This window comes from Nocardiopsis mangrovi, from assembly GCF_042653925.1.
Classification (GTDB): Bacteria; Actinomycetota; Actinomycetes; order Streptosporangiales; family Streptosporangiaceae; genus Nocardiopsis_B; species Nocardiopsis_B mangrovi.
On the sequence record NZ_JBHSFQ010000010.1, the window covers coordinates 109,429 to 165,843 of the forward strand.

50 protein-coding genes (2 of these 50 cut by a window edge) are annotated in these 56,415 nt (G+C 73.3%); 28 read left to right on the forward strand and 22 right to left on the reverse strand.

Annotation, left to right across the window (positions count from 1 at the left end):
• The 4 genes from groL to ACFO4E_RS12935 all read left to right on the forward strand — a co-directional run.
• Positions 1-336, forward strand: partial view of a chaperonin GroEL gene (groL, locus tag ACFO4E_RS12920; protein WP_378574218.1) — the end only. It extends 1,290 nt beyond the left edge of the window; the window shows 336 of its 1,626 coding nt (coding positions 1,291-1,626); the start codon falls outside the window, past its left edge; the stop codon is at positions 334-336.
• Positions 337-978: 642 nt separating this feature from the next.
• Positions 979-1,476, forward strand: coding sequence for a septum formation family protein (locus ACFO4E_RS12925; RefSeq protein ID WP_378574220.1), 498 nt, complete (start codon positions 979-981; stop codon positions 1,474-1,476).
• Between the two features lie 163 nt (positions 1,477-1,639).
• Positions 1,640-2,197 (forward strand): septum formation family protein, encoded by a 558-nt coding sequence (locus ACFO4E_RS12930; RefSeq protein ID WP_378574221.1) that lies wholly within the window; start codon positions 1,640-1,642, stop codon positions 2,195-2,197.
• A gap of 136 nt (positions 2,198-2,333) precedes the next feature.
• Positions 2,334-3,389 carry an MsnO8 family LLM class oxidoreductase gene (locus tag ACFO4E_RS12935; protein ID WP_378574223.1) on the forward strand — a complete coding sequence of 352 codons (1,056 nt, stop codon included), beginning with the start codon at positions 2,334-2,336 and terminating at the stop codon, positions 3,387-3,389.
• A 38-nt stretch (positions 3,390-3,427) separates the two neighbouring features.
• Here ACFO4E_RS12935 and ACFO4E_RS12940 read toward each other — a convergent pair whose 3' ends face one another.
• Together ACFO4E_RS12940 and ACFO4E_RS12945 are read right to left on the reverse strand one after the other, a co-directional pair.
• Positions 3,428-3,850, reverse strand: coding sequence for an NUDIX hydrolase (locus ACFO4E_RS12940; protein WP_378574225.1), 423 nt, complete (start codon positions 3,848-3,850; stop codon positions 3,428-3,430).
• Between the two features lie 10 nt (positions 3,851-3,860).
• Positions 3,861-4,865 carry a R2-like ligand-binding oxidase gene (locus tag ACFO4E_RS12945; protein WP_378574227.1) on the reverse strand — a complete coding sequence of 335 codons (1,005 nt, stop codon included), beginning with the start codon at positions 4,863-4,865 and terminating at the stop codon, positions 3,861-3,863.
• A 249-nt stretch (positions 4,866-5,114) separates the two neighbouring features.
• Here ACFO4E_RS12945 and ACFO4E_RS12950 point away from each other — a divergent pair, with 249 nt between their 5' ends.
• A complete protein-coding gene (locus ACFO4E_RS12950) occupies positions 5,115-5,351 on the forward strand; it encodes a hypothetical protein (RefSeq protein WP_378574322.1) in 237 nt (78 codons plus the stop codon).
• 89 nt (positions 5,352-5,440) lie between these two features.
• The gene (locus ACFO4E_RS12955) at positions 5,441-5,848 is read left to right on the forward strand and encodes a TIGR03667 family PPOX class F420-dependent oxidoreductase (RefSeq protein WP_378574228.1); all 408 of its coding nucleotides are present in this window, start codon (positions 5,441-5,443) and stop codon (positions 5,846-5,848) included.
• Between the two features lie 12 nt (positions 5,849-5,860).
• Here ACFO4E_RS12955 and ACFO4E_RS12960 read toward each other — a convergent pair whose 3' ends face one another.
• Complete coding sequence (locus ACFO4E_RS12960) at positions 5,861-7,507, reverse strand: DNA repair helicase XPB (protein ID WP_378574230.1); 1,647 nt, start codon at positions 7,505-7,507, stop codon at positions 5,861-5,863.
• A 304-nt stretch (positions 7,508-7,811) separates the two neighbouring features.
• Between ACFO4E_RS12960 and ACFO4E_RS12965 the strand changes: the two genes are divergently transcribed.
• The 3 genes from ACFO4E_RS12965 to ACFO4E_RS12975 all read left to right on the forward strand — a co-directional run bounded on the left by ACFO4E_RS12965 (position 7,812) and on the right by ACFO4E_RS12975 (position 11,664).
• Complete coding sequence (locus ACFO4E_RS12965) at positions 7,812-9,008, forward strand: acyl-CoA dehydrogenase family protein (RefSeq protein WP_378574231.1); 1,197 nt, start codon at positions 7,812-7,814, stop codon at positions 9,006-9,008.
• A 182-nt stretch (positions 9,009-9,190) separates the two neighbouring features.
• The gene (locus tag ACFO4E_RS12970; RefSeq protein WP_378574233.1) at positions 9,191-10,459 is read left to right on the forward strand and encodes a beta-ketoacyl-[acyl-carrier-protein] synthase family protein; all 1,269 of its coding nucleotides are present in this window, start codon (positions 9,191-9,193) and stop codon (positions 10,457-10,459) included.
• Positions 10,456-11,664, forward strand: coding sequence for a ketosynthase chain-length factor (locus ACFO4E_RS12975; RefSeq protein WP_378574235.1), 1,209 nt, complete (start codon positions 10,456-10,458; stop codon positions 11,662-11,664). Before ACFO4E_RS12970 ends, ACFO4E_RS12975 begins: the two co-directional genes overlap by 4 nt.
• Before the next feature lie 32 nt (positions 11,665-11,696).
• Here ACFO4E_RS12975 and ACFO4E_RS12980 read toward each other — a convergent pair whose 3' ends face one another.
• The 3 genes from ACFO4E_RS12980 to ACFO4E_RS12990 form a co-directional block, all read right to left on the reverse strand.
• Entirely contained in the window at positions 11,697-12,266 is a 570-nt protein-coding gene (locus ACFO4E_RS12980) for a GntR family transcriptional regulator (protein ID WP_378574237.1), read from the reverse strand.
• The gene (locus ACFO4E_RS12985) at positions 12,267-12,563 is read right to left on the reverse strand and encodes a DUF397 domain-containing protein (RefSeq protein ID WP_378574239.1); all 297 of its coding nucleotides are present in this window, start codon (positions 12,561-12,563) and stop codon (positions 12,267-12,269) included.
• Positions 12,564-12,654: 91 nt separating this feature from the next.
• Positions 12,655-13,497 (reverse strand): helix-turn-helix domain-containing protein, encoded by an 843-nt coding sequence (locus tag ACFO4E_RS12990; protein WP_378574241.1) that lies wholly within the window; start codon positions 13,495-13,497, stop codon positions 12,655-12,657.
• A 317-nt stretch (positions 13,498-13,814) separates the two neighbouring features.
• Between ACFO4E_RS12990 and ACFO4E_RS12995 the strand changes: the two genes are divergently transcribed.
• Positions 13,815-14,243, forward strand: a complete 429-nt coding sequence (locus ACFO4E_RS12995; protein ID WP_378574243.1) for an ATP-binding protein — start codon at positions 13,815-13,817, stop codon at positions 14,241-14,243.
• 142 nt (positions 14,244-14,385) lie between these two features.
• On the opposite strand, the gene ACFO4E_RS13000 is transcribed toward ACFO4E_RS12995, so the two are convergent.
• Both ACFO4E_RS13000 and ACFO4E_RS13005 read right to left on the reverse strand, forming a co-directional pair.
• Positions 14,386-14,670, reverse strand: a complete 285-nt coding sequence (locus ACFO4E_RS13000; RefSeq protein WP_378574245.1) for an antibiotic biosynthesis monooxygenase family protein — start codon at positions 14,668-14,670, stop codon at positions 14,386-14,388.
• Between the two features lie 185 nt (positions 14,671-14,855).
• Positions 14,856-15,299, reverse strand: a complete 444-nt coding sequence (locus ACFO4E_RS13005; RefSeq protein WP_378574247.1) for a nuclear transport factor 2 family protein — start codon at positions 15,297-15,299, stop codon at positions 14,856-14,858.
• Between the two features lie 240 nt (positions 15,300-15,539).
• Here ACFO4E_RS13005 and ACFO4E_RS13010 point away from each other — a divergent pair, with 240 nt between their 5' ends.
• The 3 genes from ACFO4E_RS13010 (at position 15,540) to ACFO4E_RS13020 (ending at position 18,464) form a co-directional block, all read left to right on the forward strand.
• Positions 15,540-16,331, forward strand: coding sequence for an SDR family NAD(P)-dependent oxidoreductase (locus tag ACFO4E_RS13010; protein ID WP_378574248.1), 792 nt, complete (start codon positions 15,540-15,542; stop codon positions 16,329-16,331).
• Between the two features lie 58 nt (positions 16,332-16,389).
• Positions 16,390-17,328 (forward strand): aromatase/cyclase, encoded by a 939-nt coding sequence (locus ACFO4E_RS13015; RefSeq protein ID WP_378574250.1) that lies wholly within the window; start codon positions 16,390-16,392, stop codon positions 17,326-17,328.
• Between the two features lie 359 nt (positions 17,329-17,687).
• Complete coding sequence (locus tag ACFO4E_RS13020; RefSeq protein WP_378574251.1) at positions 17,688-18,464, forward strand: cyclase family protein; 777 nt, start codon at positions 17,688-17,690, stop codon at positions 18,462-18,464.
• Between the two features lie 201 nt (positions 18,465-18,665).
• On the opposite strand, the gene ACFO4E_RS13025 is transcribed toward ACFO4E_RS13020, so the two are convergent.
• From ACFO4E_RS13025 to ACFO4E_RS13035, 3 genes are all read right to left on the reverse strand, one after another.
• Positions 18,666-19,652: a dTDP-glucose 4,6-dehydratase gene (locus tag ACFO4E_RS13025; RefSeq protein WP_378574253.1), complete on the reverse strand. Its 987-nt coding sequence runs from the start codon at positions 19,650-19,652 to the stop codon at positions 18,666-18,668.
• Positions 19,653-19,764: 112 nt separating this feature from the next.
• Positions 19,765-20,022 (reverse strand): acyl carrier protein, encoded by a 258-nt coding sequence (locus tag ACFO4E_RS13030; protein ID WP_378574255.1) that lies wholly within the window; start codon positions 20,020-20,022, stop codon positions 19,765-19,767.
• 419 nt (positions 20,023-20,441) lie between these two features.
• Positions 20,442-21,236, reverse strand: coding sequence for an AfsR/SARP family transcriptional regulator (locus ACFO4E_RS13035; RefSeq protein ID WP_378574257.1), 795 nt, complete (start codon positions 21,234-21,236; stop codon positions 20,442-20,444).
• An 814-nt stretch (positions 21,237-22,050) separates the two neighbouring features.
• On the opposite strand from ACFO4E_RS13035, the gene ACFO4E_RS13040 reads away from it, so the two are divergent.
• Positions 22,051-22,707: a LuxR C-terminal-related transcriptional regulator gene (locus ACFO4E_RS13040; RefSeq protein ID WP_378574259.1), complete on the forward strand. Its 657-nt coding sequence runs from the start codon at positions 22,051-22,053 to the stop codon at positions 22,705-22,707.
• Positions 22,708-22,797: 90 nt separating this feature from the next.
• Here ACFO4E_RS13040 and ACFO4E_RS13045 read toward each other — a convergent pair whose 3' ends face one another.
• The 5 genes from ACFO4E_RS13045 to ACFO4E_RS13065 form a co-directional block, all read right to left on the reverse strand.
• On the reverse strand, positions 22,798-23,577 hold the full coding sequence (locus tag ACFO4E_RS13045; protein ID WP_378574261.1) for an LmbU family transcriptional regulator: 780 nt from the start codon (positions 23,575-23,577) through the stop codon (positions 22,798-22,800).
• A gap of 567 nt (positions 23,578-24,144) precedes the next feature.
• Positions 24,145-24,588: a hypothetical protein gene (locus ACFO4E_RS13050; protein ID WP_378574263.1), complete on the reverse strand. Its 444-nt coding sequence runs from the start codon at positions 24,586-24,588 to the stop codon at positions 24,145-24,147.
• Positions 24,589-24,799: 211 nt separating this feature from the next.
• Positions 24,800-25,273 (reverse strand): hypothetical protein, encoded by a 474-nt coding sequence (locus ACFO4E_RS13055; RefSeq protein WP_378574324.1) that lies wholly within the window; start codon positions 25,271-25,273, stop codon positions 24,800-24,802.
• Positions 25,274-27,055: 1,782 nt separating this feature from the next.
• Positions 27,056-29,515 (reverse strand): helicase-associated domain-containing protein, encoded by a 2,460-nt coding sequence (locus ACFO4E_RS13060; RefSeq protein ID WP_378574265.1) that lies wholly within the window; start codon positions 29,513-29,515, stop codon positions 27,056-27,058.
• 127 nt (positions 29,516-29,642) lie between these two features.
• A complete protein-coding gene (locus ACFO4E_RS13065; RefSeq protein ID WP_378574267.1) occupies positions 29,643-29,966 on the reverse strand; it encodes a hypothetical protein in 324 nt (107 codons plus the stop codon).
• A 330-nt stretch (positions 29,967-30,296) separates the two neighbouring features.
• Here ACFO4E_RS13065 and ACFO4E_RS13070 point away from each other — a divergent pair, with 330 nt between their 5' ends.
• From ACFO4E_RS13070 to ACFO4E_RS13085, 4 genes are all read left to right on the forward strand, one after another.
• Positions 30,297-31,022, forward strand: a complete 726-nt coding sequence (locus ACFO4E_RS13070; protein ID WP_378574269.1) for an SLC5/6 family protein — start codon at positions 30,297-30,299, stop codon at positions 31,020-31,022.
• 601 nt (positions 31,023-31,623) lie between these two features.
• On the forward strand, positions 31,624-32,007 hold the full coding sequence (locus ACFO4E_RS13075; RefSeq protein WP_378574326.1) for a cold-shock protein: 384 nt from the start codon (positions 31,624-31,626) through the stop codon (positions 32,005-32,007).
• A gap of 164 nt (positions 32,008-32,171) precedes the next feature.
• Complete coding sequence (locus tag ACFO4E_RS13080) at positions 32,172-32,978, forward strand: DUF3027 domain-containing protein (protein ID WP_378574271.1); 807 nt, start codon at positions 32,172-32,174, stop codon at positions 32,976-32,978.
• 309 nt (positions 32,979-33,287) lie between these two features.
• Positions 33,288-36,371, forward strand: a complete 3,084-nt coding sequence (locus tag ACFO4E_RS13085) for a sacsin N-terminal ATP-binding-like domain-containing protein (RefSeq protein ID WP_378574273.1) — start codon at positions 33,288-33,290, stop codon at positions 36,369-36,371.
• Positions 36,372-36,428: 57 nt separating this feature from the next.
• Here the strand turns inward: ACFO4E_RS13085 and ACFO4E_RS13090 are convergent, their stop codons facing one another.
• Both ACFO4E_RS13090 and ACFO4E_RS13095 read right to left on the reverse strand, forming a co-directional pair.
• A complete protein-coding gene (locus ACFO4E_RS13090) occupies positions 36,429-37,916 on the reverse strand; it encodes a DUF7059 domain-containing protein (RefSeq protein WP_378574275.1) in 1,488 nt (495 codons plus the stop codon).
• Between the two features lie 7 nt (positions 37,917-37,923).
• Positions 37,924-38,199, reverse strand: a complete 276-nt coding sequence (locus ACFO4E_RS13095; protein ID WP_378574277.1) for a DUF2530 domain-containing protein — start codon at positions 38,197-38,199, stop codon at positions 37,924-37,926.
• Positions 38,200-38,368: 169 nt separating this feature from the next.
• Here ACFO4E_RS13095 and ACFO4E_RS13100 point away from each other — a divergent pair, with 169 nt between their 5' ends.
• The 6 genes from ACFO4E_RS13100 to ACFO4E_RS13125 all read left to right on the forward strand — a co-directional run bounded on the left by ACFO4E_RS13100 (position 38,369) and on the right by ACFO4E_RS13125 (position 44,829).
• Entirely contained in the window at positions 38,369-39,835 is a 1,467-nt protein-coding gene (locus ACFO4E_RS13100; protein WP_378574279.1) for an NCS2 family permease, read from the forward strand.
• 168 nt (positions 39,836-40,003) lie between these two features.
• Complete coding sequence (locus ACFO4E_RS13105; protein WP_378574281.1) at positions 40,004-40,453, forward strand: MarR family winged helix-turn-helix transcriptional regulator; 450 nt, start codon at positions 40,004-40,006, stop codon at positions 40,451-40,453.
• A gap of 194 nt (positions 40,454-40,647) precedes the next feature.
• Complete coding sequence (locus ACFO4E_RS13110; protein WP_378574328.1) at positions 40,648-41,904, forward strand: MFS transporter; 1,257 nt, start codon at positions 40,648-40,650, stop codon at positions 41,902-41,904.
• Positions 41,905-41,961: 57 nt separating this feature from the next.
• A complete protein-coding gene (gene thpR / locus ACFO4E_RS13115; protein WP_378574283.1) occupies positions 41,962-42,534 on the forward strand; it encodes an RNA 2',3'-cyclic phosphodiesterase in 573 nt (190 codons plus the stop codon).
• 260 nt (positions 42,535-42,794) lie between these two features.
• Positions 42,795-43,724, forward strand: a complete 930-nt coding sequence (locus ACFO4E_RS13120; protein ID WP_378574285.1) for an aminoglycoside phosphotransferase family protein — start codon at positions 42,795-42,797, stop codon at positions 43,722-43,724.
• 34 nt (positions 43,725-43,758) lie between these two features.
• On the forward strand, positions 43,759-44,829 hold the full coding sequence (locus tag ACFO4E_RS13125; RefSeq protein WP_378574287.1) for a hypothetical protein: 1,071 nt from the start codon (positions 43,759-43,761) through the stop codon (positions 44,827-44,829).
• 25 nt (positions 44,830-44,854) lie between these two features.
• On the opposite strand, the gene ACFO4E_RS13130 is transcribed toward ACFO4E_RS13125, so the two are convergent.
• From ACFO4E_RS13130 to serC, 3 genes are all read right to left on the reverse strand, one after another.
• Entirely contained in the window at positions 44,855-45,796 is a 942-nt protein-coding gene (locus ACFO4E_RS13130; protein ID WP_378574289.1) for an aminoglycoside phosphotransferase family protein, read from the reverse strand.
• Positions 45,797-45,800: 4 nt separating this feature from the next.
• Positions 45,801-46,796: a glycerophosphodiester phosphodiesterase family protein gene (locus ACFO4E_RS13135; protein ID WP_378574291.1), complete on the reverse strand. Its 996-nt coding sequence runs from the start codon at positions 46,794-46,796 to the stop codon at positions 45,801-45,803.
• Between the two features lie 119 nt (positions 46,797-46,915).
• Positions 46,916-48,037: a phosphoserine transaminase gene (serC, locus tag ACFO4E_RS13140; protein WP_378574293.1), complete on the reverse strand. Its 1,122-nt coding sequence runs from the start codon at positions 48,035-48,037 to the stop codon at positions 46,916-46,918.
• 231 nt (positions 48,038-48,268) lie between these two features.
• Between serC and ACFO4E_RS13145 the strand changes: the two genes are divergently transcribed.
• Positions 48,269-51,538, forward strand: coding sequence for a hypothetical protein (locus ACFO4E_RS13145; RefSeq protein WP_378574295.1), 3,270 nt, complete (start codon positions 48,269-48,271; stop codon positions 51,536-51,538).
• Between the two features lie 308 nt (positions 51,539-51,846).
• Here the strand turns inward: ACFO4E_RS13145 and ACFO4E_RS13150 are convergent, their stop codons facing one another.
• The gene (locus tag ACFO4E_RS13150; RefSeq protein ID WP_378574297.1) at positions 51,847-52,953 is read right to left on the reverse strand and encodes a citrate synthase 2; all 1,107 of its coding nucleotides are present in this window, start codon (positions 52,951-52,953) and stop codon (positions 51,847-51,849) included.
• A gap of 150 nt (positions 52,954-53,103) precedes the next feature.
• Between ACFO4E_RS13150 and pdxH the strand changes: the two genes are divergently transcribed.
• The 3 genes from pdxH to ACFO4E_RS13165 form a co-directional block, all read left to right on the forward strand.
• On the forward strand, positions 53,104-53,769 hold the full coding sequence (pdxH, locus tag ACFO4E_RS13155) for a pyridoxamine 5'-phosphate oxidase (RefSeq protein WP_378574298.1): 666 nt from the start codon (positions 53,104-53,106) through the stop codon (positions 53,767-53,769).
• A 243-nt stretch (positions 53,770-54,012) separates the two neighbouring features.
• On the forward strand, positions 54,013-54,723 hold the full coding sequence (locus ACFO4E_RS13160; RefSeq protein WP_378574300.1) for a metal-dependent transcriptional regulator: 711 nt from the start codon (positions 54,013-54,015) through the stop codon (positions 54,721-54,723).
• A 194-nt stretch (positions 54,724-54,917) separates the two neighbouring features.
• Positions 54,918-56,415 carry the 5' portion of an ATP-binding SpoIIE family protein phosphatase gene (locus ACFO4E_RS13165; RefSeq protein ID WP_378574301.1) on the forward strand. Its footprint extends 764 nt past the window's final position, so only the first 1,498 of its 2,262 coding nucleotides appear in the window; it begins with the start codon at positions 54,918-54,920; the stop codon falls past the right edge of the window.

The window sequence follows — 56,415 nt, forward strand, 5'->3', positions numbered from 1 at the left end:
CTCCAGGGCGACGAGGCCATCGGTGCCGACATCGTGCGCCGCGCCATCGAGGAGCCGCTGAAGCAGATCGCGATCAACGCCGGCCTTGAGGGCGGCGTCGTCGCGGAGAAGGTGAAGAGCCTGGACCCGGGTGTCGGCCTCAACGCCGCCACCGGTGAGTACACCGACCTGTTCAAGGACGGCGTCATCGACCCGACCAAGGTCACCCGCTCCGCGCTGCAGAACGCGGCCTCCATCGCCGCTCTGTTCCTGACCACCGAGGCCGTCATCGCCGAGAAGCCGGAGAAGGCCGCCCCGGCCGCCCCGGACGCCGGCATGGGCGGCATGGACTTCTAAGCCCTCCTGTCGAGGTCTTCTGAGGTCCGGGTACGCGAACAGCAGCACCTGCGACGACAAGGGCGGTCCCCTGCGGGGCCGCCCTTGCTCGTGTCCGCGGCCGGGCGCTCCTTTGCAGCGGGCCGGCGGGACGGCGGAGCGCCGCGGCGGTGCCGGTCCCGGGGCCCGCGCGTCACCGCGCCGACGCGGGCCGTTCTCCCGTGTGTCGGCTGCTTTTCTCGTATTCCCGCGCCCGCCATTCCGCCGTCCGCCTGATGCGGGCTACGCGAATGTGTCATTGGCCGCATGTCGAAGACGCATGGAACCGTTTCGGTGTTCCGTGCGTCGCACTGCTTTCCCCCGATGCCCTTTTTTCGGGATGTCACTGAGAGTGCTCTGAAGGGGTTGCGATACGGCAACGGAAACGCAACCGTACGGTGGCGCAGGCGCGCGAAAACCTGAGGGTACAGGCATTGCCGCTCGGGAATCCCGAACGTGTTCGCAGCGTTACCGAAAATCTTCCCCCGGTCTGACCTGGACATAAACCTCATCCATGGGGCAAAATGTTCGAGCTGCGGATGCGTGCTGATACGTTCACTGATATCCCCATTCCCCGCTCCCCTCAATGGAGTTTTCCCGATGTCCAAGCCTTTTAATGTCCGCATGCTGATCGGACTCGCCGCTGTCGGGGCCATGGTCTCCCTCAGCGGTTGCGGCGCCGCCCTCCAGGAGACGCTCGACGCGGCCGAGGACGTCCAGGCGTCCGCCGAGGCCGAGCTCGACGACCCCATGGCGGACGAAGCGGACACGGACGTCTTCGACATCTCGGTCGGCGACTGCCTCAACGACGCGACCGTCACCGACGAGGTCACCGAGGTGCCCACCATCGGGTGCGACCAGCCGCACGACTCGGAGGTCTACCACGAGTTCGAGTCGACCGCCTCGTCGTTCGACCAGGCCGCCATCGACACCGAGGCCGAAGAGGGCTGCCAGGCGGCCTTCGAGCCGTTCGTCGGAGCCTCGTGGGAGACCTCGGTGTTCTACTTCTCGTGGTACGCGCCCACCCAGGAGTCCTGGGACTCCGGCGACCGCGAGATCGACTGCCTCATCTACGAGGAGGGCGTCCAGAACACGGGCACCCTTGAGGGCTCCGGGCGCTAGCCGTCGCCCGCTCGTGCAACCGCCTCTCCGCCCGTAGCGCGGAACAACGGAGTTCCGACCGATCCGGGCCGCCCCGCCCGGACCGTGGCGGGCCGCGGAGTTCCGCCCGGCCCCCGCAAACGGCCGACACAGGTGTCACATCACCAAGGATGGAGTGTTTCTGATGTCCAAGTCTTTGACCGTCCGCACGCTGATCGGTCTCGCCGCCGTCGGCGCGACCGTGTCCCTCAGCGGGTGCGGCGCCCTGATCCAGCAGATCGCCGGCGGCGGTGCTCAGCCGGCCCCCGAGACCGAGTCGGCCCCCGCGGCGGAAGGCGGCGACACCGCCGCGCCCCCGGCCGAGGCGCCCGGAAGCGGTGAGGAGAACACCGACATCTTCGACCTGTCGGTCGGCGACTGCGTCAACGACGGTGCCAGCACCGGCGAGGTCACCGAGATCCCGACGATCTCCTGCGCCGAGCCGCACGACTCCGAGGTCTACCACGAGATCCAGTCGACCGCCTCGTCGTTCGACCAGACCGCCATCGACACCGAGGCCGAAGAGGGCTGCCAGGCGGCCTTCGAGTCCTTCGTCGGTATCGACTACGGCTCGTCCGTGCTGTACTTCTCGTGGTACGCGCCCACCCAGCAGTCCTGGGACTCCGGCGACCGCGAGATCGACTGCCTGATCTACGAGCCCGACGTGCAGACCACGGGCACCCTCGCCGGCGCCGCCCGCTAGCGACCGCCCCGCGCCCCTTCCCCTACCCACCCTCTCCGCGGAACCGCGGAACGCCGATGTGCCGACCGACCCGGGGTGCCCCGCCCGGTTCGGGAAGGCCGCGGAATTCCGGCCGCCACGTGGTGTTGATACAGGTGTGACCCTGCGATCGACACGCCTGTCCGTCCTCGACCGGTCCAGCGTCCGGGAGGGGCGGGACCACGCCGGCGCCCTGCGCGAGACCCTCACCTTCGCCGGTCAGGCCGAGTCCCTCGGCTACCACCGGTTCTGGGTGTCGGAGCACCACAGCGTCCCCGGTGTGGCGGGATCCGCGCCCGCCGTCCTGGCGGCGTCCCTCGCCGCGGCCACCCGCCGCATCCGCATCGGCACCGGCGGCGTGATGCTCCCCAACCACCGGCCCCTGATCGTGGCCGAGCAGTTCGGCGTCCTCGCCGCACTGCACCCCGGACGCATCGACATGGGCCTCGGCCGGTCGGTCGCCTTCACCGGCGGCATCCGGCGCGCACTGGGCACCGGGACCGAAGCGGCCGACGCCTTCCCCGCCCAGGTGGCCGAACTCCTCGGCTACTTCACCGGCGACCAGCGGGTCCACCCCGGTGTGCGCGCCATCCCCGGGGAAGGGCTCGACCCCGCCCCGTTCATCCTGGCCACGGGCGAGGGCTCCGCCTTCGCCGCCGACGCCGGCCTGCCGCTGGTGATCGCCCCCGTCCGCGGCACCGACGAGATGCTCCGGCTCATCGAGCGCTACCGCGCGCGCTTCCGGCCGTCGCCGTGGTCGGCCCGGCCCTATGTGGTGGTCTCCATGAACGTCGCCGTGGCCGCCACCCCCGATGCCGCCCGCATGCTGCTGGCGTCCGAGGCGTGGGCCAACGCCCACGCCCGCACGCGCGGCGTCTTCCCGCCGTTGTCCCCGCCCGAGGAGGTGGCCGCGCGCGAGATGACGGCGCGCGAGCGCGACCGCTTCGACGAGGCGATGCGGGGACACGTCCACGGCACGGAGGACCAGGTGTCCGCCGAACTCGACGCGCTCCTGGCCCGCTCCGCGGCCGATGAGATCCTCGTCACCCTCAGCGCCTTCGACCGGGGCCGCATGCTGGACTCCTACCGCCGGCTCGCCGGGATCGCCGGGCTGGGCGACGGCACGGGGTACCGCGCCGGCCTCCCCGGGACGGTCGGCCGCGCCGGACGCTGAGCGCCCGCGCGGCGCACCGGCCGTCGGCCGGCGCGCGTTCAGTCGATACGGCCGTCGTCGCGCAGCAGGTCCAGGAGCCGCCGTACCGCGGGGGCGCAGCGCGGCCGATCGGCGGAACCCAGCCAGGCCAGCTCGGCGATCTCGCTGCGCGCCGCCGGCTCGCCGTCGTGCTCGGCGGTGAAGCAGGCCAGGCGCACCCGGGTGCCTTCGGGGTAGCCGTCGGCGGCCTCGTCGATCACCGCGTAGGGGGTGATGGTCGCGGGCCGCAGCGCCACGCCCACCTCCTCGGCCGCCTCACGGGCGACCGCCTCGGCGTCGCTCTCGCCGGGTTCGCGCTTGCCGCCGGGCAGGTAGAACAGCTCGCGCCCGCGGGTGCGGACGCACAGCAGCCGGCGGTCGTTCAGCCGAACCCAGGCCAGGGCGTCGATCACCGGGGCGGGTGCGGCGGAGGAGGCGTTCATGGGCGCAAGCCTAGCGCTCCCCCGTTCCGCCGCCGGCCTCGGCGAGTGCGGCCCGGTCTTCGGCGCCGAACCGCTCCTCCAGCTCCTCCGGGGACGCGTCCACGTCGATCCGCGCCACCGGCACCCCGCGGGCCGTCTCGATGGCGCCGAGCCGGCGCATGGCCCGGTCGCTCGCGTACTTCAGCAGCTCTCCGTGGGGGATCTGGTACTGCCGCGCTTCGGGGTCGGTCAGCGGCTCGTCGTTGCGCTCCACGGTCGCCATGAGGTGCGGCATCAGCTCCTGCAACCGGTCGGAGATCACCGCCCAGTTGGCGTCGTCGGCCGCGACGTGGCGGCGGCAGGTGAACGTGCCCCACGCCATGTGGCGGCGCTCGTCGTCGCCGATGCGCTTGATGATCTCCCGCATGCCCGGGAAGATCCCGCGCACCGTGCAGATGTGGTTCCAGGCGTAGTAGCCGGTCAGGGCGAGGGACCCCTCGATGACGTGGTTGTAGGTGACCGAGGCGCGCACCTGGTTGCGGGGCCCGGGGTCGTCGTCGAGCGCCTTGAGGGAGGCGGGCAGCTCCTCGTAGAACAGCGCCCGGTAACCGGGGTTGCGGTCGAGGTGGGAGTGGAGGTCGGCGTCGACGCCCAGGGCGTCCAGCCAGAGCCGGAAGACCTGGACGTGCTTGGCCTCCTCGAACGCGAACTGGGTCAGGTACATCTCGTCGCCGATGCGCCCCTCGGCGGCCATGGCCCGGATGAACGGCTGGATGTCCTGGGTGACGGCCTCCTCGCCGGCCACGAACTGGGCGCAGAGGCGCAGGATGCGCTCGCGCACCTCCTCGCTCAGCCCGGCCCAGTCCTCGGCGTCGCGGGTCATGTCGATGTCCGCCGGGTCCCAGAAGCGGGCGTTGCCCTTGGCGAAGAGCCGCAGGGGGAAGGAGTCCCAGTCGAGACCCCCGGAGCGCAGGGAGTGGAAGCCGTCGCGGTGGGGGGAGGGGGAGGGGGCCGAAGGGCCGGGGGGAACTGGCATCGTCGTCCTCCGTGTAGTCCGGGCCCCCATGATTTGACATTCCTCGCTCTCATGTAAAGCGGGTGCGGGATTTTTCCGCCCGGCCGCGCGACGCCGGTCGGCCGGCGCACGGCCGGGCGCCGCGGAGCGGTAACGTCGTGGTGCGCCCCGCCGCGGGACGCCTCCGACCACGGGGCTCCGCGCCGCCGCCGACCCCGCTCGGCCGCCCCGGGGTCCCGTTCCTCGAACCCCTCTGACGTGGGAGACAACGTGTTCTGTGGCGATCCGAGCCGACCCGGCTACGCCTCCTGCGCCGAGCAGGAGGGGCTGTTCGCGATCGCGTCGCTGATCCCCGCGATGCTCGCCCTGGTGCTGATGGTCGCCGCGTTCGCCACCCCGGCCATCCGCCAGAACGCCTCCCTGCGGGCGCGGACCCTGCTCTACTCCCTGATCGCGTGGGCCATCGCCGGCTTCACCTACGTGCTGGGGGCGCTGCCCTCGGTCTAGGGGCGCCCCTCCGGCCGGAAACGGCGCCGGCGCGCCCGCCTCCCGTGTGTGTGCTGGACCCCCGGCGCCTCCCGGGTGAAGATGGCCGGGTGACCTTCCAACCGAGCGCTCAGCTGACCGCCCGTATCGACGCCGAGCACGTCGTGTGGCTGACCACGGTCTCGCCCACGGGGCGGCCCTCGCCGCGGCCCGTCTGGTTCGCCTGGGACGGTGCGGCGTTCATCGTCCGCTCACAGCCCGGCACCGCGAAGCTGCGCCACATCGCGGCCAACCCGAACGTGGCGCTCAACTTCAACAGCTCTCCCGCCGGCGGCGACGTGCTGGTCGTGCACGGCACCGCCGCGGTCGCCGCCGATCCGGACCCGCTGGCCGGCGTCACCGGCTACCTCGACCGGTACCGCGACGGGATCGCCGGCCTGGGGCTCACCCCGGACACCTTCGAGGCCGCCTACAGCGAGCAGATCCGGATCACGCCGCGGCGCACCTGGGGGTTCTGACCCGCCGCCGGGTCACTTCTCCTCGCCGGCGAGGAGGTCGCCGGCATCGGCGATGCGGTAGGCGTAGCCCTGCTCGGCGAGGAAGCGCTGCCGGTGCGCCGCGAAGTCCTGGTCGATGGTGTCGCGGGCGACCACCGCGTAGAACCGGGCGGTGCGGGAGTCGGCCTTGGGGCGCAGCAGCCGGCCCAGGCGCTGGGCCTCCTCCTGCCGCGACCCGAACGACCCCGACACCTGGATGGCGACACCGGCCTCGGGCAGGTCGATCGAGAAGTTCGCCACCTTGGAGACGACCAGGGTCGACACCTCCCCGGAGCGGAACGCGTCGAACAGCCGCTCGCGCTCCTTGAGGCGGGTCTCGCCCTTGACCACCGGGGCGTCCAGCGCCGCGCCCAGCTCGTCGAGCTGGTCGATGTAGGAGCCGATGATCAGCGTCCGCTCCCCCTCGTGCCGCCGGACCAGCTCGCGGACGACCTCGGTCTTGGCGCCGGAGGACGCGCAGAAGCGGTACCGGTCCTCGGGCTCGGCGGTGGCGTAGGCCAGCCGCTCGGACTCCGACAGGTCGACCCGCACCTCCACGCAGTCGGCCGGGGCGATCCAGCCCTGGTTCTCCATCTCCTTCCACGGCGCGTCGTAGCGCTTGGGGCCGATCAGCGAGAACACGTCGCCCTCGCGGCCGTCCTCGCGCACGAGCGTCGCGGTCAGCCCGAGGCGGCGGCGGGCCTGGAGGTCGGCGGTCATCCGGAAGATCGGGGCGGGCAGCAGGTGCACCTCGTCGTAGATCACCAGGCCCCAGTCGCGCGCGTCGAACAGCTCCAAGTGGCTGTAGACGCCCTTCCGCCGCGCCGCCATGACCTGGTAGGTCGCAATGGTGACCGGGCGGATCTCCTTGCGGGTGCCGGAGTACTCGCCGATCTCGTCCTCGGTCAGCGAGGTCCGGCGCAGCAGTTCGGAGCGCCACTGGTGGACCGACAGCGTGTTGGTCACCAGGATCAGCGTCGTGGCCTTGGCCAGCGACATCGCGGCGGCGCCCACGATGGTCTTGCCCGCGCCGCACGGCAGGACGACCACGCCCGAACCGCCCGCGTAGAAGCTGTCGGCGGCGTCGCGCTGGTAGCCGCGCAGCTCCCACCCGGCCTCGGCGAGGTCGATGGCGTGCGCCTCCCCGTCGACGTATCCGGCGAGGTCCTCGGCCGGCCAGCCGAGCTTGAGCAGCGCCTGCTTGAGGTTGCCCCGCTCACTGGGGTGGACCGTGACGATGTCGGGCTCGACCTGGTCGCCGATCATGCCCTTGACCCGCTTGGCGCGGACGACCTCCTCCAGCACCGGCCGGTCCAGCGCCTGGAGCACCAGGCCGTGCACCGGGTGCTGGTGCAGCCGCAGCCGGCCGTAGCGGCCCATGGTCTCGGCGATGTCGACCAGCAGCGCGTGCGGGACCGGGAAGCGGGAGTAGGTGATGAGCGCGTCGACGACCTGTTCGGCGTCGTGCCCGGCGGCGCGGGCGTTCCACAGCGCCAGCGGGGTCACCCGGTAGGTGTGCATGTGCTCGGGTGCCCGCTCCAGCTCGGCGAACGGGGCGATGGCGCGGCGGCATTCGCCGGCCAGCTCGTGGTCGACCTCCAACAGGAGCGTCTTGTCGGACTGGACGATCAGGCAGGACACACGTACCTCGCATCGGGGTGACGGCAGGCGGACGCGTTCTCCCAGGTCCCCGGGGTGCGCGCGCCCACAGGTGCAACGCCCGGGGCCACCCCGCTATGCCCGGGCCCGCGGCGTCGGCCCCCCACTCTATGTCGGCCGCGCCTTGAGACCCCCTCGAACAGCGAGGTCGATCCTGGCGTGCGGCGCGCCGGGCGGGCGCCACCGGCGCGCGGCCGGGCTGTTCCGCGGCACGGCCGTGGCACGCCCTTTCGGCGGCGCTGACGGACATGCGGGCCGTTCGCGGTCCGCGGAAAGGACGCCGCACATGTCGGAACCCGCTTCCCCCGTGGTGCACGGGCCTGCGGAGGCCGCCGGGATCACCCGGCGCTCCGCCGAGGCCGCACGGGCCGCCGCCGCCGCGCACGCCGCGTCGGCCGACCGCGACCGCCGCCTCGCCGGCGACGTCGTGTCCGCGATCACCGAGGCCGGGTTCGCCCGGCACTTCACCCCCCGGGAGTTCGGCGGCGCCGAAGGCACGTTCGCCGCCTACCTCCGCGGCACATCGGTGCTGGCCCAGGGGTGCGCGTCGGCCGCCTGGTGCGCGTCGGTGATCGCGTCGCAGTCCCGCGCCGCCGCCTACCTGCCCGCCGAGGGCCGGCACGAGATCTGGGCCGGCGGCCCCGACACCGTCATCTGCGTGGGCGTGGTCCCCTCGTCGACCGCCGAGGTGCGGCGCCGCGACGGCGGGTGGTCGCTGTCGGGCGCGTGGCAGTTCGTGAGCGGCGTCGACTTCGCCGACTGGCTGCTGCTGGCCGGGCGGGAGCCCGGGGACGAGGTCCGGGTCCGGTGGTTCGCCGTGCCGCGCACGGCCGTCGTGGTCGAGGACACGTGGTTCACCGCGGGCATGCGGGGCACGGGCAGCCGGACCGTGCACACCGAATCCGTGTTCGTCCCGGGGTACCGGACCTTCGACCAGGAGGTGCTGATGTCGGGCGCCGCCCCCTTCCCCGTCGGGCCCGGCGCCAGCGGGCGGGCGCCCTGCCATTCCGCCCCGTTCCGGCTGATCAACGGCCTCACCATGATGGGCCCCGCCCTGGGGGCGGCCCGGGCGGGGCTGGAGTCCTGGTCGGAGTGGATGGCGCAGAAGACCGAGCCCGCCATGGGCCGGCGGGTGCGCGCGGCCGACCGCGGCACCGTGCAGGCGGCCCTCGCGCGGTCCTCGACCGCCATCGACGCCGCGGAGCTGCTGATGGAGCGGACCGCCGCACTGGCCGACACCGGGAAGCCGGTGCCCGAGTCCGGCATCGCCCGCAGCCACCGCGACTACGCCGTGGCGGCCGAATACCTCGCCGACGCCGTCGAGGGGGTGTTCCGCGCGAGCGGGGCCAACGGGCAGGCCGACGACAACCCCGTCCAGCGGGCGTGGCGCGACGTGCACGCGGCGGTCTCCCACGCCGCGCTCCGGTTCGACAGCGGAGTGGCGGCCTACGCCCGGTTCGTCCTGAGCGTCGGCGCCCCGTGAACGGCCGCGGCCCCGGCGGCAGGGCGTCGAGCGGTGCCGGACAGGGGTTCGAGCGCACGTCGAACCCGGCAGCCTACGTTTCCGGAGGAACCCGGGCTGTGGGCGGGACTCCGGTGGCCGCACCGGCGACCACCGCGGCCACCGGACCCGGCCGCCGCATCCGACCCGAGAAGAGGTCATCGATGAACCGCCGTGTCGCCATCACCGGTCTAGGCGTGGTCGCGCCGGGCGAACCGGGCGTGAAGCCCTTCTGGGCACGCATCACCGAGGGCCGCCCCGCGACCCGCACCCCCACCTTCTTCGACCCCGCGCCGTTCCGGTCGCGCGTCGCCGCCGAATGCGACTTCGACCCCGTCCGCGAAGGACTCTCCCCCCAGGAGATCCGGCGCATGGACCGGTCGGCCCAGTTCGCCGTGGTCTCCGCCCGCGAGGCCATCGCCGACAGCGGGCTCGACCCCGGAGCAGTCCCCCCGGAACGCACCGGCGTCAGCATCGGTACCGCGGTCGGCGGCACCATGAACCTCGACGAGGAGTACCGCGTCCTCAGCGATAACGGCCGCAAGTGGGTCGTCGACCCCGAATACGCCGTGCCCCACATGTACGACTACGCCGTGCCCAGCTCGCTGGCGGCCGAGGTCGCCTGGGCGGCGGGCGCCGAGGGGCCGGCCACGGTCATCTCCACCGGGTGCACCTCGGGCATCGACTCCGTCGCCCACGCCTTCGACCTCGTCGCCGAGGGTTCCGCCGACATCATGGTCACCGGCGCCGCCGACGCGCCGCTGTCGCCCATCACCTTCGCCTGCTTCGACGCGATCAAGGCCACCTCCAACAGCAACGACGACCCCGAACACGCGCTGCGGCCGTTCGACCGCAACCGCAACGGCTTCGTCCTCGGCGAGGGCGGAGCGGTCCTGATCCTGGAGGAGTTCGACCGCGCGGTCCGCCGGGGCGCGCACATCTACGCCGAGATCCTGAGCGCCACGTCGCGGGCGAACGCCTACCACATGACCGGCCTGCGCCCCGACGGCCGCGAACTCGCCGACGCCATCCGGGCCGCACTCGCGCAGGCCCGGGTCGCCCCCGGCGACGTCGGCTACATCAACGCCCACGGGACCTCCACCAAGCAGAACGACCGCCACGAGACCGCGGCCATCAAGGCGGCCTTCGGCGAGGCCGCCTACGGCGTGCCCGTCTCGTCGATCAAGGCGGTGGTCGGGCACTCGCTCGGCGGGATCGGCTCGATCGAGGTCGCGGCATCGGCCCTGGCCATCGAGCACGGGGTGATACCGCCCACCGCCAACCTCACCGAACCCGACCCCGACCTCGGGCTCGACTACGTCCCGCTGACAGCGCGCGAGAGCGGGCTCGACACCGTCCTGACCATCGGCAGCGGGTTCGGCGGGTTCCAGAGCGCGATGGTCCTGGCGAAGCCGCGAAAGGGGGAGCGATGAGCGCGGTCGTGACGGGCGTGGGGGTGGTGGCGCCGAACGGGGTGGGGACCCGGGAGTACTGGGAGCACACGGTCAGCGGCACCCGCGGCATCGGACCCATCACCAACTTCGACGCATCGGACTACCCCGTGCGCCTGGCGGGCGAGGCCACCGGCTTCGACCCCGTTGACCACATCCCCAACCGGCTCCTGCCGCAGACCGACCGCGTCACCCAGTTCGCGCTGGCCGCCGCCGAATGGGCGCTGGCCGACGCCCGGGTCGACCCCGCGCAACTCGACCCCTTCGACATGGGGGTGGTCACCGCCAACTCCACCGGGGGGTTCGAGTTCGGCCAGCACGAGCTGGAGAACCTGTGGGGGCGGGGGCCGCAGTACGTGAGCGCGTACCAGTCCTTCGCGTGGTTCTACGCGGTCAACACCGGCCAGATCTCCATCCGGCACGGCATGCGCGGGCCCACGGGGGTGGTCGTGGGCGAGCAGGCCGGAGGGCTCGACGCCCTCGCCCAGGCCCGGCGGCGCGTGCGCAGCGGCACACGGCTGCTGGTCAGCGGCGGCATGGAGGCGCCGCTGTGCCCGTGGGCGGTGGCGGCGCAGTCGCCCAACCGGCGGATCAGCCGCAGCGACGACCCCGAGCGCGCCTACCGGCCGTTCGCGGCCGGGGCGTCGGGGTACGTGCTCGGCGAGGGCGGCGCGATCCTGATCGTCGAGGACCCCGTGGCCGCCCGCAGGCGCGGCGCACCGGTCTACGGCGAGATCGCCGGCTACCGCGCCACCTTCGACCCCCGCCCCGGCAGCGGGCGGCCGCCGAGCCTGGAGACGGCGGTACGCGGGGCGCTGGAGGACGCCCGGACCCTCGCCGCCGACATCGACGTCGTCTTCGCCGACGCCGCGGGGGTCTCCGACCTCGACCTCATCGAGGCCCGCGCGATCGCGTCGGTCTTCGGCGCGGCGACCGTCCCGGTGACCGCGCCCAAGACCATGACCGGCCGCCTCAACGCCGGCGGGGCCGCCCTGGACGTCGCGACGGCGCTGCTGGCCATCCGCGACGGCATCATCCCGCCCACGGTCAACCACACTGGCCTGGCCGGAGGCTGCGACATCGACCTCGTGACCGAGGCCCGCCCGGCCCGCATCCGCACCGCCCTGGTGATCGCCAGGGGCCACGGCGGCTTCAACGCGGCCATGGTCGTCCGCGCCCCGAGGTGAGGGGGTGGGCAAGATGGGCGAGCCTAGGGGGGTCAGAACTGGTCGGTGCCATCGGGCTGGCCGATGGGGAACACGTGCCGGGACGCCGCGCAGATGGTCTCCAGGGCGTGAACGGGGACGTCGTCGGTGCTGATGCTCACCCGGAGGATCTGTACCACCCATTCGCCGGGAATTTCGAGGAGGTCGGCTTCGCGCGGCGTCGCCGGACGCGCGGTCAGGGCCTCGACCGCGTGGCCGAAGGTGTGGCCCAGGTCTTCGATCGCGGCCTGGAGCGTGGGCAGGACGAACCCTTCACCGTCGAGCCGCGTGTCCTCGCCGACGTCCAGCCGGAAGTAGCTGGTGGCGATGCGCACCGGGACGCCATCGGCCCAGAACTGCTTGCGCCGGGCGATGACGGCCGCACCGGTCTCCACGCGCAGGGCCGCCGCCACGTGCTCGTTGGCGGGCTCCTGCCCGATGAAGAGCATCTTCCGCTCCGGAGTGATCCCCTGCCGCGCGGCCTCGGTGAGGTACAGCGACGCCGATCCCCGGACCGCCGGAGGGGTCGGCAGATGCCGCTCGACCAGTACCCGGGGGCGGGGAGGCGTGGAGTCGTCCGCCATCTAGAGCCCCATCCGCTTCACAGCCCCGAGGAACGCCACCCACTCGGTCGCCGCGAGGGACAGGTGGCCGTCCTGCGGGTTCTTGCTGTCGCGCAGAGCCGCGCCTTCGGGAAGGTCGGCGACCTGCACACAGTTGTCGCCTGAGCCGCTGAAGGAGGATGTGCGGAAACGGGGTTCGGTCAGGTTGCGGTTCCGGGGGGAGTACGCAGCCGCCACGACGGGCTGAACCGCAACCTCGACGCAGGCGCTCTCATTCGCGCTGTAGCTGCTCTTCCGGAAGTCCAACGCTACCTCCACGCAGTTTTGCGTGTTGCTGTACGAACTCGTGCGGAACACGAGAGACTGAGAGTCGGGCGTGATCGGTGAGTACACGGTCGTTGTGGTCCTTCTAGAGCAGGTTTCTCAGGTACCCGGGCACGTCATCGGGGTCCATGGCCTTGGCGGTGAGCCGCCCGAAAAGCTTTCGGTAGCGCTCGATCTCAGGCTGCTGGTACAGGTAGATCCCGTCCACATCGGCTTCGATGAAGACGAGGGGGTCACCGTCCGCGTAATCCAGAATGACGAACGGCCCGACCATTCCACTATGCAACCCGGCTGAGGTCGGTAGCACCTGGATCGTGACGGAGTTCGCCGCTTCGGCGATGTCGATCACGTGCGAGATCTGCTCGGCCGCGATGTCGGAGTCGTGGGCCAACAGCAGCTCCAAGGCGTGCTGATCGATGACCGCCCACACGTCCGGTGGTTGATCCGCGGTGATCAGCTTCTGGCGTTCGAGCCGTGCGGCGACCACCTTGTCGATCTCACTCGCATCGCGGACCAGATTCGCCTGCGCGGTGGCAGCGACATAGCGCGGTGTCTGCAGGAGTCCAGGGATGTACTGCGGCTCGTAGACCTGCACACCGGCCGCATCGGCCTCGTAGGTGGCGTATGCGCCACTGAGCACGTCGCGATACTCCTCCAACGCCTGCTTCTTCTTTGACTTCGTCCGTGAGGTGCGCGCCAGTTCGAGTACTGCTTCACGTGGGGCCGCTCCCGTGACGCCGTAGTTGTTGAGCAGCAGCCCGATGTCGCTCGTCGCGGGGTACTTCGATCGCCCTGTCTCGATGTTGGAGATCTTGGTCGGCGACCACTCCATCTCCTCCGCGACCTGACCGAGGGTCTTGCCGGCCTCGATCCTCAGGCGCCGCATCTGCATGGACAGCTGGCGTCGAGCCGCCGAAGGCGTGGACACGTCTACCTCCCCGAATACAGGCGTCGATCGTACCGGGAACAAGCCCGAATCAGACATATCGCAACTTTCAATATAAGAAAACTGAATCAAAAATTTCGAATTAAGCTTGCGATTCGAAAATTTTAGATCCATCCTAGCGGTGTACTCATCCGGGCGGTCGCCGTCATCCGGCGGCCCAGAGCCCCTTGGAGAGACCTTGAGAACGACGTACCCGAGCCCTTCAGTGGCAGCCCCGGCCACCCCCTGCGGGGCCCGCGGCGGCAGCGCTCACGTGTCCGCCCCTACCTGTTCCGTTCGGCTCCGCGGGGGTGGTCGCGGTGGTGAAGTACTTCCGGGGCTTTCCCGGGTGGGCCGAACAGGTGCGGGAAGTGCGGCGGTGGACCGAGCACGTCCTGACCGCCCATTCCGGGTTCGAGATCCCCGATGACACCGTCGCCGCCGCCGTCCTCCTGGTGTCGGAGGCCGCGACGAACTCGATCCGCTACACCGCATCGGGACGCGGCGGGACGTTCGGAGTGACCGTGTTCGTCGACCGCGGGCGCATCACGGTCGAGGTGGACGACGAAGGGTGTCCCGCCGGCGGGACACTTCCTTTCATCCGCCCCCACACGCCCATGGCCCAGTTCGGCCGGGGCATGGCGCTGGTCGACCACTTCGCCGACTCCTGGGGGCCGCTCCCCGCCCCCCGTACCGGGGTGGCCTTCACGCTCACCTGGGCCCCCGAGCGCGGCACCGTCGCCGCCTGACCCGCCCCCACAGGACCACGCGTGGCCTGCCCCGCGAGAGGGGGCGGGGCGGACCACGCCTCCCCGCCGGACCGCCCCTGACCCCCGGGCGGTCCGGCATCCCCCGTTCCCCCGCTCCCCCCATCCCCCCGTTCCTTGGTGGTCAGTGCGCTCCGATGGGCTCGAAGCGGTCGGAGGAGGCGGTCACGTGCCGGGCCATTTCGCCCAGCCGCAGCCGGAAATCGGGGTCGGCCACCGCCGCGCGGTGGGCGTCGGCGTCGGCCCACTCCACGACCTCGACATAGGTGTTCGGGTCGGTGAGGGAGCGGTGGAGCTGCGAGCCGCCGAACCCGGGGAACCCGGACGCGTGGGCGATCACCGCGCTCTGCGCCTCGACGAACGCGTCGGGGTCGCCGGTGACCGTGAAGGTGATGATGAGCGTGAGCACTGGCGCGTCTCCTTCGGATGCTTCAGGGCGTGTCCGGGTGGGTGGGCGCCGCCCGCCGCGCCGCACGGCACCCTCAGCGCGCGGCACGGCGGGCGCCGCCGACTCTGGGCGGTCGGGGTCGGGCGGCGCTCGATCGGGGGTCGAGCGCGTCGACCAGGTCGGGCCGGGCGATCCGGTCGGGCCGGTCACGGCTGGTCGTCGCGGGTGATCCGGCGGTGCCGGACCTTCAGCGTCCCGTCCTCCCGGACCAGCAGGTCCTCGACGGCGCAACTGGTCTTGATCGCGGTCGGCCCCCCGGCCGGGCTGAAGACGATCAGCGCGTAGGAACGCACCACGAGGGTGCCGTCGGACCGGGCCTCGGCGTGGAGCATGCCGAGCCAGTGCCGGCGCTGGATCCCCTCGTCGGCGTACTTCCGGGTGACCTCCCAGGCGGCGGACTCGATCGCGGCCCGGTTCTCGGCGACCGGAGGGCCCGCGGCGTCGAAGACCCCGTCCTCGGTGAACGTCGTCGCCCACTCGGCGACCTTGCCGTTGTCGAGCCAGTGCATCTGGCGGGCGTAGAAGTGCTGGAGTTCCAGGTACACATCGTTGTCGACGGGCGTGCTGACCTGCTCGTCCACGGAAGTCATGGCGGGCCGTCCCCTTCTGGCGTCGGACACTGCGGCGCGGCCGGCGCGTCGGGGCCGGCACGGCGGTCGCGAGCCTGGCACGGCGGTTTCGAGCGGCGGTCGACCCGCGGCGCTCCGCCCGTGCTCCATCGGTCGTCGTTCCGTCCTCGATCGCCGATCGCCACGCTGCCAGCGGATCGGGTGGCCTGTGCAGCACCGGTCCCCAAGCAGAGCGCAGGCCCGAAGCCGGAGGAGAAGACCATGCACGGAGCCAGAATCCCCGACGTCGCCCTGGTCACCGGCGCCACGAGCGGAATCGGCCTCGCCGTGGCCAAGAGGCTGGCCGCACGCGGGGTCCAGGTGTTCATCTGCGCGCGGACCACCGACGCCGTGACCACCACGGTCAAGTCCCTGCAGGCCGAAGGCCACGACATCGACGGCCTCGACGCCGATGTGCGCTCACGTGCCTCGGTCGAACGCCTGGTCCGCGCCGCGGTGGAGCGGTACGGGCCCATCACCGTGCTGGTGAACAACGCCGGCCGCAGCGGGGGCGGCGCCATCGCCGGCATCGCCGACGAACTGTGGGACGACGTCATCGACACCAACCTGCACGGCACCTTCCGGGTCACCCGCGAGGTCCTGACCACGGGCCGGCTCGGCGAGGCCGGCACGCGGGGCCGGATCATCAACATCGCCTCGACCGGCGGCAAGCAGGGCGTCGCGCTGGGCACCCCGTACTCCGCGTCCAAGGGCGGGGTCATCGGCTTCACCAAGGCGCTCGCCAAGGAGCTGGCCGAATCCGGGGTCACGGTCAACGCGGTCTGCCCCGGCTACGTCGAGACCCCCATGGCCGTGCGCATCCGCCGCTCCTACGCGGCCGTGTGGGACACCACCGAGGAGAACGTGCACGACGGCTTCCGGCAGAAGATCCCGCTCGGCCGCTACTCCACCCCCGACGAGGTCGCCGGGCTGGTGGACTACCTGGCCACCGACACGGCGGCGTCGATCACCGCCCAGGCGATGAACGTCTGCGGCGGCCTCGGGATCTACTGACCCCGCCCCGCCCCCCACCCCATCCGCCGGGTCCGCCGGCGAGGAAGGACGGACAGGAGTGCCCACCGGTTCCCGAACAACGGTGCACCACGTCGACATCGACGCGCCGCCCGATGTCGTCTACGCCATCATCGCCGACGCCACCCAGTGGCCGCTGTACTTCACCCCCACCGTCCACGTCGACCGTTCCGCCATCGACGGGGCCACCGAGCGGCTGCACATCTGGGCAACGGCCAACGGCGAGGTCAAAGCGTGGACCTCGCGGCGCCAGCTCGACCCCGCCCGCCGCACGATCGCCTTCCGGCAGGAGAAGTCCTCCCCGCCGGTCACCTCGATGGGCGGGAAGTGGACCGCCGACGAAGCCATCGGCGGCGGCACGGTGCTCACCCTGGCCCACGACTTCACCGCCGAGGACGACGCCGGGCTCGACTGGCTGACCCGCGCCACCGACCGCAACAGCGACGCCGAACTGCGGGGGATCAAGGCACTGGCCGAACGGTGGGAGCGGCGCTCGCGCACCTGCCGCACCTTCGAGGACTCCGTCGTCATCGAGGCCCCCCTCGACACCGTGTACGAATTCCTCTACCAGGCCGGGAAGTGGCCCGACCGCCTCCCGCACGTGTCCGCCATGGACCTGCGGGAGGACGTCGAGAACGTGCAGGTCATGACCATGCGCACCACGACGGCCGACGGCTCGTCGCACACCACCGAATCCGTCCGCGTGTGCTTCGCGCCCACCCGGATCGCCTACAAGCAGATCGTCACGCCCGCGCTGATGGCGGCGCACACCGGCGAATGGACGCTGCGCGCGGTTCCCGAGGGCGTCCGCGCGGTCTCCCGCCATTCCGTCGTCATCGAGGAGTCGGCGGTCACGCGGATCCTCGGGGCCGACGCCACGGTCGACACCGCCCTCGATTTCGTCCGCGGCGCCCTCGGGCGCAACAGCACGGCCACCCTCGGCCTGGCCAAGGAGTACGCCGAGGCCGGCCGTGGCTGACCCGGCGCCCCCGCCGGGTGGAACCGGTGTCCGGGCCCCGTCCGCGATCAGGGCGGGGCCGCGGGCGGCGCGCGAGCCGGCACGCCCCTAGGCGTGCCGCGCCTCGCCGCGCCGAACGGCGGACCGGCGCCGTTCGGGCGGGCCGGACCCACTCCCCCCCAGGCCCGCCGGACAGGAGAGGGCCGGCACGCCGCCGAGACCGCCGACCGGATCCCCCGGCGGGTCGCCGCCCGGCGGCGTCGCCGGTACGGCTCCGCCGTGCCGCGCCGAACCGCGGCGCCGCGCGGCGCACACGTCATCGACGGTCCGGCCGCCGCGCGCGACGCGGCGGCCGGTTCCCCGTGAGGAAGGCGGAACGGATGCGCATCATCGACCTGTCGACGGCCGTGGACGCGAGCGGCTGGGAACCCGACCCGATCACCCATACGGTCCTGACCCCCGCCGAGGGGGCCGTGCACATGGCCGAGGGGATGCGCGAGCGGTTCGGGGTGGAGTTCGACATCTCGGTCCTGCCCGGCGGCGAGCTGCTGTCCCTCGACACGCTCACGCTGACCACGCACACCGGTACCCATGTGGACGCACCGTCCCACTACGGGTCGCGCGCCCGCTACGGCACACCGCGCCACATCGACCAGATGCCCCTGGACTGGTTCATCCGGCCCGGCATGGTCCTCGACCTGTCGACGGAGCCGGTCGGCGCGGCGGGTGCCGATGTCCTCCGGCGGGAGTTCGACCGGATCGGGCGGCTGCCCCAGCCCATGGACATCGTGCTGCTGCGCACCGGCGCCGACCGGCTCGCCGGCACACCGGGCTACTTCACCGGCTTCACCGGCCTCGACGGCGCCGCCACCCGGCTGCTGCTGAACCTGGGGGTGCGGGTCATCGGCACCGACGCGTTCAGCCTCGACGCGCCGTTCGGCCACATGATCAAGGAGTACCAGCGCACCGGCGACCGCGGGGTGCTGTGGCCCGCGCATTTCGTCGGGCGCGAGCGCGAGTACTGCCAGATCGAGCGGCTGGCCAACCTGGCGGAGCTGCCCGCGGCCACGGGCTTCACCGTGTCCTGCCCGCCGGTCCGGATCGCCGGGGCGGGTGCGGGCTGGTGCCGCGCGGTCGCACTGATCGACGAGGAGTGACAGGGGCCCCGGCCCTGCCATTGGCCCTGTGGCCCCGCACGGCCTGTGGCCGCGGCCCCCTGACCGCGGAATTCCGTGGCCCGCAGGCCCTGTCCCGCGACAGCCTGCCGGGCGTCGCGGGACAGGGCCTGCGGGCCGTCGCGGTGCGCGCGGGCGTGCACGCCCCCGGGCCGGCGCGCCCCCGCGGCCCGGCCTCCCGGCCTACAGCACGGATTCCCGCAGCAGCGGCTCCCACCAGCCGGGGTTGCTCCGGTACCAGTGGACGGTCTCGGCGATCCCCCACGCGAAGGGGACGAGGTTGCGGAAGCCGAGCTCCGCGCGGATCCTGCGGTCGTCGAGCGCGCGCCCCCGGTCGGCGCCGGGGCCGCCGGGGCCGTCCTCGACCGACCGGGCGGGGCCGGGGACGCCGCCGCAGAGGCCGGCCAGGATCCGCGCGAGCCGGGCGCGGTCGAGCACCGTGCCGCCGCCGACGTTGTACACCCCGCCGGCGCGCCCCCGGGTGAGGACGAGGTGGACCGCCCGACAGTGGTCGTCGACGTGCACCCACTCGCGGGGGTCGCGGTCGCCGCCGGGCGCGGGCGGCGGGGCGCCGCCCAGGAGGCCGGTGACCTCGGCCGGGATGGGCTGCTCGACGTGCTGGTAGGGGCCGTAGGTGTCGCAACCGCGGGTGACGCGGACGTCGAGCCCGTGGGTGCGCGCGTAGGCCAGCGCCACGAGGTCGCCCGCGGCCTTGGAGGCCGAGTACGGGGAGTCCGGCAGCGGCGGATGGCCTTCGCCGCGCCTGCTCTGCCCTACGGGGCCGTAGACCTCGTCGGTGGAGACCACGACCACCGGGCCCACCCTGTGCACCCGGCACGCCTCCAGAAGGGTGTGGGTGCCCAGGATGTTGGTCCGGATGAACTCGGCGGACCCGTTCATCGGGCGGTCGGCGTGTGACTCCGCCGCGCAGTGCACCACGGCGTCGTGGCCGGGCACGACCCGCCGCAGCAGGGCGGGGTCGCAGACGTCGCCGTGGACGAAGCGCAGCCGGGGGTGATCCATCGGCAGACTGCGGGTATCGCCGGCGTAGGTGAGCTGGTCGAGCACCGTGACCCGGGCGTCGGCACATCCCGGGTAGCCGCCGGCCAGCATCGTGCGGGCATAGTGCGAGCCGATGAACCCGGCCCCACCGGTGATCAGGACCCTCATGGGTCGACCTCCTGCACGCGGCGCCGGTGCGGCGCCGTCGGCCGCGAAGCCCCGGAGCCGGCCCGGGGAGCGTGGGGGCGGGCGCGGCGCTGCGGGGCGAGACGGGCCGGCGCTAGGCCGGCTGCTCCAGGTGCTGGTTGACCTCCGCGATGAGCTCCTGCGGCGTGAGGAGTTCGCTGACGACGTCTTCGGGCAGGTTGATCGCGTAGTCGCGTTCGATCCGCCCCACCGTGTTGAACAACGCGAGCGAGTCGTAGCCGAGGTCGTCGAACGTGACGCTCTGGATGTCGCCGTCGAGGTCGACGCCTTCGTCCTCGCCCGCGCATTCGCGTAGCAGCCGGACGAGGTCGGCGATGGTGAATTCCGACATTCAGCTTTCCCTTCTCCTGGACGGGCGCCGGTCCGGGCGGGAGGCACCGCGACCGCTGCGCCGCACGCGGCCAGAGTGGTCCCGCGTTCTCGAAGGCGTTTCAAGGGGCGGTCGACGGCCGGAGCGGCGGGCGGCGACGCCGGGCCCACGGCGCTCGGTGCGGCGCGAAGAGGGGGCGGCTCTGTCCCGCCGGCGGGACAGAGCCGGTGCCTGAGCCGCCTGCCGACCGGCGTGATCGCGGCGTGGCTCTGTCGGGGTGGACATGCGGCGTGTGAGGTGCGGGGTCGTGGGTCGTGCGGGCGGCGGTCGGCCGATGGCGCGGGAGCGGCGGGCACCGTACCAATGGAGGGCCGGGGGATCGGTGACGGATCGTCATCCGCCGGCGGGTGCCGGTCGCGGTCCGGGCCGGGGGCCGCGGATCACGCGCGTGAGACCGCCAGCTCCGAAGCGCGTCCGGGCGCGCGGTCGGAGGTCAGCACGTCCTGGTGGATGCGCTGGAGCTCCGCGCTGGGGTCGAGGCCCAGTTCGCGGTTGAGCAGGCTGCGGAGCTCCTGGTAGGCGCGCAGCGCCTCGCCCCGGCGGCCGGTGGTGTTCAGCGCGATGATGAGCTGCGCGTGCAGCCATTCGTTCAGCGGGTGCGCCGACACCAGCGACTTCAGCTCCGGGATCAGCTCGCGGTGGCGGCCGATCCGGATGTCGGCCGAGATGCGCAGCTCCAGAGCGGTGATCCGGCGTTCTTCGAGGTGGGCGGCGTACCCGCGCAGCAGCGGCCCGCACGACACGTTGGCGAGCACGGGGCCCGACCACAGGGCGAGGGCCTCGCGCAGGATGTCGGCCGCGCGGTGGGCGTCGCCGTCTTCCAGGAGGGACTGGCCGGTGTCGAGGAGCCGGTCGAACTCCGAGGCGTCGAGCGTGCTCCCGCCCAGTTCCAGGGTGTAGCCGGGCGGGCGGGTGAACAGCAGCGGGTCGTCGGGACCGCCGCCGGCGAGCGCGTCGAAGCCCTTGCGGAGCTGGTAGACGTAGGTCTGCGCGGTGGTGACCGCGCTGCGCGGGGGGGATTCGTTCCACAGTTCTTCGATCAGGGCGTCAAGGCTGACCACCTGCCGCGCGCGTAGGGCCAGCAGGGCGAGGACCTGCCTGACCTTCGGCGCGCTGGGGGTGCAGGGTTGGCCGTTGTGCGAAATTTCGAATGAGCCGAGTACAGTGAACTTCATAATGCCCTCCGATCGGCATTCCGCCGGTGTGATCCGGCGTAGGAGTCAACGTAACGATGCCGGTCGGCCCATTCAAGAGGATATGCCTAAGGTGTAGATGCGACTACGACTCCGCGAATTATGGCAACGTCGTGATTGCGGGTCGTCGCGAATTCGGGTAATCGAGTAGGGGGCCGGGAGTACGGTCCGCGGCGGGCGTGCGGGGTGTGCGTGGCCGTGATTGCGCCGACGGCATGATATATCGGGAATCACGGCCGGTCGTGGCGTTCCGTCCGAGGTCACAGGGTTGGTCCGATTGTTCGGCCCGCGGTGGGCGCGAGGGGCGACTCGGATGAATTGTGATATGGATCACCATGTTGATCACGGCTTCATCCCCTGACCCGGTAGCCACCTGAACGCTCACGAGGCGAAGATCATTCTTAATTTCCCCTGGTGAAGCGCTGTCTCAGCGGGGAATCCCGGCCCGGTGGCGCAGGCCGGCGCCCGGCGGCTCCGCGCAAAAAGCGGCAAATGAGATTATCAGCGCCGGCCTCATCCGGGAACGCCGATTGTCCCGGGTAATGGTCGGACGGGCGAATCCCGGAGCGCGCGCGTTAGCGCGGTACGGCGGATTGGGTAAGAGCGGAGAAAGCACCGCCTGAGGTAGGAGGACCCGCGAAAACCCCCAAGTGGTATTCGGCACCGCGAGCATGTCCTCCGTCATGGGCCTCGCCCTCATCGGTCCGCGCGCGGGCGGCCGTGCCGCGGCACGCCCCCGCCGCCCGCAGGACACGTACCGGGGCGACCACGGAAGGATGAACGATGAGGAGCCGCAATGCCGAACGCCAACGCGCCGATCAAGGTTCTCCTGTACGACAGCCACACGATGTTCCGTGAGTCACTGGCCACGGTGCTCCGCTCCGCGGACGGGCTGCGGGTCGTGGGCGAGACCAGCGACCCCGCCGAGGCCGACCAGATCGTTCGCGAACGGCGTCCCGACGTGGTCGTGCTCGATGCCGCGGACTCCGCCGAGATCCTGGCCCGCCTCCGCGGGGTCGTCCGGGCCTGGGGCGACGCCCGGGTGCTCATCCTGACCACGCTCGACGACGCCCTGCTGCTCAAGGGCGTGGTCGCCCACGGGATCAGCGGCTACTTAGAGAAGAGCGTGGGCACCGACGACCTCGTCTACGCGATCAAGAGCATCGCCGGCCGCAGAGAGCGCATGGTCATGATGGTCTCGTCCGAGACGCACATCAAAGCCGTCTACAGCGGTCGGGCCGCCGCCGAGGTGATCTCCCGCCGCGAGCGCGACATCCTGATCCTGGTCGCGCAGGGCCTGAGCAACGCCCAGATCGGCCAGAAGCTCGCGATCTCCGAAGGCACGGTGAAACGGCACCTCGGCAACGTGTTCGTCAAGCTCGGGGCGGCGTCGCGGATCGACGCCGTGAACAAGGCGAAAGCCGCGTCGCTCATCCCCTCGCCGCTGGGGTGAGCACCTGACGAGCGGGCCCGCCCCCACCATCAGAGCGAGCCCGCCGCGGCGTCCGGCGGCAGGGAGCCGGGGCCACCGTCGCCGATCCGGTCAGGTGTCGCGGGTCAGGGCGGCCTCCGAAGCGCCGTCGAGGGCGGCCACCACCCATTCGTCGAAGTCGCGCCGCATGGTCCTCGCGGCCTGCTGCCATCGGCGCTCGCGTTCGGCGGGCACGCGGACCCGGACGGTCCGGGCGAGGCCCGGCGCGGTGTCGGCCGTGCCGGTCCCGACCCCGCCAGCCCCGACCCCGCCAGCCCCGACCCCACCGGAGTCGACGGCGGCCGGGCGCCCCGGGGCATCGAACGCGGGGTCCGCGACGGCGCCGCCGCCGGAGGGGACGGAGACCGACGGGGCCGCGAGCCCCCCGGAGGGTGCGACCGGCGCCGGGGCCGCGGTCCCGCTCGGAAGCGCCGCCGACCGGCTGTGCCGCATCCGCCGGCGCAGTTCGTTGCGCGACCAGCGCCCTTTCTCGGCGAGGTCGAGCCAGAAGTCCTGTTCGTCGGGGGGAAGCGGCACCACCTCGGCGTGGTGGGCGAAGCTCAGCTCCGTGCGGCGGCGCGCCACGGGGAACCCCCTGGCCACCCACGCGTAGTTGCGCAGCGTCTTGTAGTCGAGTGAGGTCCGGGCCAGGGCTTCGCGGTAGCGGGACCCGTACGCGCGCTCTCCGAAGATGAGCCAGTCGCCCATCCACCAGCCCATGGCGTCGGAGATGCGGAAGAGGTGGTCGCCGATCCGCTGCCAGGTCGAAATGGGGAGGTCGTCGGGAAGGTGCAGGCCGTTTCCGCGCGTCAGGGCGGCCCTGTCGATCGAGAATTCGCGACCGCGCGGCATAACGCGGACGGGCCGGTGGTCCCGTTGATGACGTTCCACAATTCGTCCTTTGTGTAGGGGGAAATGTCATCGCGAACACCGCCGAGGAGGCGGGCGCGTTTCGCGGACGGCCCGCGGAGGGGCACGGGAATGCCGCTCGGCGGTGGGATGCGGTGGTCGGGCGCCGGTGCGCGTCAGGGACCGCGGAACTAGAGGTCGCGCGGGAAGCCGCTGGTGCCGGGGCGGTGTCTCCGCAGCGGCGGCATCGGCCGGGAGGGGCCGCCGTGGGGAGGGAGGAACCGCCGCATGAGCATCCTCGATTCGCTCGCCACCGGTTTTAATGCATCCCTACGCGGTGGATGCTATGTCCCTGAGAATAGATCCATATGTGGCGATCAGGCAAACCTTATGCGGGCAAACGAAAGGTAAAGGCGGACTTCGGCCGGCCTTTTCCGGTGGATTCGGCGGGCCGTAGTAATGGGGTTTCCTCGACGCCGGCCGGGGGCGCCGCCGGCCCGCCCGCGACCCTCGCCGCGGCCTCCATCGGGCCCGGGCACACGCGCCCTCAGGGCCGTCGGCCGCGAACGGTCAGATCGAGAGGAAGAGGGCGATCACGCCCACGACGATCACCGCGATCACGGCCAGGTAGATCATCGTCCCGGCCCACGTGTAGCGGATGAAGCGCTCGACCTCCGGGGGATCGGCGGTCCGGGTGAGGGCCACGATGCCGAACGCGATCCCGGGCACGTTCACCAGCAGCGCGAGCAGAGGGAGGCCGAGCACGAGGAACAGCAGCGGGAAGAACAGGGTGAGCAGCGCGCAGAGCAGACCCGCCACGGCGCTGCCCACGCGCGCCGGAGGGCCGGAGGGCGGGCGCGCGACGGGACCCGGCCCGATCGGCGCCGGAGGCGCCGCAGAGGGCACCGGCGGCAGGCCGCCGGCCGGAGGGCGCGCGAACACATCGGCGATCCCACGGGAGGACGACTCGCCGTCCCAGTACCGCTGCGCCGCACCCTGCATGTGGTCGCTCATCCACAGACCGCCTTCCGCGTCGTCCTTCAGGCATACCCGATCCGGCGCCCTCCATGGGCGGCCCCGCCACGCGACCCCTGAGCCACCGGTGCCCCAGGGGTTCCCAGGGGCACCGGGGCCCGGGTGCAGGTATCGCGGGGGCCGGGCGCGTGCCCCTCAAGGGCCCCAGGGCCCCGCGACGCGGGAGCCCCATGGCTCCCGCCCGCCCGGCTCAGTAGTTGATCGGGGCGAACCCCTCGACCCAGGAGCCGGCCTGGGTGAGTATCCACAGGAACGACACCGCCATCACCACGAACATCACGGCCGCGGCGCCCAGGGCGTACCAGGAGTAGCGCGTCAGGACCTCGGCCTCTTCGTAGCGCCCGCGGTCGCGCTTGTGCGCGGCGCGCACGGCGAAGACGATCCCGATCACCCCGAACAGCCAATTGGCGCAGCACAGGAACGTCAGCGCGTGCAGGATCAGCGCCATCGTGGAGCTGCTGGCACCGCCGTTGGAGCGTCCGCGCGGGCCGTCGTCGGCCGCGTCGCCGTCCGCGTCGTCGCGTCCGCTCCGGCCCCGGGTCCGCTCCCCGCGCCCGGCCTCGCCGGACTCTCCCGAATCCCGTCCTCGTCCGGCTTCCGCGTCCCGTCCGCGCCCCGCCTCTCCCGGCCTTCCCGCGTCCCGGCCGTCCCCGGTGCCGGGAATCGGCGCGGCCCCGTGCCGCTGCGGCTCATCGGCCCACCGCGGCGGCGCCGCATCCGGCGACCGCAGCGGGAACCCGCCGGTGACTCCGGCCCCACCGGGCGGCACCGGACCCGCCGGGGCGGGAGGGACCCCCGGCGCCGGCATCGGGTGCCCGGTCTCCCCCGGCCGCGGAACGCGACCGGGGTCGCCTCCAGGGGCAGGGGCAGGAGCGGGACCGCTCGCCGAAGGGGGAGCCGCCGCCCAGGGCTGCCCGCCCGGCCCTGTCACGTGGCCCTGGCCGGGACCTGGGCCGGTGGGCTGTGCCGGTCCTGGGGCCGGGCCGGGCCCAGGCGCCGGAAAGGGCCCTGCGGAGGCCGCCGGGTGCGGCGGCCCACCGCCGGGGCCGGTGCCGGGGGCGCCGGCAGGAGCATCGGGCCGTGCCGCTCCTCCCGCCGCGCTCTCCCACGGAGCCGGATCGAGACGCCGGGCCGGCGGAGGACCGAAAGGTGCGCCGCCGGAGGTATGACCGGGCGCATTGCCCGGAGGGGGAACGGCGGGTGCCCAGGGGCCGGGGGGCGGTCCTGTCGTGTGGCTCGGTCCGGGGCCGGGCGCGGATGCCTGTCCCGGAGCGTGGCCGGGCCCTGGCGCTGGGAAGGGGCCTGTGGACGGTGCCGGGTGCGGTGGTCCACCGCCGGGGCCGGTAGGCGGGCCGCCACCGATACCGGAGCCGCTGGCCGGAGGGGGAGCGGCGGGTGCCCAGGGGGCTGGGGTCGGCCCCGCCGTGTGGTCTGCTCCGGGGCCGGGAGCGGGCTCTTGTTCCGGCGCCTGCCCTTGCCCTGCCGCAGGAAAGGGCTCCGAGGCGGATGCCGGGTACGGCCGCACGGGGCCGGTGCCTGCTCCGGTGGCGCCATCGGAGCCGGGGGCCGGCCGGGGCTCCGGGGTAGGGGGCTCATCGCCGGGTGAGGACGCTCCGGGCGGCAGCGGATCGTTGCTCATAGGCACTCGCCATCTCTCTCCGTGGGCCGACACGTCTGCTATCCCACCAGAATCCCACCCCCGCCGGGAGGGCGGTTCTCGGCCGCGGCCGCCTGCCGGGCGCCGTATGTGGGGCGAGTCGGCCGGCCGGCCCCGGCCTCCTGCCGGCCCCTGGGCGCGACGGGGCCGTCTGCACGGCAGCGAGCGCGGTCCGTCCGCGGCCCGGACCCAGCCCCGCCGTGCCGCCGGAGGCCGTTTCGGGCTTCGTGTGGAGGACGTCGCGGAGCTGATCGGCGGCTCGGGTGATGCTCCGTGCCGCGCCGGGCCGGGGTACCGGGTGGAACGCGCGGGACGCGCGAGACGCCGGGGTGACGCGCTCGGCCCGGTGCGGACCGACGTACCGCGCCCTGCCCACCGGTCGCCTCGGTGGCGGCTTTCGCTCTGGCGGCCGTATCGGCCGTTGCCGGTTCCGTCAGCGGTGTCCCGCTGCTCCCGGTGTTCACCGCGCTGTCCGGGCCGCGAACGCCGGTTCCCCTCCCGACGCGGACGCGGCTCACCTCCAACGCTTCGCGGGCCGCGCCCGACCGGCGGGGAACCGATCACCGGCTGATCGGCTGGTTCGCCCTCAGCACGGTGCCGTGTGCGGCGGCGGGCCCGGGATCCGCGCTCCCGGGCGTCACGGGCCGCCGGCCGTGCACACCACGAAAGCGGTCGCCCTATGGTGCCGCGAACGGATGTCCCCCAGCACCCCTGAACGGCCGGAGTATCCCTGAACGGCCGGTCACGGACCGGGCCGGTCTCCACGTCCCCGTGGCCGGGACGGCGGGATCAGCCCGGTGTGGCCGTGCCGAGGTCGGCGACGCCGGTGATGCGGTGGACGGCGAAGCGGTGCACCGCCGCGCGGGTGGCGTCGTAGGCGGTGAGGTAGCCGCCGTCGACCCGGGCGGGCTCGACGATGCGGCTGCTCGCGCGGCCGTCGGCGTCGAGGTAGCCGATCCATACCCGCCGGCCCTGGGCCGCCGCCTCGGCGAGGGCGCTCATGGTCGCGGCCGTGGGCGAGCGGGGCGGGGCGGCATCGGGTGCCGGAATGGGGCTCCGGGCGGCGGTCGCCGCCTCGTCACCGGCGCGGACGGCGCGCACCGCCGCCGCGCGCAGGCCGGGCCCCGGCAGGGCGGGCTCCTCGAAGGCGCGGGACACGGGACGGCCGCCGGCGCGGCGCACGGTGGGGCGCTCCAGCTGCACCGATCCGTCGGCCGTCTCGGTGACCGCGTGGTAGCCCAGCTCGTTCAGCCGCTCCAGGAGGACGGGGCGGCTGCTGCGGCTCGCGATCACCGTCGGGGCGAGCCGGAAGAGGGCGAGGTCGGCCGCCCGCCGGTCGCCCGCCAGCTCGTCGAGAACGGTGGGATCGTCGCAGCGCAGGTAGCTCGACGCGGTGCCCGCGCGCAGCCGCCCGTGCCGCCGCCCCGTGTCGGTGATCAAATAGCGCAGCGGCTGGGGGAGCGGAGTGCGGGAGTGCCGTTCCAGGAAGCCGATGAGGTCGGCCGCGCCGCGGCCGGCGTCCAGCGCCCGGCGGACGGACGCGGCGCCGAACCGGTACACGGTCGCTCCGCCGGTGGACTCGACGTCCGCGGCCAGCGCGAGTTCGCGGGCGAGTTCGGGGACGAGCGGCCCGGGGGCGACCGCGGTGAGGTCGCCCTGCACCAGGATGTGGTCGAGCGGCCGCGGAAGGTCCGGGGCGAGCAGCGCGGCGGATCGCGGCGCGCGGCGGTCGGCGAGCGGTTCATCCGCGCCGCGCAGCTCGTCCAGGAGCGCTCGGGCGTGCGGCGCGAGGGCCGTGCCGCCCCCGGTGAAGCCCAGGAGGCCGGCTTCGCGGAGGGCGCTTTCGGCCAGCTCGGTGTAGGCCGGGCCCTGGCGGCGCGGGCGCAGCCACGCCAGGTGGTCGGCCACGGAGGCGGGTTCGGGCGCGGTGCCCTCGGGAGCGGCCGCGAGGGCGTGCAGCACGTCGAGGCGGACATCGGGCGCGGAGCGCCGCTCCAGGCCCTCACCGAGGATGTTGCGCGACCGCCCCCGGGCGTCCTTGGACCCGGCGAGGGCCGCGACGCGGGTCGACCGCAGCCACGCCTCGGCCAGGCGCAGCCAGCGGCGCTCGGGTTCCGCGGCCCGCCACACGTCGAAATCGTGGGTGGGCAGCCAGTCGCCGTCGACGTCGTCGTCGGTTCCGAGCAGCCCGGCGGCGTGGGCGGTCTCGATGAACAGGGCCGCGGTGGGTTCGTCGGTGTCCAGCTCGCGCGCCGCGCGGCGCAGGTCGCGTGCTCCCAGGCCGCCGCTGCGCAGGACGGCCGGCGGGTCGGCCGACCAGCGGTCCAGCAGCTCGTCGACCGACCGGATGAGGGTGAACGCCTGGCCGGCCGCGGCCCGGGAGACGGTGGCGGCCGGGCGTTGGGGGCCCGTCGGCCGCGGTGGGGTGGAGGCGTCCTCCCGGAACAGCCGCCCCCCGCGCAGGTGCAGGCCGACCTCCAGGGGCAGGACGACCGTCGTGTCGTCGGCGGCGACGAGCAGCCCGCGGGCCAGCAGCCGGTCGATGGGGGAGGCGGCGGTGGCGGCCGACACGTCGCGTCCGGCTCCGGACACGGTGCCGTGCGGCGGCCCCCACACGAGCCGGTCCAGGACGGGGCGGGCGTCGGCGCCGGCCTCGTCCAGCAGTGCGGCCAGGCGGCCGGGACGGGCGAGCTCCGCGCTGATCCGCTCGGCGGGGTCGCCGCCGTTGTAGCCGGTGGGCAGGCCGAGGTCGGCGGCGAGCCGGTCCAGCCGTGCGGCGGGGCGGGCGGTGAGCAGTACCCGCAGCGGCTGCCCCAGGCCGGCGGGGCGGGTGAGGATGTCGCGCAGGACCGCCACCGGGCGCAGCCGCTCCGCGTCGGGCCAGACGAGGGCCGCGCCGAGGAGGCGGTCCAGTGCGTGGTCGAGGCGGCCGGCCGGGGCGTCGAGGGCGGCGCCGAGCCGTTCGCGCGTGACACCCGGGGGCACCGCCGCACGGTCGTCGCCCAGAGCGACGAGCCCTTCCAGGACCTCCAGGCAGAACCGGTCGAGCCGGTCCAGGACGCGGAGCACCGCGGGCCGCGAGGTGGCGCGCGCGGCCAGGCTCGCGATGTCGGCCGGGACGGGCGTGACGAGGTCGGGACGCACGGCGAACAGCGAAGCCAGGTCCGGGTCGGACAGGTTCCGCAGCCACGAGGTGAAGGTCGAGGGCCTGCCGCCGGAGGCCCTCTGCGCTTCGCTGTCGACGATCATCGACCATCACGCTATGCGATGCGCCGCCTCGGCGGCAGACCCGTGTGCGGCGTTGCACACCCTCCCCTGCCCGGCCGCCCTTCCTGGCGCCGGCCGGCGCGGTGGCCGGGCGGGGCCGGTCGGGGCGTCAGGCGTCGAAGCGGATGTCGACCGAACGCACGCCCTGGAGCGGGGGGATCCACTGGGTGTCGTCTCGGCCGGAGCCCGCTTGGCCGCCCGTGCAGCCGGGGCCCCGGTAGAAGACGTAACCGGCGATGGGGTCGGCGTCGGCGAAGGCGATCATCCGCGGGTCGAAGTCGTGGCAGCCGTCGTCGACCTCCAGGAGCTGGTAGTCGAGGCCGGGGACCGAGTACATCTCCAGCGATCCCGACGCCGCGTGTGCGGGGGCGGGAGCGGTGGTGGCGGCGACGGCCAGGGCGGTGCCCAGCAGTGCCGTGAGACGGGTGCGCATGCTTCTCCTCTGCTCGGGTCGGGCCGGTGGGCGCGGGTGCCGTCGCGGCGGGGAGCATCCCGCCGACACACCGCGCATGGTGATCGTATGACTACCGATCGTGTCGCCGGGCCGTCTTCGCCGCCGTGTGCCGGTTCCCGTGCCGCGCGTTCCCCGTGTCCTCCCAAGCGATTTCTGGGGCGTATGCGGCGGAGTGTGGCACTATCCAGTCCTGATCCCTGACCCGATCCCTGATCCCGTCCTGATCCATTGCCGGTCCACCGCCGGTCCGGTCCCGTTCCCCTGTCCGCGGGCGCCGGCCGGGGCCGCGCCGACCCGGGGGGTTGCGAGATGACCGAACAGGCCGAACGGATGGTGCTGGACTACCTGTCGAGGGTCGCCGACGCGGCCTATGGCCGGCTGCCGTCCCGGCGGCGCGCCGGCTACCTCGCGGACCTGCGCGCACGCATCATGAGCGCCTGCGAGGCGGCGGGCGCCGAGCGCCCCGAGGACGTCGAGCGCGTGCTGGCCGACTTCGGCGAGCCCGGCCGGCGGTTCGAGCGCGACCAGGCCCGCGCCGGCGACGGCGCCGAGGACGAGCCCGAGCGGGCCGTCGACCGCCGGCTGCACCCCACCCGCAACTACCGCCCGGCCCCCTGGAAGAACGCGGACGCCGGCGGCGGCGCGCCGGCCGTGCTGGCGCCGCCGAGCGTCGTGGTGTCCGTCCTGCGGTCGTGGATGCGCCACCCGGCCGAGGCGGTCTCCATCGCCGTGTACCTGTTCAGCGGCATCATCGGCGCGTTCGCGTTCACCTGGGTCGTCGGGGCGGTGATGGTCGGCCTGAGCGCGGTGTGGACGCGCCGCGACAAGTGGATCGCCGTGGGCGGTCCGATCGCCGCCACCCTGGTCGGCATGCTCCTCTGGCAGCCCGATGTCGCCTACATCTACGCCGACCAGTTCATCCGGCAGGCGCTGGGGGCGACCGGCGTCCTGGGGCTGCGTGTGGCCGCCGTTCTGGGCGCCCTGTACCTGGCCGTCCGGCTGTTCCGTAGCACGGGTGCCGCGTCCCCGCGGTGAGCCGCCCGCCCCATCGCGGCCGGGCCGGCGGCGAGCGGGCGCACAACCGCGTCATCGACTGGCAAATGCTCCGGAATATCATCGTTGACCTGCTGATTCACCGGCGTGTCGATACTCCGTGCGGGTGATGATGGTTATGCGTTCCGCATGGATTCTCGGCGAGTGGGGCGCAGGATGGCCGTGTTCCGACAACGGCACGCGGCGTCGTCAGGGTTGACGGTGAACCCGTCCCGCCGGATCCCGTCCCATCACTCCGCAACCGGGGGCGACGGGGGCGGCCGTCAATGGAGAGGCCCGGAGATCCGCCTCCGGGCCTCTCACCTGCGTCATGAGGGGCCGCGACCGCGGAGCGGGCGCGGCCCGCCGCGAAGAGGGCAGGCGACCCACGGGCTCCTGGCAGGCCGGGGGCCGCCGGGCGCACCGGCCCCGGCGCAAGCAGGCCCGGAATATCCCTCGCTTCAAGAGATCGCCGCGCATTAGCCTGGAAACGGCCCCGTGAAAAGATGGGGACAGAGGAGGTCGGTGGACACCCGGCGCACGGCGCGGTCGGTCCGCCCGGCTTCCTCATGCATGTTTCGACGGCGAGAGCGTGAGGTCACACGTGCCCACCGGCAAGGTCAAGTGGTACGACAGCGACAAGGGTTTCGGTTTTCTCACTCGCGACGACGGCGGCGAGGTCTTCGTGCACTCCTCCGCGCTGCCCCCGGGGGCGGAGCCCCTGCGCCCCGGGCAGCGGGTGGAGTTCGGGGTCGTCGAAGGCCGCAAGGGCGCCCAGGCACTCCAGGTCAAACCGCTCGATGCGCCACGCTCGGTGACGAAGGCGTCGCGCAAGAAACCGGACGAAATGGTGCTCATCGTCGAGGATCTGATCAAACTCCTCGATGGTGTTTCCACGACCTATCGTAGGGGCAAGCATCCCGAACGCCGGGAGGCCGCGAAGATCGCCCAGGTGTTGCGCGTCGTCGCCGACGACCTGGAGACCTGAGCCCCTCGGCACTCCGGCGATGCCGGGAGCCACGCCGACCGGACCGCCGGCGGCCGCCCGCGGGTTTCGGGCGTGCCGCCGCGCGGGACCCGACGCGACGTAACGGTCGGCTATCGATCGGTGTGGTGGTCAAGTTGGTGCCGTTTATCAGCGAAAATGGAACCGTGAGCCGTAGCCGTCGTTCTCCCGCACCAGACAAGGCATGTATCGAAGCGGTAGGTCTCGCCCGTGATGCGGCGGCCGAGATCGGCTTCCCCGAATGGGTCGGCGACCACCTCGCGGCGATCGTCGAAGGCGACCGCCTGGTCACCCATTTCTTCGCGTGCCTCGATCCCGCCTACCCCGGCTGGCACTACGCCGTGACCGTCGTGCGCGCCTCGCGCGCCAAGGCCGTCACGGTGAACGAAGCCGTGCTCCTGCCCGGCGACGCCGCTCTGCTCGCACCCGAATGGGTGCCGTGGAAGGAGCGCCTGCGCCCGGGCGACCTCGGAGTGGGCGACCTCCTGCCCAGCCCCGAAGACGACGAGCGCCTCATGCCGGGCTTCGCCCAGGTGGCCGAGGACGACCTCAAGGACGAGGGCCTCGACAAGCAGATGGTCTGGGAGCTCGGCCTGGGCCGCCCCCGCGTGCTCTCGGAGATCGGCCGCGAGTCCGCCGCGGAGCGGTGGTACAGCGGCGAGGCCGGCCCGCGCAGCCCCATCGCCACCGCCGCCCCCGCCCAGTGCGCCACGTGCGGGTTCATGACCCCGCTGGCCGGCGAGTTCCGGCAGATGTTCGGAGTCTGCACCAACGAGTTCGCGCCCGACGACGGCCGCGTGGTCTCCCTCGACCACGGGTGCGGCGCCCATTCCGAGGCGTCGCAGCCCGCGCCGCGCCCCGAGCCCGTGGCCCCGGTGGTCGACGAGCTGGGCTACGACCACATCGTCTTCGACGACACCACCGGCCTGGAACTGGTCTCCACCGACGGCTGACCCCGCCTCCGGCGCGGCGCACCGCGGCGCCGCGCCGGCACCGCCGTATCGGCCCCGGCCCCGCCCGATTCGGGACGGGGCCGCGGCGCTTTTCGGGCCGCCCGCCGCGGCCGCGCCGCTCCCTCCGCGGGGGCGGCCCGCGCGCTCCCTGCGCCGCCGTCGCCGCAGCCCAGGACCCCGGGGCGCGCCCCATGCGCACGGGTCCGGCGAACGCGAGCGGAACACCGGTGAGCGGCTGTGGAAAACCCCGCCGTGAATGGTCCCCCGGTCGCGTACCGTGGTGCAGCACCCACCGCGGGAGGAGTCCTCATGGCCCAGCTGCACCCCGACCCGTTCGGCACCGCCGAACTGCGTCGGCGTGTCCTCGACGGATGGGCCGACGCACCCGCCCGTTTCCGTGAGGACGCCAATGCCGAGGAGGACCACGCGCTCGGCGGCTACCGCGACCGCGCCGTCATCGAACTCGCGCAGAACGCCGCCGACGCCGCCCTGCGCGCCGGCGCCCCGGGCCGCCTGCTCCTCGCGCTCGGCCCCGCCGGGTTCACCGCGGCCAACACGGGCGCGCCCCTCACCGCAGCCGGCGTGGAATCCCTCTCCACGCTCCGCGCCTCCGCCAAGCGCGACCACCCCGCCGCACCCGGCCCCGCCGCCCACGGCACCGTCGGCCGCTTCGGCGTCGGCTTCTCCGCGGTGGCCGCCCTCAGCGACGACATCGCCGTCGCCTCCGCCACCGGAGCGGTGCGGTGGAGCCTCGACCTCGCGCGCCACGCCGTGCGCACCGCCCTGCTCGACTCCGAACGCGCCCGCCCCGAACTGGCCGAGGAGATCGGCCGGCGCGACGGCCACCTGCCGCTGCTGCGGCTGCCCTTCCCCGACGACTCCGCCCCGCCCGAGGGCTACGACACCGCGGTGCGCCTGGTCCCGCGCGATTCCGCGGCGCGCGACCGCCTGCGCGCCCTGCTCGACTCCACCGACGAAGCCCTGCTGCTCGCCCTGCCCGGACTCGCCGAGGTCCGCATCGTCGCCGACGGCACGGAACGCGTCCTCACCCGCGAACCCGGTGCCGACGACCACCACGTCCGCACCCGCGTCCGCGACTCCGCGGGCGACCGCACCGTCCTCTGGCGGACCGCCACCCGCACCGGCCGCTTCGAGCCCTCCCAGCTCGCCGACCGCCCCACCGAGGAGCGCGCCCGCCTCGACTGGGCCGTCACCTGGGCGGTCCCGGTCGGGTCCGACGGCCGGGTCCACGACCTCCCGCCCGGGGTCCGCCGCGTCGTGCACGCGCCCACCCCCAGCGACGACGAACTCGACCTCCCCGCCCTGCTCATCGGCGCGTTCCCGCTCGGCCCCGACCGCCGCCGCGTCGCCCCCGGCCCCGCCGCCGAAACCCTGATCGCCGCCGCCGCCGACACCTACACCGACCTCCTGCGCGGCCTCGGCGGCCGGGCGGCGCTCGACCTCGTCCCCGCCACCCTCATGGGCCGGGGCGAGTTCGACGGCCGCTTCCGGGCGGCCGTCGCCAAGCCGCTGCTCGACACCCCTTTCCTCGTCACGGCCGGGGGCGACCCCGTCCGCCCCCGCGACGCCGTCGTCATCGAGGGCGGCCCCGACGTCACCGGGGCGCTGGCCGACCTCATCGGCACCGCGCTGCCCGGCGACTGGAATCCCCGCCACCCGGCGCTCGCGCAGCTGCGGGTGCGCCGCATCGGCTTCGCCGAACTCGCCGACCTCCTCGCCGACCTCGACCGCGAGCCCGCGTGGTGGGCCCGCCTCTACGCCGCGCTGCGCGCCGCCGGCCACGGCGGCTCCGACCTCTCCGAACTCGGCGCGCTGCCCGTGCCGCTGGCCGACGGCCGCCTGGTCCGCGGGCCGCGCGGGCTGCTCGCCCCCGCCCCCGACACCTTCGGTACCGGCGCCCTCGACCCCGCCGCGCTGGCGCCCCTGGGCCTGCGCATCGTGCACCCCGACGCCGTCGACGAACTGCTGACCCGCCTGGGCGCGGTCGAGGCCAACGCGGCCGCGGTCCTCACCGACCCCCGCACCCGCGCGGCGGTCGAGGCCTCGCTCGACGCCGACGACCCCGACGACATCGCCGCCCCGGTGCTGCACCTCGCCGCCGCGTCCTCCACCACGGTGGCCGACGCCCCGTGGCTGGCCGAACTCGCGCTGCGCGACGACGAAGGCGGCTACTCCGTCGCGGGGGAGCTGCTGCTGCCCGGCAGCCCCCTGCTCGACATCCTCACCGACGACGCCCCCTTCGGCGTCGTCGCCGACGACCTCGTCGAGCGCCACGGCGCCGCCACCCTTGAGGCCGTGGGGGTGCTGCGCACCTTCGCCCTCGTCCGCGCCGACGACCTCGCGCTCGGCCCCGCCATGGCCGGCGAGGACCTCCCGCTCGATTCCCTGGACGAATGGGCCGAGGACATCGCCGAACGGCTGGGCGGCTGGGAACTCCCGCCGGTCGTGCCCGAACTCCTCGCGGTCGCCGACCTCGAATTCGTCCGCGACGACCGCTGGCCGCAGGCGCTGGAGCTGCTGGCGGCCCCGCCGCTGCGCGCCGCCGTGGTCGAGCCCGCGCGGGTGCTGCGCGGCGACGGCCGCGGCGCCGACGTCCCCTCCTACACCGCGTGGTGGCTGCGCACGGGTGCGCTCCTCGACGGCCGCCGCCCGGTCGAGCTGCGGGCCGCCGATGCCGACCCCGCCCTCGCCGGGCTCTACGACCCCGCGCCCGACACCCTCGACCCCGGCCTGGCACGGGCGCTGGGCGTGCGCGGCGGCCTCCAGGAGCTGATGGCCGACCCCGACGGCCCCGAGGACCTGCTCGACCGGTTGGCCGACCCCGAACGCCACGTGGAGCGGTCGGTCCTGCGCGACATCTGGACCGCGCTCGCCGCGGTCGACAGCGACCGGGTCGTCCCGCCCGAGCAGGTGCGGGCGGTGCGCGGCGGCGCGATCGTCGTGGCCGGTGCCGACGACACCGTCGTCCTGGACTCCCCGGACCTGCTGCCGCTCCTGGGCGACCGGCCGGCGGTGCTGGTCCCCGCCGAACACGCGGTGGCGGTCGCCGACGTCCTCGACCTCGCCCTCGCCGGCGAGGAGATCGAGGGACGCGTCACCTCCACCGGCGAGGTCCGCCCGGTGCCCGACGAAGTCCGCGCCTTCCTCGACTCCGGCGTGCTCACCTACCTGCACCACGAGGAGCTGATCGTCGACGGCGTCGCCGTCGAGTGGCGGTGCGACGGCGCCACCGTGCACGCCTCGGGGACCGACGGCCTGGCCCGCGCGCTGTGCTGGAAAGCGGGCCGCTGGCCGCGGCGCCACCTCATCGCCGCGGTCCTCCGCGACCCGCGGGGCCTGCCCGCGCTCCTGGCCGAGGCCGACCTCGACTGAACCCGCGCCGACCGCGCCGGCCCTGCCGTTCGTCCGGTCCGCTCGGTCCGCCCCGCCTCAGCGCGCGACGCGGAAGAAGCCCTCGGCGATGAGGGAGCGGAGCACGTCGGGGGTGCGTGCGCGGACGGCGGCGGGGTCCTGCTCGGTGAGTTCGGCGATCGCGTCGAGCAGCGGCCCCACCGGCATGGTGCCGTCGCACACGCTCGCCAGCGCCGCCTCCACCGTGCCCACCTGGGCCACCCTCCGCAGGCCGCCGCTCTGGCGCAGCAGGATCCGCTCGGGGTCCGGCGCGCCGGGCACGCCGATCCGCTCCTCCACCACGCCCGGTGCCAGCGCCACGTGTGCCGACAACAGGGCGGCGTCGGTCAGCCGGTGGGCGGTCATCGCGCCGTCGACGACCCCGGGCAGGTAGGGGCCAACGGGCTGCTCGATGTCGTGGCGGAACTCCTCGACCCGCACGGTGGCGTCCTGCGCGACGTCATTGCGCAGGGAGATCCAGCCGAACCCGATCGCGCGCACCCCTTCGCGGTCGAAGTAGTCCAGCCAGGCGTCGTAGCGCCGGGTGTACTCGGGGGTGCCCTGCTCGCAGGAGTCGCGCAGCCACAGCTCCACGTACTCGGCGGGGTCCTGGACGTCGCGCTGGACCACCCAGCCCGAGCAGCCGGTCCCGGCGACCCACTCGCCCACCCGGTCGCGCCAGTCCTCGCCGCCCACGTGCAGCCAGTTGGCGAGCAGTTGGCACCAGCCGCCGTCGGTGAGGTGCCGGGGCGCCTGGCGCACCAGCTCGGAGCAGAGGGAGTCGGCCGCGTGGTCGGACTCCCGGTAGGTGTAGCGGGCGGTGTCGGGGGTGATGACGAACGGCGGGTTCGACACGATGAGGTCGAACCGCTCGCCCTCCACCGGGGCGAACAGCGATCCCTGCCGCATGCGCACATTGTCCGCCCCGGACAGCGCGCAGCTCATCTCGGCCATGCGCAGCGCCCGGGGGTTGACGTCGGTGGCGACGACCTCGGTGGCGCGCGCGGCCAGGTGCAGGGCCTGCACGCCGCATCCGGTGCCCAGGTCGAGGGCGCGTTCCACGGGGCCGTCGACGATGAGCTTCGACAGGGTGGCCGAGGCTCCGCCCGCGCCCACCACGTGGTCCTCGCGGGGGCTGCCGTCGCCGGGGCGCACCGTGGGATCGGACAGGACATAGCCGGCCCGCCCGTCCTCCAGCTCCCACGGGCCCAGGTGCGCGGTCGCCCGGACCGTTCCGGCCCCGGGTTCCAGCAGCCCGGCGTCGACGAGCTCGCTCACCGGCAGGATGGCGCGGGCGGCGTCCGCGGACACCGGCTCCTGGAGCCACCACAGCCGGAGCAGGACCCCCAGCCGTTCTTCGCCCCCGGTGGCGCGCAGGGCGGGGACCAGTTGTTCGCGGGAGAGCGCCCGAGCGGCCATGTCGCCGAGCCGGTCCCGGACACCGGAGACGGTGTAGTCCGCGTCGGTCAGCGTCTGCCGCAGTCGATCGGCGAGCCGGCGGGGAAGCGCGCGAAACGTTTCAGACACGCGCCCATTATCGATCAGGCTCCGCGGAATCGCGCCGGGCCGTGTGGCGCTCCTCGGCTTCGGCGCGCTTGCGCAGGAGGCGGGGGATGTACGCGTAGCCGAACACCCCGAGGACGAGCCCGGTGGCGCACACCCCGAGCCACCACTGCTCGGACGCCGCGAGGCGGTCGCCCATGGCCAGCAGCACGATCAGCGCCACGGCCCAGGCCAGGCTGCCCAGGGCCGTGGGGACGCGGTAGTCGATCTCCAGGACCTCGGGATCGGGCCGACGGGGTTTGCGCACGGTTTCAGGCTAAGCGATGGATCGGTCACACTCGCCGGAGCCGACCCCCTGTAATCTCGGTGTTTCCGATCGGTCCGCCCGGAATCCACCCCTTTGACCTGGTGTGTCCGTGCAAACATGCAACTAGTCTGACCTCGTACCTTAATCCGGACATGTCAGGCTCAATCGAGTGAATCCAACGCCTCCATCCACCGAACCGGGCCGGCTCGACCGCTACTTCCACGTCTCCGCCCGCGGATCGGACTTCCCGCGTGAGGTCCGGGGCGGCCTGGCGACGTTCTTCGCCATGGCCTACATCATCGTCCTCAACCCGCTGATCGTGGGCACCGCGCCGGACATGAACGGCGACGAGCTGGGGATCGCCCGGGTCGCGGCGACCACCGCACTGGTGGGCGGCGTGATCACCATCCTCACGGGGATCCTCAGCCGCTACCCGTTCGCGATCGCCGCGGGCATGGGCCTCAACGTCATCGTCGCCTACACCCTGGCGCCCCAGATGACCTGGGCCGACGCCATGGGGCTGGTGGTCCTCGAAGGCATCGTGCTGCTGGTGCTCGTGCTGACCGGGTTCCGCACCGCGGTCTTCCGCGCCGTCCCGCCGGGGCTGAAGACCGCCATCGCGGTGGGCCTGGGCATGTTCCTCACCCTGGTCGGCTTCGTCAACGCCGGCTTCGTCCGGCGGGTCCCCGACGCGGCCGGCACCACCGTCCCGGTGCAGCTCGGCGACGGGGGCCTGGCCGGCTGGCCGATCCTGGTCTTCGTGGTCGGCCTGCTGGTGACGATCGCGCTGATCGTGCGCAAGGTGAAGGGCGCGATGCTCATCGGCATCGCCGTCGCGACCGCCGTCGCCATCGCCGCCGAGACGTTCGCGCACGTGGGGCCGTCGGTGGGCGCCGATGGCGAGCCCAACCCCACCGGGTGGTCGCTGACCGTGCCCGCGCTGCCGGGGTCGGTGTCGGACCTGGTGGCGGTCCCCGACTTCTCGCTCATCGGGAACTTCTCGCTCTTCGGCAGCTTCTCCAACATCGGCGCCATCGCGGTGATCCTGCTGCTGTTCACCCTGCTGCTGGCCGACTTCTTCGACACCATGGGCACCATGGTGGGCGTCGGCGGCCAGGCGGGGCTGACCGACGACGAGGGCAACCTGCCGGCGGCGCGCGAGGTCCTGGTGGCCGACTCCCTGGGCACGATCGCCGGCGGTGCCGCCAACGCGTCGGCCAACACCCTGTTCGCGGAGTCCGCGGCCGGGGTCGGCGAGGGGGCGCGGACCGGGATCGCGCCGGTGGTCACCGGCGCGCTGTTCCTGGTGGCCACGTTGTTCTCGCCGCTGGTGGAGCTGGTGCCGTTCGAGGCCGCCACGCCGGTGCTCATCATCGTCGGATTCATGATGATGACCCAGATCACCAAGATCGACTTCAGCGACTACGCGATCGGGATCCCCGCGTTCCTGACCATCGCCATGATGCCGTTCACCTACTCGATCGCCAACGGCATCGGTATCGGCTTCATCTCCTTCGCGTTCATCAAGCTGGTCCAGGGCCGGCCGCGCGACGTCCACCCGCTCATGTGGCTGGTGGCGGCGGCCTTCGCGGTGCACTTCGCCATCGGTCCCATCGAGACGCTGCTCGGCGTGTGACCTAGGCTCATAGCGGCAGCGGTGCCCTGTCCGCCCTGGGGGCGGGCAGGGCACCGGTGTCTGTACAGGCCGACCGAGATGTCCCCGGAGACCACGGAATGTGGCCGCCGCGCCGGTGGGAATCTCCGCGGTACTTGATATTGTTAGCAAAAGTAATGAGTCATGCTAATGAACCAGCCCCACCTCTCCCGACAGACCCGGACCGACGCGGGTCTGGCCGCGGTGCTCCGCGTGACCGTAGGCCGACTGACCAGGAGGCTGCGCGCCCAGCGTCCGGACGCCTCTCTGTCCCTCGGGCAGAGCGCGGTCCTGTTTACCCTGGCCCGCCACGGGCAGCTGACCCCGGGCGCGCTCGCCGACCACGAGAAGGTCCAGCCTCCGTCGATGACCAGGATCATCGCCGCTCTGGAGGAGCGCGGCCTGGTGCGCCGCATGAAGCACCCCGACGACCAGCGCCGCCAATTGGTGGACCTGACCGACGAGGGCCGGGCACTGGTGCGCGCCGACACGCGGCGCCGCGAGGCGTGGCTGGCGCAGCGCCTGATCGAGTTGACAGCGGAGGAGAAGGAGACGCTACGCAAAGCAGCGGAGATCCTCGACCGGCTGAGCCAGGCATAGCCGAAGGCCCGCCCGCCGGAGCCGTCGCCGTGGCCGGGACCGGCCCGGCCGCCCCCGAAGACTTACCCGCCGCCGGGAGACCGGCCCGCCCCGAAGAACCCGTCCCCGGGCCCGTGCCGTCCGCGGGCCCGGCGGCTCCCCCCGAACCGGCGGACACCGGCGAGCCCGAGGCTCCCGGCACCCGCCGCACGTCGATGTTCCGCTCGCTGCGCAACCACAACTACCGCCTGTACGCCTCCGGCCAGCTCGTCTCCAACACCGGCACCTGGATGCAGCGCATCGCCCAGGACTGGCTGGTCCTGCAGATCAGCGGCGGCAGCGGCATGGCCCTCGGCCTCACCACGGCACTGCAGTTCCTGCCCATGCTGCTGTTCGGCCTCTGGGGCGGCGCGCTCGTCGACCGCGTCGACAAGCGCCGCCTGCTCATCGCCACCCAGGCCGCCATGGGCCTGCTCGCCCTCGGCCTCGGCGCCATCGCGACCACCGGAACCGCCCAGGTCTGGCACGTCTACCTCTTCGCCTTCGGGCTCGGCCTGGTCACCGTCGTCGACAACCCCGCGCGGCAGACCTTCGTCGTCGAAATGGTCGGCCGGCGCGACCTGCCCAACGCCGTCGCACTCAACAGCGCGAGCTTCCAGCTCGGCCGCGTCACCGGGCCCGCGGTGGCGGGGCTGCTCATCGCCGCCATCGGCAGCGGCCCGGTGTTCCTGCTCAACGCGCTCTCGTTCGCCGGCGTCCTCATCGGCCTGGTGCGGATGCGCCCCGCGGAACTGGACGTCGCCGAGCGCGCGCCGCGCGGCAAGGGGCAGACCCTCGCGGGCCTGCGCTACGTGGCCGGGCGCCCCGATCTCGTCCTGCTCCTGGTCATGACGGTGTTCGTGCAGCTCTTCGGGGCCAACGGGCAGACCCAGATCGCGCTCATGGTCAACAACGTTTTCCAGGCGGGGGCCGCCGCGTTCGGGGTCTCCGCGGCCGCGCTGGCCATCGGCGCGCTCAGCGGCGCCCTCCTCGCCGCCCGCCGGGAGAGGCCGCGGCTGCGCACCGGGCTGATCGGCGCCTTCGCCTTCGGCCTCGTGCAGATCGCCGCCGCGATCATGCCCGGCTACCTCACCTTCATCGCGGTGCTGCTGCCCATGGGGATCGCCGCCATGACCTTCACCACCACCCTCAACACGACCTTCCAGCTCAGCGTCGACCCGCAGATGCGCGGCCGGGTCATGAGCATCTACATGCTCGTGTTCCTCGGGGTCGCGCCGATCGGCGCCCCCATCGTCGGCTTCCTCGCCGACACCTTCGGCCCGCGGGTCAGCTTCGCGGTCGGCGGTGCGGTGACCGTGGCCGTGGTCCTCATCGTCACCGCGCTCCTCGCCCGCTCGCTGGGCGTCCGCTTCCGCTGCACCCCGTTGCGCCGCCCGTTCCTGCACATCACCCGGCCCGCCCCCACCGACTGAATCCCGCGCCGCGCGGCCCCGGCTTGCCAACGGAGCGCGACCGGACCATGATCGTCGGTGCACTCCGACGATTACGAGGTGGGGATGAAGCTCTTCGTCGAACTCCAGCCGCCCCCGGAGGTGCTGGAGGACGTCGCTGCGGCCGTCTCCGCGCTGCCGCCCGTCGACGGCCTCCACCCGTCGAGCCGGGAGGAGTGGCACGTCACCCTGGTCTTCCTCGGCGAGGTCCCCGACGACACCGCCGAGGGCCTGCGGGAGCGGCTGGCCGCGGAGGCCGCCCGGCACCCCCCGCTGCGGCTCGCGGTCCGCGGAGCGGGGACCTTCCCGGGCGACACCGCCCGCGCCAACGTGCTGTGGGCGGGGATCGAAGGCGACCTGGAGGGCCTGTCCGCGCTGGTCGCCGGGTTGCGCCGGGCCGCGCGCAAGAGCGGGCTGCGGGTGGAGCGCCGGGCGCACGTCCCGCACCTCACCCTGGCCCGCAGCGGTCCGCCCATGGACCTGGGGGAGCAGCGCACCGCCCTGGCCGGGCTCGGCTCGCCGTTCTGGACCGCCGAGGACATCCGGCTCATGCACAGCCGGCCGGGGGAGGAGCCCCGGTACCGGACCGTCGCCACCTGGCGGTTAGGCTGAGTCGCGCGGCCGCCACGGCCGCGCCCCGCCGATGATCGAGGTCCCCGATGAGCATGCTCACCAACAACCGCAAGCAGCGCTGGCTGCTGCCCACGGTGCTCGGGGCCATCATGCTCATCGTCGTGATCGGCGCCCTCCTGGGCTGACCCCGGCGCGCGGATAGGATCGGCGCATGCGCTGACCCCTGCCCGGCCCCCGGGCACCGCCACCACCTCCTTCGTGACCCGCCACCGAACCCGGAACGCCCACGAAGGAGTCCCATGAACACCCCGATCCGCATCGATGTCCCCGATGCGCTGATCGCGTCGCACGGCCGGGCGGACAACCCCTCCGGCCGCGCCTGGCTCGCCGCGCTGCCCGGCCTCGCCGCGGAGATGCTCGACCGCTGGTCGCTGCGGCCCGACGGCCCCGCCGCCAACGGCATGGCCGGGATCGTGCTGCCGGTCGCCCGCGCCGACGGCACGCCCGCCGTCCTCAAGCTCCAGCCCGCCACCGAGGACAACGCCGGCATCCCCGCCGGCCTGCGGGCGTGGAACGGCGACGGAGCCGTGCTCCTGCTCGACCACGACCCCGCCAACGGCGCCATGCTGCTGGAGCGGCTGGACGCCGCCCGCCCGCGGTCGGCCGTGCCCGACGACGACACCGCCATGCGCGTCCTCGCCGGACTGCTGGCGCGCCTGACCGCGGTCCCGGCCCCCGCCGGCCTGCGGGGGCTGGCGGACATCGCCGCCGCCATGCTCGACGCCGTACCCGGTGCGGTCCCGGCGCTGCGCGACCCGGCCGAACGCCGGCTGGTCCGGACGTGCGCGTCCGCGGTGGCCGAACTGGCGGGCGAACCCGGCGACCGCCTCCTCCACTGGGACCTGCACTACGACAACGTCCTCGCGGGAGAGCGGCGGCCGTGGCTGGCCATCGACCCCGAGCCGCTCGCCGGCGACCCCGGGTTCGACCTGTGGCCGGCGCTGGACAGCCGGTGGGACGCCGTTGTCGCGACCGGCGACGTGGAGCGGGCGGTGCTGCGCCGCTTCGACCTGCTGACCGAGGCGGTCGGCCTGGACCGGCAGCGGGCCGCCGGGTGGACGCTCGGCCGCGTCCTGCAGAACGCGCTGTGGGACATCGAGGACGGTAAGACCGCGCTGGAGCCGTCCCAGGTCGCCCTGGCGGCGGCGCTGCTGGGCCGCCGGCCCTGACGGCGGGGCCGCCCCCGGGTGGCAGGATGGCCGCATGAGGACCGGCATCGTGATCGCGCTCTCGACCGCTCTCGCGGTGCTCCCCGCGCTCCCCGCGGCCGCCGAGCCGTCGCCCCCCTCTCCCGACGCGTCCCCGGCGCTCCCGGAGGGGTCGGAGGTCCTGTTCCGCATCGAGGACCCGCGCATCCGGGAGTCCAGCGGGCTGGCCGCCTCACGGCTGCACGACGGCGTCTACTGGACCCACAACGACAGCGGCGACTACGGACCCGACCTCTACGCCGTCGACGAGACCGGGGCGACCCTCGCCACGGTCACCCTCGCCGGCACCGGGGTCGAGGCGCGCGACTGGGAGGCGGTCGCCGTGGGGACCGGCTCCGACGGCGATCCGGCCGTCTACGTGGGCGACATCGGGGACAACTTCCAGGGCGGCTGGCCCAATGTCCGCGTCTACCGGTTCACCGAGCCCGACGTGCTGACCGATCAGACGGTCGACGCCACCACCTTCACCTTCACCTACGAGGACGGCGGGCGCGACGCGGAGGCCATGATGGTCGACCCCCGCGACGGCCGCCTCTACGTCATCAGCAAGGAGGTGGCGGGCGGCGTCTACGCCGCACCGGCCGACCTCGACCCCGAGGGCACCAACACCCTCACCCGCGTCGACTCCGCGCCGCTCTTCGCCACCGACGCCGCGTTCGCCCCGGACGGCCGCCACTACGCCGTCCGCACCTACTGGGGCGCCACCGTCTACGACGCCGCCGACGGCGTCCCCGGGCGCGGTGTCGACCGGCTGAACCTCCCCGAGCTGGACCAGGGGGAGTCGATGACCTTCGGCCACGACGGATCCGCGCTGCTGGTCGGCACCGAGGGGCCGGGCAGCCCGGTGTGGCGCATCCCGCTCCCCGGCGAGGTCACCGCGGACGCCGACGGCGGGGACGGGGACGGGGACGGTTCCGCGGCCGAGCCCGGCGCCGAATCCGGCGGGAGCGCCGCGGACGACGACGGCGCGGCGGCCGGCGGCGGCCCGTCCCCACTGCTGTGGACGGGGGTGGGCCTGGCCGTGGTGCTCATCGCCGGGATCACCCTGCTCGCGCGCGCCGCCTGACCGCCCGGCCCGGAGCGGCGCGCGCTCAGACGCCCGCGATCCGCGCCAGGACGGCCGCCTGCCCCAGCTCCGCCCGCCCCCGCGGCCGGCCCAGGCGCAGGTGGTCGAACGCCGATTCCACGGTGCGCGCCAGGCACCAGGCGGCCAGGCGGTCGACGGGCTCCCCGAGGATGCCCGACACCAGCGCGAAGCGGCGGCACAGCACCGCCTCGGGGTCGGGGTAGGCGAAGGGGTCGTCCACCTGCTGGAGCAGCGGCCACAGGTCGTAGCCCGGGTCGCCGGCCATCGGCTTGGGGTCGATGGCCAGCCACGGCGCCCGCTCGGCGGCCAGGACGTTGCCCGGGTTGAAGTCGCCGTGCAGCACCACCGTGCGCGCGGCCGTCGCGGGCAGCGACTCCAGCAGGTCGGCGGCCGTGTGCACCAGGCCGGGATCGACCCCCTCGGGGCGCAGCCGGTCGAGGCGCTCACGCGTCAGCCCCGCCCACTCGGTGAGAACGGAGGCGAGCGGCTCCAGTCCCAGATCGCCGGTGGCCTCGCGGTTCCACAGCCCCGCCAGGGCGTGCGCGCCCGCGGTCAGCAGCTCGTCGGCCGGGGTGCGCGCCGCGGCCATCGGCGTGCCGGGCGTGCACTCCTCCAGCAGCAGGGCGAAGCCGTCGCCGGAGCGGCGGAGCAGCCGCACCGCGCCCTCGCCCGCCCAGAAGCGCAGGGCCGCCGCCTCACCGCTCGCCTCGCGGTGCGGGAAGGACACCTTCAGCACCGCCCGCGTGCCGTCGGCGGTGCGCGCCGGCGCCGCCCACGAGCAGCTCCCGCCGGAGTACGGGCGGCCGAGGGACAGGCCCCACGCGTCGCGCAGCCCCTCCAGGGCGTCGGGGAGGCCGCGCAGCCACCCCTCGCCGCCGTCGAGGAGCCGCACGTTCGCCGCGACCGCGTCGGGCAGCGGCAGCGGGGCGGGCAGGTCGCCGGCCATGGCCTCAGCCCTCCCCGAGGAAGATCTCGCGGGCCAGGAAGGCGTGGCGCGAGTGGTCGGTGAACACGCCGTCGACCCCGGCGGCGAAGAACGCGTCGTACTCGGCCGCGAAGCCGCCGAAGGCGGTGGGGCCGGCACCGGAGCGCAGCGCCTCGGGCAGGAAGTGGTTCTCGCTGCGGAAGGTGTAGGGGTGGACCAGCAGGCCCGCCTCGTGGGCGTCGTCGACCAGCGCGGTCGGCTCGCCCAGCCCGCCCTCTCCGTCGCGCGGCACCACCAGGTCCTTGGCGGGGCCGATGGCGTGGGCGAACCCGGCGACCTCGGCCAGCCCTTCGGGGGTGGTGAAGCGGCGCCAGTGCTCCTCCGTGCCCATCAGGTACACCAGTGGCAGCCCGGTCTCGGCCAGCTTCTTCAGGCTCTCGCTCTCGAAGGACTGGAGGAACACCGGGACCTTCGGCTCCTCCCCCTCAAGCCCGTGCTCGCGGAGGGCGGCGATGAGCGGCGGCTCCAGCTCCAGCCCGATCGAGGCGTGGTAGGCCGGGTGCTTGGTCTCGGGGTAGACGCCGATGCGGCGGCCGAGCCCGGCGGTCAGCCGCTCGGCCAGTTCGAGGATCTCCGGCAGGGCCGGGATCTCGTAGGAGCCGTTGTGGCCGGCGTTGTCGGGGCGCACATCGGGGATCCGCTCGGTGGCGCGCAGCGTCTTGATCTCGGCCAGCGTGAAGTCCTGGGTGAACCAGCCCGTGTACTCCCGGCCGTCGATCGTGCGGGTGGTGCGGCGGTCGGCGAACTCGGGGCGGTCGGCGACGTCGGTCGTGCCGCCGATCTCCGGTTCGTGCCGGGCCACGAGGTGGCCGTCGGCGGTCGCGACGAGGTCGATCTCGATGAAGTCGCCGCCGTACCGGGCCCCCAGCTCGTAGGAGCCCAGCGTGTGCTCGGGCCGGTGCCCCGACGCCCCCCGATGCGAGATGATCTTGATGGCGGGTTCCTTGGTGTTCCTGCGCACAGCCGAATCCGTCCTCACGAACCTCACGCGGCGCCCGCCGGCGGACGCCGCCCCACGACAAAAGCGGCGGCCGGTCCGCCGTGCGAATCGGCGGACCGGCCCGGTGACCTCGGCGGGGCTCAGCCCAGCGCGGCGACCACGTGGTCGACGCACTCGGTGAGCGCCCGCACGTCGCCCGGCTCGATCGCCGGGAACATGCCCACCCGCAGCTGGTTGCGGCCCAGCTTGCGGTAGGGCTCGGTGTCGACGACCCCGTTGGCCCGCAGCACGGCGGCCACCTTGGCGGCGTCGACGTCGTCGGTGAAGTCGATCGTGCCCACGACCTGGGAGCGCTGCGCCGGGTCGGCCACGAACGGGTCGGCGTAGGGCGACTTCTCGGCCCAGGTGTACAGCGCCGACGAGGACTCCGCGGTGCGCCGCACCGCCCAGTCGAGGCCGCCCTGGGCGTTCAGCCACTCGACCTGTTCGGCCAGCAGCAGCAGCGTGGCCACGGCCGGGGTGTTGTAGGTCTGGTCCTTGCGGGAGTTGTCGATCGCGGTCGGCAGCGAGAAGAACTCCGGGATGTAGCGGCCGCCGCCGGCGATCTCCGCGACGCGCTCCAGCGCCTTCGGCGACATGATCGCGACCCACAGCCCGCCGTCGGCGGCGAAGCACTTCTGCGGCGCGAAGTAGTAGACGTCGGTGTCGGCGATGTCGACCGGCAGGCCCCCGGCGCCGCTGGTGGCGTCGACCAGGACCAGGGCGTCGTCGTCGGCCCCCGCCACGCGGGCGATCGGCGCCGCGACGCCGGTGGAGGTCTCGTTGTGGGTGAGGGCGTAGGCGTCGACGCCGCCCTCGGCGCGGGTGGCGGCCAGGGTGCCGGGGTCGGCGGAGATGACGGTGGGCTCGGCCAGCCACGGGGCGCCCTTGGTGACCTTGGCGAACTTGGCGGAGAACTCGCCGAAGGAGAGGTGCTGGGACTTCTCCCGGACCAGCCCGTGGGCGGCGATGTCCCAGAACGCGGTGGTCCCGCCGTTGCCGAGGACGACCTCGTAGCCCTCGGGGAGGGAGAAGAGCCCGGCCAGACCGGAGCGCACCCGGCCCACAAGGGACTTGACCGGCTTCTGCCGGTGCGAGGTGCCCATGTAGGCGGCGCCGGAGGAGGCGAGGGCGCTCAGTTGCTCGGGACGGACCTTGGACGGGCCGCACCCGAAACGGCCGTCGGAGGGCAGCAGGTTTGCGGGAATCTCAATCTCGGTCACCTGCGCAATCGTAGTGGCTGACGCACCCTGCCGTATGGCGCGGGGCCGCCGCGCGGGCGGAGTCACGGAAGGGGAAACTCACCGCAAAGCCACACGGATCGGTGAACGAGCTGCATACTGTGGGGACGAACGCGTGACCCAGCGCACCCCCAAGGGCCGGAAGGAGCCCGCCACCCCAGGATCGCCGCGCCCCCGTCCCCCGCGGCAGTCCCGTCACCCAGCGAGGGTCGTTTGACCGATTCCACAGTGACGGACGCGCCCGGACGCAGACCGGCGCCCCCTTGGAGCAGCGCTCCGGACTTCCTCCGCCTCTTCACCGAACTGCGCGTGCGCCCGACCCGGGCTCAGATCCGCGAGGAGCGCAAGGCGCAGTCCCTGGCGGGCCGCCGTCGGCGGCACTGGTCGCCCGCCGGCCGCGAGCGCGGAGACACCACCGACCCGCCTCCCGTGCTCGACCTCGCACTCGTCGACCCCGATGACGACCTCGTGGTCGTGGACCTGCTCAAGAGCGCCTGCGGGGAGCACCCGCGCTGGGTCCTCGGCGCCGGCTCCGCGAAACGGGCGGCGGCTCAGCCCCGCCGGGCCAGCGACCGGGTGCCGACCGCCACGACCCGCGACGTGGTCAGGCGGCTGTCGGAGATGGCCGACTCCTTCACGGACGGTTCGGCCGCGGCACTCCGTTGGTGGGAGCGCGACCCCAGGCCCAAGCGGCTGCGCCGGCTCTGGTCGCTGGTCCGCCTGATCGACGGCGTCGACGTCGAGGAGATCCGCCGCCGCATGGTGCAGGAAGAGGCGATCGACCGGACCGACGCGGGCCGGCTCCTGCCCGAGGACAGGAGGACCGAGATCTTCCTGATGGAGGCGCTCGGCCTGGCGCGCACCGATGCGCCGGACGGGCCGGACGACGACCCCTCCGGCGGCGCATCCGGCGCGGATTCGCCCCTGAAGCGCCGGATCCTGGAGTTCCGCACCCGCATCCTCCGGAACTGGACCCGGTTCGTGCAGTTCATCGCCGGGCTCAAGCTGTTCTCGTTCCTCGACGAGAAGTTCCTGACCCCCGTCTCCTTCATCGTGGCGGCGCTGCTCACCGTCGGCCTGCCCTCGTTCGCCGTCAGCGCGATCACCGCGGCCAACGACCTCGCCACCCAGGCGGTCGTGGCGGTCCTCGCCGTCGGCAACATCTCCCTGCTCGCGGCGCTGGTCGTGCCGTGGTGGCCCTACACCTGGCTGAGCGACTACCGGCAGATGGCGAAAGGGGCGGGCGACGAAACCATCGCGTTGTCCCATCGCACCGTGGGCATCCGCGTCGTCAACGGCTATGCGGCGGGCCGGAGCGCCCCGGCGGCGTCGGCCGAGGACGCCCCCGCCGTCCAGCGCATCGCCGTGAACGCCCTCTTGGACGATCTGGACGCCGCCTACGGCAGCACCCGGTGGGGCCACCGGTGGCTGCCGCGCCGCAGGCGTACCCGGCGGCCGGTGCTGATCGCCGCCGGGCGGCGGATCGACACCGTCGACCGGCACATCATCCGGCTGATCGAGGCCGAGCGCATGCGGCGCCGGCTGCCCGACCCGCTGCTCATCGTCCGGGTGGGCGCGGGGGAGCGCGGGACCCGGGACCTCGCGCCGTGGAACGACGTCGCCGAGCGCGCCGCGCGCGAGGCGGTGGCCGACCCCCGGCCCGCTGTGTCGCAGCTCGTGCGCGCGTGGCGGCGGGAACGCGTCGCCACGGGGGTACTGGGCGTCAAACGCGTACTCACCTGCGACGTCCCGCGCCACGATCCGAAATGGGGGCGCATGCGCCCGCCCGGGCGCCCGATCCGGCAGGTCGTCTGGGAGACCCCGGCGCTCGCGGCCGGCTGGCTGGCCGGCGGGTCCGCGGCCGGCACCGCACTCACCGTCCTCACCGCGCTGCTCGGTCCGCCCATCGCGCACAGCTTCGACGCGTGCGTGCAACCCGGCGAGCTGAGCGTCCCCGACGGGATCTATACCGCGGACGGAGCCTGTTACGGCTGGACGGACGGCTCGTATCCGTTCAACGGGCGGCTGGCGGCGGTCCAGAGGGCGATCGCCGACGAGAACGCGCGGGTGGAGAAGGAGTCCGAGCGGTACGTCACCGTCATGTTCGTCGGCTCGCTGTCGGCGGGGAGGAACGAGGAGGACCGGCTGGCCGGTATGCACGGCGAGCTCGCGGGCCTGGCGATGCGCCAGCGCCAATACAACGAAGCCCACGGCTACGGCGAAGGAGCCCCGCCGGTCCGGCTGCTGCTGGCCAACGCCGGGTCGCGCTGGGCGCAGGGCGGCGCCCTCGGCAAGAAGGTCGCCGCCGACCTGGTCGCGAGCGAGGACCAGCCCGTCGCCGCGGTCGGGTTCGGGCACAGCGTGCGCGGCAACACCACGGTCATCGGGGCCTTCACCCGCGCCGGAATCCCGATGGTGGCCGGCACCGCCACCTACGACGACATCGCCCTGTTGGCGGACGAGACGGGGGAGCGCAGGTTCAGCCAGTTCTTCTTCCCGATCGCGCCGTCCAACACCCGCATCGCCCAGCAGGCCGCCTATTGGGCGTATCACGGAGCCGAGCGCACCGACCCGGATTCGGATCCGGCGGCTCCCGATGTGTGGCGCCTCGAACCGGCGCGCCGCGTCGTGGCGATCGCCGACACCGCGGAGGGGGACAGCTACGGCCGGAATCTGGCGGAGGCGTTCGCGGCCGGGTTCGCCGACCTGGCCGGCCCGGCCGCCGATGGCGAGAGCGCGGCCGAAGTGCACACCTACCGCGGTGGCCGGCCGACCGAACTCAGCGCGGCCCTGGACGAGGTCTGCGCGGACCCGCCGGACCTGATCTACTACGCCGGGCGATCCGACGACTTCGACGTCTTCCAGGACCAGCTCGACCGGACGCGCGACTGCTCGGCGGGCGTCGCGGTCCTGGGCGGTGACGACGTCTCCAAATATGTCGCCGACAACGCCGCCGCGCTGCGCAGGCAGGTCTTCTACACCCCGCTGGCCGCGAGCGGCGCCTGGGAGCTGAACGGGGACCTGCCCGAACGCGGCTTCTACGGCGAACTCGAAGAGTTCGAACGCGACGTCCTGAACCTGGGGGAGTCCGCTGGGGAGGACGACCGGCCCTCGGCGGCGCACGCGGCCATTGCCGGCGACACGTTCACGGTCGTCACCGAGGCGATCCTCGCGGTGCAGCGTGACCGGTTCGGCGGCAACGCCGACTGGGGCGACGGCTCCGTGCCCGCCCTGACGATGGCCATCCGGGACATGGAGGGCGAGGTCGGCGTGAGCGGGCTGCTGCGGTTCGGCGGCGCGGGCGGTGACGGCTCCGGCCACTGGTTCGATGACAAGCTCATCCAGCTCGCCGTCGCGGGCCCGCCCGACGGACAGGAGGGCCGGGTACGCGACGTCGCTCCCGGCCACGAGGTGGTGGTCGTCGCCACCTGCGGCAGCATCACCCCCGAGCAGGAGGGCTCCGGACCCAACTGCCGTCCCTGAGGCCGCGGGCCGGACCGCGGATGCCGGGGGTCCGCCGGGGTCGGCCCGGGCCCGCTCGGGTCCCGTGATCAGCACTGCCGTCCCTGAGGCCGCGGGCCGGACCGCGGATGCCGGGGGTCCGCCGGGGTCGGCCCGGGTTCGCCCGGGTCCCGTGATCAGCACTGCCGTCCCTGAGGCCGCGGGCCGGACCGCGGATGCCGGGGGTCCGCCGGGGTCGGCCCGGGCCCGCTCGGGTTCGCTCGGGTCGGCTCGGGTCCCGTGATCAGCAGATCACGGGACCTTTCGCGTCATGCGGGGTGGCGGGCGGGTCACACGCCCTGGGACAGGGCGGCGTCGGCGCCGGGGATCTCGCCGAGCTCGCGCTCGGCGGGGCCGGTGTAGCGGGCGCTGGGCCGGACCAGGCGGCCGGTGCGCTTCTGCTCCAGGATGTGCGCCGACCAGCCGGCGGTGCGCGCGCTGGTGAACATCGAGGTGAACAGCGAGGCGGGGATCTCGGCGAAGTCCAGCACGACCGCGGCCCAGTACTCGACGTTGGTCGCCAGCACCCGGTCGGGCTTGCGGGAGTGCAGCTCCTCCAGAGCGGCGGTCTCCAGGGCCGCCGCGACCTCGTAGCGGGGCGCGTCGAGCTCCTTGGCCGTCCGCCGCAGCACGCGGGCGCGCGGGTCCTCGGCGCGGTACACGCGGTGGCCGAAGCCCATCAGCCGCTCGCCCTTGTCCAGCGCCTGGCTGACATAGGTGCGGGCGTCGCCGATGCGCTCGGTCTCGTCGAGCATGTGCAGCACGCGCGCCGGGGCGCCGCCGTGCAGCGGGCCCGACATCGCGCCGACGGCCCCCGAGAGGGCGGCGGCGACGTCGGCGCCGGTGGAGGCGATGACGCGGGCGGTGAACGTCGAGGCGTTCATGCCGTGCTCGGCGGCCGACGTCCAGTAGGCGTCGACGGCCTTCACGTGTCTGGGGTCGGGCTCGCCGCGGAGCTGGATCATGAAGCGCTCGACGATGCTCGCGCCCTCCGCGACCCGCTCGTGCGGGACCTCGGGGGCGGCGCCCCGGGCGGACCGGGCGATCACGGACAGGGCGGCGGACGCGGCGCGCGCGACGTTGTCGCGGGCCTCCTCGTCGTCGATGTCGAGCAACGGCTTGAAGCCCCAGAGCGGTGCCAGGGTCGCCAGCGTGCTCTGCACATCGACGCGGACGTCGCCGGTCCTGACCGGCTGCGCGACGGGCTCCGCGAAGGGGAGCCCGGGGTCGAAGGCGTTGTCGACCAGGAGCCCCCAGACGCGCCCGAAGGTCACGCGCCCGACGAGGCTTTCGATGTCGACGCCGCGGTAGCGGAGGGCGCCGCCCTCCTTGTCGGGTTCGGCGATCTCCGTCTCGAACGCCACGACCCCTTCGAGGCCGGGTTTGAAGTCCGACATTCCGGCTTCCTCCGTCTTCTCGGTCCAGGGAGAAGGGTGCCTCCGGTGAACCGTTCGGGGATGTATCTGCGGCGCGCCGGGCGCCGCACACGGATGGTGTGGTGCGGTTCGGTGGCGCCGACCCCACAGGTCGTGTGAGGATGCACCACTGTGAACCATTGTGACCCTGCTGAACTGCGGGAACCGTACGACGGTACGCCCCTGTCCCGGTCGGACCTGTCGGCGCACCCCATGGAGCAGTTTCACATTTGGTTCACACAGGCGAACACAGCGGGTCTGGCCGAACCCAACGCCATGGTGCTGGCCACGGTGGAGCCGAACGGCACGCCGCGCGGCCGGACCGTCCTCCTCAAAGGGTACGACCGCTCCGGCCTGCGGTTCTTCACCAACTACCGGTCCCGCAAGGGGCGCGCGCTGACGGAGAATCCGCGCGCGTCGGTGGTCTTCCCGTGGCACGCGATCCAGCGCCAGGTGCTCGTCTCGGGCGGTGTCGAACGTCTCAGCGACGCCGAGAACGACGCCTACTTCCGCTCCCGGCCGCGCGGATCACGCATCGGCGCGTGGGCCAGCGAGCACCAGTCGTCGCGCGTGGCCGACCGCGAGGAGCTCGACACGCGGTGGGCGCGGTTCGCCGACATGTGGCCCGAGGGGGAGGAGATCCCCCGCCCCGACTACTGGGGCGGGTTTCGGCTGCGGCCGGTGGAGGTGGAATTCTGGCAGGGCAGGGGCGATCGAATGCACGATCGATTCCAGTATCTGCTGGTCGCGGGCGACCCCAGGGACGGACCGTGGCGGATCGACCGCCTGGCGCCGTGAAAGACCCCGGGCGCAGGGGATTTCGGATCGTCGCCCGAGTGTGGCGCACTGCACATTGCGCGTAAGTGGGTTGTCGCTTGCCGCTGTATGATGAAAGACATCGGTGGCCGCTCCCGCGGCCGGGGCGCAGCCGGTGGACCCGTCCGAGCGACCGGGCCGCCGGCGGGGAATCCAGCGCCGTCGGCCCGTGTTGAGAGTCCTGCCGTTGTCACTCTCAACGGGCCCTTGAGGGGAGGGGGAGCCTTGACCGCACACGGGCTTATCGACACCACGGAGATGTACCTCCGCACGATCTTCGAGCTGGAGGAAGAGGGCATCGTACCGCTCCGGGCGCGCATCGCCGAACGCCTGCAGCAGAGCGGACCCACGGTCAGCCAGACGGTCGCCCGCATGGAGCGCGACGGGCTCCTGCGCGTGGAGAACGACCGCCATCTCGTCATGACCGCCGAGGGCCGCAGGCTCGCCACGCACGTCATGCGCAAGCACCGCCTCGCCGAACGCCTCCTGGTCGACGTGATCGGCCTGCCCTGGGAGGACGTCCACGTCGAGGCGTGCCGCTGGGAGCACGTGATCTCCGAGGCCGTCGAGGAGCGCCTGGTGCGGCTGCTCAACGCGCCGTCGGTCTGCCCCCACGGCAACCCCATCCCCGGCCTTGAGGAGCTGGGGCTCTCCGACTACGCCCCCGAGCCCTTCACCGACGACTCCATCGTTCCGATGGTCGACGTCGCCAACGGGGCCGAGACCAGGGTGACCGTCCGCCGGATCAGTGAGCAACTGCAAAGCGACGTCGATGTGATGCTCGCGTTGAAGCGGGCAGGGGTACAACCTGAGCAGGAAGTGACGCTCCTCGCGAGCGACGACGGCGTCCAGGTGATTGGTGGTAGCGGCAAGGATGTCGAGCCGAGCGAACTGTCACGGCAGATCGCGAGCCACATTTTCGTTGCCAAGCCTTGACCTGGATGCGCGGCGGCGACGGCCTGCACGGTGTCATCACAAAATCGCTTTACTCTGCGGATACACTCCGGGTCAAGCTATGCTCACTGCATGGTGCGCGTCGGCCGGTATAGGCGGCGGCGCCGTGCGGGGGCGAATTGGATCGCGCGGGTCGTCGTCATGACCGTGATCCATGACGGCAAGGTGGCGGCTGTATGAAGCGGTGGGGGGAAGCCTTCTTCGACGATGACGCCCTTACCGGGGCCGATGTCGTCGCACAGGCGCAGATCGCCGTTGTCGTGGCCGACCGGTTCAGCCACCTCCGCTACTGGAACGCCTTCGCGCGCGACCTGTTCGGGTTCGCCGACGACCGCGACCACATCGGCATGTCGCTGCTCGACCTCGGCATCCACGAATCCGACCAGGAGCACGCCTCACAGCTGGCCCGCCGGGTGCTGCGCGGCGGAACCTGGGAAGGCTCCTTCGCGGTCGTGCGCGGCGACTCCTCGTGGGTCCACGTGCGTGCCCAGGCGGTCCCGCTGAAGGACGCCTCCGGCGAGGTCGACGGCATCGTGCTCTTCGCCAACGAGGCCATGCGCAGCGGGCGCGTCGAGGAGCAGTACGGCCTCCTCGAACGGGTCGGCAGCCGGCTCGCCGGGTCGCTGGAGTTCGACTCCACGATGAAGGCCGTCGCCGAGATCCTGGTCCCGCAGTTCGCCGACCACTGCTTCATCGACCTCTTCGACCACGACCGGCTGGTGCGCCGGGTCTCGGTGCACTCCGAGGGCTGGAGCCCGCCCCCCGGCACCTGGTTCGACGTCGGCGACGACGTCCGCTACCCCGACCGGCACTTCGTCTACACCGCCATGCGCCGCGTCGAGACCGTGCTCGTCAGCGACTACGCGCACGCCGTCAACGCCCCCAGCGAGGGGTCGGCGCGCGTGGCCGAGCAGGTGGGGCTGACCTCCGCCATCGCGGCGCCCCTGCGGGCCCGCGGCGAGCTGCTGGGCGTGATCACCCTCGCCCTGTCCCGGCTGTCCCCGCGCGAGAAGGTCCACTACAGCGGGTTCGACCGCGACCTCGTCGGCGCGATCGCCTCGCGCGTCGCCCTGGCCATCGACAACGCCCGGCTGTTCGAGGAGGAGCGCAGCACCGCGCTCGCGTTCCAGAACAGCCTGCTGCCCAGCTCCTTCCCGCCCTTCGACGGCCTGTCCATCGCGCACCGCTACGTGCCGGCGAAGCCGCTCGAAACGCACGGCCACGGCATCCAGACCCAGGTGGGCGGCGACTTCTACGACGTCATCCCGCTCTCGGCGGGCCGGGTGGGCATCGTGATCGGCGACGTCGAGGGCCGCGGCCCGCACGCCGCCGCCGTCATGGGCCAGCTCCGCGCGGCGCTCCGCGCCTTCGCCCAGGCCGACCGCGAGCCCGCCGACATCCTCCGCGAACTCGACGAATGGGTGCGCCAGCTCGGCCGGCCCGACGGCGAGGGCGGAACCTGGGTGCCCAGCGTCAGCTGCCTCTACATGGTCTACGACGCGTGGTCGCGCGAGCTGTCCTACGCCAACGCCGGGCACCAGGCCCCGCTGCTGATCAGCGACGGCGACGTCGAGGAGCTCGCGCTGGAGGTCTCCGACACCCTGCTCGGGGTCAAGCTCAAGGGCGTCCCCTACGACGACGCCATCTACCACCAGGCCGACCTCACCCTGCCGC

What these genes read in the sequence shown, in the direction of transcription:
- ACFO4E_RS12925 (WP_378574220.1), top strand. Translation starts at nt 979, where the DNA reads ATGCTGATCGGACTCGCCGCTGTCGGGGCCATGGTCTCCCTCAGCGGT.
- ACFO4E_RS12930 (WP_378574221.1), top strand. Translation starts at nt 1,640, where the DNA reads ATGTCCAAGTCTTTGACCGTCCGCACGCTGATCGGTCTCGCCGCCGTC.
- ACFO4E_RS12940 (WP_378574225.1), bottom strand. Translation starts at nt 3,850, where the DNA reads ATGAACGCCTCCTCCGCCGCACCCGCCCCGGTGATCGACGCCCTGGCC.
- ACFO4E_RS12945 (WP_378574227.1), bottom strand. Translation starts at nt 4,865, where the DNA reads ATGCCAGTTCCCCCCGGCCCTTCGGCCCCCTCCCCCTCCCCCCACCGC.
- ACFO4E_RS12965 (WP_378574231.1), top strand. Translation starts at nt 7,812, where the DNA reads ATGTCGGAACCCGCTTCCCCCGTGGTGCACGGGCCTGCGGAGGCCGCC.
- ACFO4E_RS12970 (WP_378574233.1), top strand. Translation starts at nt 9,191, where the DNA reads ATGAACCGCCGTGTCGCCATCACCGGTCTAGGCGTGGTCGCGCCGGGC.
- ACFO4E_RS12975 (WP_378574235.1), top strand. Translation starts at nt 10,456, where the DNA reads ATGAGCGCGGTCGTGACGGGCGTGGGGGTGGTGGCGCCGAACGGGGTG.
- ACFO4E_RS12980 (WP_378574237.1), bottom strand. Translation starts at nt 12,266, where the DNA reads ATGGCGGACGACTCCACGCCTCCCCGCCCCCGGGTACTGGTCGAGCGG.
- ACFO4E_RS13005 (WP_378574247.1), bottom strand. Translation starts at nt 15,299, where the DNA reads ATGACTTCCGTGGACGAGCAGGTCAGCACGCCCGTCGACAACGATGTG.
- ACFO4E_RS13010 (WP_378574248.1), top strand. Translation starts at nt 15,540, where the DNA reads ATGCACGGAGCCAGAATCCCCGACGTCGCCCTGGTCACCGGCGCCACG.
- ACFO4E_RS13020 (WP_378574251.1), top strand. Translation starts at nt 17,688, where the DNA reads ATGCGCATCATCGACCTGTCGACGGCCGTGGACGCGAGCGGCTGGGAA.
- ACFO4E_RS13025 (WP_378574253.1), bottom strand. Translation starts at nt 19,652, where the DNA reads ATGAGGGTCCTGATCACCGGTGGGGCCGGGTTCATCGGCTCGCACTAT.
- ACFO4E_RS13030 (WP_378574255.1), bottom strand. Translation starts at nt 20,022, where the DNA reads ATGTCGGAATTCACCATCGCCGACCTCGTCCGGCTGCTACGCGAATGC.
- ACFO4E_RS13035 (WP_378574257.1), bottom strand. Translation starts at nt 21,236, where the DNA reads ATGAAGTTCACTGTACTCGGCTCATTCGAAATTTCGCACAACGGCCAA.
- ACFO4E_RS13040 (WP_378574259.1), top strand. Translation starts at nt 22,051, where the DNA reads ATGCCGAACGCCAACGCGCCGATCAAGGTTCTCCTGTACGACAGCCAC.
- ACFO4E_RS13045 (WP_378574261.1), bottom strand. Translation starts at nt 23,577, where the DNA reads ATGCCGCGCGGTCGCGAATTCTCGATCGACAGGGCCGCCCTGACGCGC.
- ACFO4E_RS13050 (WP_378574263.1), bottom strand. Translation starts at nt 24,588, where the DNA reads ATGAGCGACCACATGCAGGGTGCGGCGCAGCGGTACTGGGACGGCGAG.
- ACFO4E_RS13060 (WP_378574265.1), bottom strand. Translation starts at nt 29,515, where the DNA reads ATGATCGTCGACAGCGAAGCGCAGAGGGCCTCCGGCGGCAGGCCCTCG.
- ACFO4E_RS13065 (WP_378574267.1), bottom strand. Translation starts at nt 29,966, where the DNA reads ATGCGCACCCGTCTCACGGCACTGCTGGGCACCGCCCTGGCCGTCGCC.
- ACFO4E_RS13070 (WP_378574269.1), top strand. Translation starts at nt 30,297, where the DNA reads ATGACCGAACAGGCCGAACGGATGGTGCTGGACTACCTGTCGAGGGTC.
- ACFO4E_RS13085 (WP_378574273.1), top strand. Translation starts at nt 33,288, where the DNA reads ATGGCCCAGCTGCACCCCGACCCGTTCGGCACCGCCGAACTGCGTCGG.
- ACFO4E_RS13105 (WP_378574281.1), top strand. Translation starts at nt 40,004, where the DNA reads ATGAACCAGCCCCACCTCTCCCGACAGACCCGGACCGACGCGGGTCTG.
- ACFO4E_RS13110 (WP_378574328.1), top strand. Translation starts at nt 40,648, where the DNA reads ATGTTCCGCTCGCTGCGCAACCACAACTACCGCCTGTACGCCTCCGGC.
- ACFO4E_RS13120 (WP_378574285.1), top strand. Translation starts at nt 42,795, where the DNA reads ATGAACACCCCGATCCGCATCGATGTCCCCGATGCGCTGATCGCGTCG.
- ACFO4E_RS13125 (WP_378574287.1), top strand. Translation starts at nt 43,759, where the DNA reads ATGAGGACCGGCATCGTGATCGCGCTCTCGACCGCTCTCGCGGTGCTC.
- ACFO4E_RS13130 (WP_378574289.1), bottom strand. Translation starts at nt 45,796, where the DNA reads ATGGCCGGCGACCTGCCCGCCCCGCTGCCGCTGCCCGACGCGGTCGCG.
- ACFO4E_RS13150 (WP_378574297.1), bottom strand. Translation starts at nt 52,953, where the DNA reads ATGTCGGACTTCAAACCCGGCCTCGAAGGGGTCGTGGCGTTCGAGACG.